The sequence below is a fragment of the Clostridium sp. USBA 49 genome (assembly GCF_900167505.1).
Classification (GTDB): domain Bacteria; phylum Bacillota; class Clostridia; order Clostridiales; family Clostridiaceae; genus Clostridium_AT; species Clostridium_AT prolinivorans.
This window is the reverse complement of record NZ_FUYD01000002.1, coordinates 115,344-173,014: the sequence shown is the minus strand read 5'-3', so window position 1 is coordinate 173,014 and position 57,671 is coordinate 115,344. Positions and strand designations below refer to the sequence as shown.

The 57,671-nt window shown below is 26.3% G+C and carries 57 protein-coding genes, 1 tRNA gene and 1 other RNA gene (1 of these 59 only partly in view); 4 read left to right on the top strand and 55 right to left on the bottom strand.

What is annotated here, in order from left to right; genetic code table 11:
* From B5D11_RS02740 to B5D11_RS02640, 21 genes are all read right to left on the bottom strand, one after another.
* Nucleotides 1-1,080, bottom strand: the 5' portion of a protein-coding gene (locus B5D11_RS02740; protein ID WP_078681518.1) for a RelA/SpoT family protein. 1,113 nt of this gene lie to the left of the window's left edge; 1,080 of the gene's 2,193 nt are visible here — the first part of the coding sequence; its start codon is at nt 1,078-1,080; its stop codon lies off the left edge, out of view.
* Between the two features lie 128 nt (nt 1,081-1,208).
* Nucleotides 1,209-1,727, bottom strand: a complete 519-nt coding sequence (locus B5D11_RS02735; RefSeq protein WP_078681517.1) for an adenine phosphoribosyltransferase — start codon at nt 1,725-1,727, stop codon at nt 1,209-1,211.
* Nucleotides 1,728-1,957: 230 nt separating this feature from the next.
* Nucleotides 1,958-2,845: a protein translocase subunit SecF gene (gene secF, locus B5D11_RS02730; RefSeq protein ID WP_078681516.1), complete on the bottom strand. Its 888-nt coding sequence runs from the start codon at nt 2,843-2,845 to the stop codon at nt 1,958-1,960.
* A 7-nt stretch (nt 2,846-2,852) separates the two neighbouring features.
* On the bottom strand, nt 2,853-4,136 hold the full coding sequence (gene secD / locus B5D11_RS02725) for a protein translocase subunit SecD (RefSeq protein ID WP_127836403.1): 1,284 nt from the start codon (nt 4,134-4,136) through the stop codon (nt 2,853-2,855).
* Between the two features lie 78 nt (nt 4,137-4,214).
* On the bottom strand, nt 4,215-5,585 hold the full coding sequence (gene scfB, locus B5D11_RS02720; RefSeq protein ID WP_078681514.1) for a thioether cross-link-forming SCIFF peptide maturase: 1,371 nt from the start codon (nt 5,583-5,585) through the stop codon (nt 4,215-4,217).
* A gap of 95 nt (nt 5,586-5,680) precedes the next feature.
* The gene (gene scfA / locus B5D11_RS02715; protein ID WP_078681513.1) at nt 5,681-5,818 is read right to left on the bottom strand and encodes a six-cysteine ranthipeptide SCIFF; all 138 of its coding nucleotides are present in this window, start codon (nt 5,816-5,818) and stop codon (nt 5,681-5,683) included.
* Nucleotides 5,819-5,888: 70 nt separating this feature from the next.
* Complete coding sequence (locus B5D11_RS02710) at nt 5,889-6,257, bottom strand: TIGR04086 family membrane protein (protein WP_164850141.1); 369 nt, start codon at nt 6,255-6,257, stop codon at nt 5,889-5,891.
* Nucleotides 6,258-6,332: 75 nt separating this feature from the next.
* Nucleotides 6,333-6,644 carry a preprotein translocase subunit YajC gene (gene yajC, locus B5D11_RS02705; RefSeq protein ID WP_078681511.1) on the bottom strand — a complete coding sequence of 104 codons (312 nt, stop codon included), beginning with the start codon at nt 6,642-6,644 and terminating at the stop codon, nt 6,333-6,335.
* Nucleotides 6,645-6,677: 33 nt separating this feature from the next.
* Complete coding sequence (gene tgt, locus B5D11_RS02700) at nt 6,678-7,808, bottom strand: tRNA guanosine(34) transglycosylase Tgt (protein ID WP_078681510.1); 1,131 nt, start codon at nt 7,806-7,808, stop codon at nt 6,678-6,680.
* Between the two features lie 62 nt (nt 7,809-7,870).
* On the bottom strand, nt 7,871-8,896 hold the full coding sequence (gene queA, locus B5D11_RS02695; RefSeq protein ID WP_078681509.1) for a tRNA preQ1(34) S-adenosylmethionine ribosyltransferase-isomerase QueA: 1,026 nt from the start codon (nt 8,894-8,896) through the stop codon (nt 7,871-7,873).
* 63 nt (nt 8,897-8,959) lie between these two features.
* Nucleotides 8,960-9,955, bottom strand: coding sequence for a Holliday junction branch migration DNA helicase RuvB (ruvB, locus tag B5D11_RS02690; protein WP_078681508.1), 996 nt, complete (start codon nt 9,953-9,955; stop codon nt 8,960-8,962).
* A gap of 10 nt (nt 9,956-9,965) precedes the next feature.
* Nucleotides 9,966-10,559, bottom strand: coding sequence for a Holliday junction branch migration protein RuvA (gene ruvA, locus B5D11_RS02685; RefSeq protein ID WP_078681507.1), 594 nt, complete (start codon nt 10,557-10,559; stop codon nt 9,966-9,968).
* A 140-nt stretch (nt 10,560-10,699) separates the two neighbouring features.
* Complete coding sequence (locus B5D11_RS02680; RefSeq protein ID WP_078681506.1) at nt 10,700-11,260, bottom strand: hypothetical protein; 561 nt, start codon at nt 11,258-11,260, stop codon at nt 10,700-10,702.
* A gap of 186 nt (nt 11,261-11,446) precedes the next feature.
* Entirely contained in the window at nt 11,447-11,662 is a 216-nt protein-coding gene (locus B5D11_RS02675; protein ID WP_078681505.1) for a (2Fe-2S)-binding protein, read from the bottom strand.
* A gap of 158 nt (nt 11,663-11,820) precedes the next feature.
* Nucleotides 11,821-12,193: RNase P RNA component class A (gene rnpB, locus B5D11_RS02670), an RNA gene on the bottom strand.
* A 76-nt stretch (nt 12,194-12,269) separates the two neighbouring features.
* Entirely contained in the window at nt 12,270-13,082 is an 813-nt protein-coding gene (locus B5D11_RS02665; RefSeq protein ID WP_078681504.1) for a Nif3-like dinuclear metal center hexameric protein, read from the bottom strand.
* Nucleotides 13,083-13,084: 2 nt separating this feature from the next.
* Nucleotides 13,085-13,765, bottom strand: coding sequence for a tRNA (adenine(22)-N(1))-methyltransferase (locus B5D11_RS02660; RefSeq protein ID WP_078681503.1), 681 nt, complete (start codon nt 13,763-13,765; stop codon nt 13,085-13,087).
* Nucleotides 13,766-13,785: 20 nt separating this feature from the next.
* Complete coding sequence (locus B5D11_RS02655; protein ID WP_078681502.1) at nt 13,786-14,676, bottom strand: PH domain-containing protein; 891 nt, start codon at nt 14,674-14,676, stop codon at nt 13,786-13,788.
* 229 nt (nt 14,677-14,905) lie between these two features.
* Complete coding sequence (rpoD, locus tag B5D11_RS02650; RefSeq protein ID WP_078681501.1) at nt 14,906-15,970, bottom strand: RNA polymerase sigma factor RpoD; 1,065 nt, start codon at nt 15,968-15,970, stop codon at nt 14,906-14,908.
* A 23-nt stretch (nt 15,971-15,993) separates the two neighbouring features.
* On the bottom strand, nt 15,994-17,763 hold the full coding sequence (gene dnaG, locus B5D11_RS02645; RefSeq protein WP_078681740.1) for a DNA primase: 1,770 nt from the start codon (nt 17,761-17,763) through the stop codon (nt 15,994-15,996).
* Between the two features lie 199 nt (nt 17,764-17,962).
* Entirely contained in the window at nt 17,963-18,991 is a 1,029-nt protein-coding gene (locus B5D11_RS02640; protein ID WP_078681500.1) for a deoxyguanosinetriphosphate triphosphohydrolase, read from the bottom strand.
* A 170-nt stretch (nt 18,992-19,161) separates the two neighbouring features.
* Between B5D11_RS02640 and B5D11_RS02635 the strand changes: the two genes are divergently transcribed.
* Complete coding sequence (locus B5D11_RS02635; RefSeq protein WP_078681499.1) at nt 19,162-20,229, top strand: CotS family spore coat protein; 1,068 nt, start codon at nt 19,162-19,164, stop codon at nt 20,227-20,229.
* A 51-nt stretch (nt 20,230-20,280) separates the two neighbouring features.
* Here B5D11_RS02635 and ppdK read toward each other — a convergent pair whose 3' ends face one another.
* The 23 genes from ppdK to gpr all read right to left on the bottom strand — a co-directional run bounded on the left by ppdK (nt 20,281) and on the right by gpr (nt 44,638).
* On the bottom strand, nt 20,281-22,914 hold the full coding sequence (gene ppdK, locus B5D11_RS02630; RefSeq protein ID WP_078681498.1) for a pyruvate, phosphate dikinase: 2,634 nt from the start codon (nt 22,912-22,914) through the stop codon (nt 20,281-20,283).
* Nucleotides 22,915-23,461: 547 nt separating this feature from the next.
* A complete protein-coding gene (locus B5D11_RS02625; protein ID WP_078681497.1) occupies nt 23,462-24,019 on the bottom strand; it encodes a DUF4342 domain-containing protein in 558 nt (185 codons plus the stop codon).
* Between the two features lies 1 nt (nt 24,020).
* Nucleotides 24,021-24,797, bottom strand: coding sequence for a DNA repair protein RecO (gene recO / locus B5D11_RS02620; RefSeq protein ID WP_078681496.1), 777 nt, complete (start codon nt 24,795-24,797; stop codon nt 24,021-24,023).
* Between the two features lie 54 nt (nt 24,798-24,851).
* Complete coding sequence (gene era, locus B5D11_RS02615) at nt 24,852-25,733, bottom strand: GTPase Era (RefSeq protein ID WP_078681495.1); 882 nt, start codon at nt 25,731-25,733, stop codon at nt 24,852-24,854.
* Nucleotides 25,734-25,859: 126 nt separating this feature from the next.
* Entirely contained in the window at nt 25,860-26,561 is a 702-nt protein-coding gene (locus B5D11_RS02610; RefSeq protein WP_078681494.1) for a diacylglycerol kinase, read from the bottom strand.
* Nucleotides 26,562-26,588: 27 nt separating this feature from the next.
* The gene (gene ybeY / locus B5D11_RS02605) at nt 26,589-27,098 is read right to left on the bottom strand and encodes an rRNA maturation RNase YbeY (protein ID WP_078681493.1); all 510 of its coding nucleotides are present in this window, start codon (nt 27,096-27,098) and stop codon (nt 26,589-26,591) included.
* Between the two features lie 14 nt (nt 27,099-27,112).
* The gene (locus tag B5D11_RS02600) at nt 27,113-29,215 is read right to left on the bottom strand and encodes an HD family phosphohydrolase (RefSeq protein ID WP_078681492.1); all 2,103 of its coding nucleotides are present in this window, start codon (nt 29,213-29,215) and stop codon (nt 27,113-27,115) included.
* A 78-nt stretch (nt 29,216-29,293) separates the two neighbouring features.
* Nucleotides 29,294-30,442: a sporulation protein YqfD gene (yqfD, locus tag B5D11_RS02595; RefSeq protein ID WP_228201959.1), complete on the bottom strand. Its 1,149-nt coding sequence runs from the start codon at nt 30,440-30,442 to the stop codon at nt 29,294-29,296.
* Nucleotides 30,435-30,719, bottom strand: a complete 285-nt coding sequence (yqfC, locus tag B5D11_RS02590) for a sporulation protein YqfC (RefSeq protein ID WP_078681490.1) — start codon at nt 30,717-30,719, stop codon at nt 30,435-30,437. Before yqfC ends, yqfD begins: the two co-directional genes overlap by 8 nt.
* 133 nt (nt 30,720-30,852) lie before the next feature.
* Complete coding sequence (locus tag B5D11_RS02585) at nt 30,853-31,299, bottom strand: GatB/YqeY domain-containing protein (protein ID WP_078681489.1); 447 nt, start codon at nt 31,297-31,299, stop codon at nt 30,853-30,855.
* A 26-nt stretch (nt 31,300-31,325) separates the two neighbouring features.
* Entirely contained in the window at nt 31,326-31,502 is a 177-nt protein-coding gene (gene rpsU, locus B5D11_RS02580; RefSeq protein WP_078681488.1) for a 30S ribosomal protein S21, read from the bottom strand.
* Nucleotides 31,503-31,628: 126 nt separating this feature from the next.
* On the bottom strand, nt 31,629-31,973 hold the full coding sequence (locus B5D11_RS02575) for a histidine triad nucleotide-binding protein (RefSeq protein ID WP_078681487.1): 345 nt from the start codon (nt 31,971-31,973) through the stop codon (nt 31,629-31,631).
* Nucleotides 31,974-31,994: 21 nt separating this feature from the next.
* Complete coding sequence (mtaB, locus tag B5D11_RS02570; RefSeq protein ID WP_078681486.1) at nt 31,995-33,296, bottom strand: tRNA (N(6)-L-threonylcarbamoyladenosine(37)-C(2))-methylthiotransferase MtaB; 1,302 nt, start codon at nt 33,294-33,296, stop codon at nt 31,995-31,997.
* Nucleotides 33,296-34,054, bottom strand: a complete 759-nt coding sequence (locus B5D11_RS02565; protein ID WP_078681485.1) for a 16S rRNA (uracil(1498)-N(3))-methyltransferase — start codon at nt 34,052-34,054, stop codon at nt 33,296-33,298. Before B5D11_RS02565 ends, mtaB begins: the two co-directional genes overlap by 1 nt.
* 16 nt (nt 34,055-34,070) lie before the next feature.
* Nucleotides 34,071-35,009: a 50S ribosomal protein L11 methyltransferase gene (gene prmA, locus B5D11_RS02560; protein ID WP_078681484.1), complete on the bottom strand. Its 939-nt coding sequence runs from the start codon at nt 35,007-35,009 to the stop codon at nt 34,071-34,073.
* Nucleotides 35,010-35,232: 223 nt separating this feature from the next.
* Nucleotides 35,233-36,363 carry a molecular chaperone DnaJ gene (gene dnaJ / locus B5D11_RS02555; RefSeq protein WP_078681483.1) on the bottom strand — a complete coding sequence of 377 codons (1,131 nt, stop codon included), beginning with the start codon at nt 36,361-36,363 and terminating at the stop codon, nt 35,233-35,235.
* A gap of 109 nt (nt 36,364-36,472) precedes the next feature.
* Nucleotides 36,473-38,326, bottom strand: a complete 1,854-nt coding sequence (gene dnaK / locus B5D11_RS02550) for a molecular chaperone DnaK (protein WP_078681482.1) — start codon at nt 38,324-38,326, stop codon at nt 36,473-36,475.
* Between the two features lie 60 nt (nt 38,327-38,386).
* Nucleotides 38,387-39,019: a nucleotide exchange factor GrpE gene (gene grpE / locus B5D11_RS02545; protein ID WP_078681481.1), complete on the bottom strand. Its 633-nt coding sequence runs from the start codon at nt 39,017-39,019 to the stop codon at nt 38,387-38,389.
* 73 nt (nt 39,020-39,092) lie between these two features.
* Nucleotides 39,093-40,130, bottom strand: coding sequence for a heat-inducible transcriptional repressor HrcA (gene hrcA / locus B5D11_RS02540; RefSeq protein ID WP_078681480.1), 1,038 nt, complete (start codon nt 40,128-40,130; stop codon nt 39,093-39,095).
* A gap of 202 nt (nt 40,131-40,332) precedes the next feature.
* Nucleotides 40,333-41,460 (bottom strand): radical SAM family heme chaperone HemW, encoded by a 1,128-nt coding sequence (hemW, locus tag B5D11_RS02535; RefSeq protein WP_078681479.1) that lies wholly within the window; start codon nt 41,458-41,460, stop codon nt 40,333-40,335.
* A 15-nt stretch (nt 41,461-41,475) separates the two neighbouring features.
* Nucleotides 41,476-43,281 (bottom strand): translation elongation factor 4, encoded by a 1,806-nt coding sequence (gene lepA / locus B5D11_RS02530; protein ID WP_078681478.1) that lies wholly within the window; start codon nt 43,279-43,281, stop codon nt 41,476-41,478.
* Nucleotides 43,282-43,362: 81 nt separating this feature from the next.
* Nucleotides 43,363-43,590: a hypothetical protein gene (locus B5D11_RS02525; RefSeq protein WP_078681477.1), complete on the bottom strand. Its 228-nt coding sequence runs from the start codon at nt 43,588-43,590 to the stop codon at nt 43,363-43,365.
* A 73-nt stretch (nt 43,591-43,663) separates the two neighbouring features.
* Complete coding sequence (gene gpr, locus B5D11_RS02520) at nt 43,664-44,638, bottom strand: GPR endopeptidase (RefSeq protein WP_078681476.1); 975 nt, start codon at nt 44,636-44,638, stop codon at nt 43,664-43,666.
* A 197-nt stretch (nt 44,639-44,835) separates the two neighbouring features.
* Here gpr and rpsT point away from each other — a divergent pair, with 197 nt between their 5' ends.
* A complete protein-coding gene (gene rpsT / locus B5D11_RS02515) occupies nt 44,836-45,102 on the top strand; it encodes a 30S ribosomal protein S20 (protein ID WP_078681475.1) in 267 nt (88 codons plus the stop codon).
* A gap of 38 nt (nt 45,103-45,140) precedes the next feature.
* On the opposite strand, the gene holA is transcribed toward rpsT, so the two are convergent.
* The 3 genes from holA to B5D11_RS02500 are packed head-to-tail and all read right to left on the bottom strand — an operon-like array spanning nt 45,141 to nt 48,240.
* On the bottom strand, nt 45,141-46,163 hold the full coding sequence (holA, locus tag B5D11_RS02510) for a DNA polymerase III subunit delta (RefSeq protein WP_078681474.1): 1,023 nt from the start codon (nt 46,161-46,163) through the stop codon (nt 45,141-45,143).
* 15 nt (nt 46,164-46,178) lie between these two features.
* Nucleotides 46,179-47,951, bottom strand: a complete 1,773-nt coding sequence (locus tag B5D11_RS02505; RefSeq protein ID WP_078681473.1) for a ComEC/Rec2 family competence protein — start codon at nt 47,949-47,951, stop codon at nt 46,179-46,181.
* Nucleotides 47,938-48,240, bottom strand: coding sequence for a hypothetical protein (locus B5D11_RS02500; RefSeq protein ID WP_078681472.1), 303 nt, complete (start codon nt 48,238-48,240; stop codon nt 47,938-47,940). The genes B5D11_RS02505 and B5D11_RS02500 overlap by 14 nt, the downstream gene beginning before the upstream one ends.
* 120 nt (nt 48,241-48,360) lie before the next feature.
* On the opposite strand from B5D11_RS02500, the gene B5D11_RS02495 reads away from it, so the two are divergent.
* Nucleotides 48,361-48,867: a YfcE family phosphodiesterase gene (locus B5D11_RS02495; protein ID WP_228201960.1), complete on the top strand. Its 507-nt coding sequence runs from the start codon at nt 48,361-48,363 to the stop codon at nt 48,865-48,867.
* Nucleotides 48,868-48,927: 60 nt separating this feature from the next.
* On the opposite strand, the gene B5D11_RS12615 is transcribed toward B5D11_RS02495, so the two are convergent.
* The 5 genes from B5D11_RS12615 to B5D11_RS02475 all read right to left on the bottom strand — a co-directional run bounded on the left by B5D11_RS12615 (nt 48,928) and on the right by B5D11_RS02475 (nt 54,108).
* Nucleotides 48,928-49,024, bottom strand: a tRNA-Sec gene (locus tag B5D11_RS12615).
* A gap of 54 nt (nt 49,025-49,078) precedes the next feature.
* Nucleotides 49,079-50,983, bottom strand: coding sequence for a selenocysteine-specific translation elongation factor (gene selB / locus B5D11_RS02490; protein WP_078681471.1), 1,905 nt, complete (start codon nt 50,981-50,983; stop codon nt 49,079-49,081).
* Nucleotides 50,984-50,994: 11 nt separating this feature from the next.
* Nucleotides 50,995-52,380 (bottom strand): L-seryl-tRNA(Sec) selenium transferase, encoded by a 1,386-nt coding sequence (gene selA / locus B5D11_RS02485; RefSeq protein WP_078681470.1) that lies wholly within the window; start codon nt 52,378-52,380, stop codon nt 50,995-50,997.
* A gap of 38 nt (nt 52,381-52,418) precedes the next feature.
* Nucleotides 52,419-53,450 (bottom strand): selenide, water dikinase SelD, encoded by a 1,032-nt coding sequence (selD, locus tag B5D11_RS02480; protein ID WP_127836415.1) that lies wholly within the window; start codon nt 53,448-53,450, stop codon nt 52,419-52,421.
* A gap of 52 nt (nt 53,451-53,502) precedes the next feature.
* Complete coding sequence (locus B5D11_RS02475; protein ID WP_078681469.1) at nt 53,503-54,108, bottom strand: helix-hairpin-helix domain-containing protein; 606 nt, start codon at nt 54,106-54,108, stop codon at nt 53,503-53,505.
* A gap of 125 nt (nt 54,109-54,233) precedes the next feature.
* On the opposite strand from B5D11_RS02475, the gene B5D11_RS02470 reads away from it, so the two are divergent.
* Entirely contained in the window at nt 54,234-55,463 is a 1,230-nt protein-coding gene (locus B5D11_RS02470) for a D-alanyl-D-alanine carboxypeptidase family protein (protein WP_078681468.1), read from the top strand.
* A 62-nt stretch (nt 55,464-55,525) separates the two neighbouring features.
* On the opposite strand, the gene B5D11_RS02465 is transcribed toward B5D11_RS02470, so the two are convergent.
* The 3 genes from B5D11_RS02465 to nadD are packed head-to-tail and all read right to left on the bottom strand — an operon-like array spanning nt 55,526 to nt 57,629.
* A complete protein-coding gene (locus B5D11_RS02465) occupies nt 55,526-56,431 on the bottom strand; it encodes an RluA family pseudouridine synthase (RefSeq protein ID WP_078681467.1) in 906 nt (301 codons plus the stop codon).
* 9 nt (nt 56,432-56,440) lie between these two features.
* Nucleotides 56,441-57,013: a bis(5'-nucleosyl)-tetraphosphatase (symmetrical) YqeK gene (gene yqeK, locus B5D11_RS02460; RefSeq protein WP_078681466.1), complete on the bottom strand. Its 573-nt coding sequence runs from the start codon at nt 57,011-57,013 to the stop codon at nt 56,441-56,443.
* Between the two features lie 7 nt (nt 57,014-57,020).
* A complete protein-coding gene (nadD, locus tag B5D11_RS02455; protein ID WP_078681465.1) occupies nt 57,021-57,629 on the bottom strand; it encodes a nicotinate-nucleotide adenylyltransferase in 609 nt (202 codons plus the stop codon).
* Between the last annotated feature and the right edge of the window lie 42 nt (nt 57,630-57,671).

Below are 57,671 nucleotides of genomic sequence, written 5' to 3'. Positions count from 1 at the left end.
TATCTCTCTAAGCCATGAAAGTTTTGAATCAAGATTTCCTTCATTGCTTTCATTGCCTTCTTTATACTTCCAATGAGCTGCTATACCATATTCTGCAGTTTTGTGCATTTCAAAAGTTCTAATTTGTATTTCAAAAGGTTTCCCCTCATGCCCTATAACAGTAGAATGAAGAGATTGATACATATTAGGCTTTGGCATAGCAATATAATCTTTAAATCGCCCTGGAATAGGTTTATACATAGTATGGACTATTCCTAAAGCCGCATAACAGTCTCTAACACTATTGACTAAAATTCTTACTGCTGTCAAATCAAAAATTTGATCAATTGTTTTATTTTTATTAACCATTTTTCTATATATGCTATAAAAATGTTTAGGTCTTCCATCTATATCTGCTTCGATTCCAGCTTTCTCTAAATTTTCTTTTAATTCTTTTGTAATTTTAGAAATATATGCTTCTCTTTCTGCTCTTTTTTCAGAAATTTTTTGTACTAAATCATAATATTCATTAGGATTTGTATATCTAAATGCTAGGTCTTCTAGTTCCCATTTTATCTTAGAAATACCTAATCTATGAGCAAGAGGAGCATAAATGTCAAAAGTTTCTTTAGCTGTCTGCTTTTGCTTTTCTACAGGTCTATATTTTAAAGTCCTCATATTATGAAGCCTATCTGCAAGTTTTATCAAAATAACTCTTACATCTTTAGCCATAGCTAATAACATTTTTCTAACATTGTCAGCTTGTTGCTCTTCTTTAGTTTTAAATTGTATTTTATCTAATTTAGTTACTCCTTCAACTAAATCAGCAACTTCCGAATTAAATTCCTTAACAATGTCTTCATAAGTATAAGGAGTATCTTCTATTACATCATGGAGTAATCCCGCAACAATTGTATTTGTATCTAAACCCATTTCAGCTAATATACAGGCAACTTCTAGAGGATGAATAATATAAGGTTCTCCTGATTCTCTTTTTTGATTTTTATGAGCATCAAAAGCAAAATTATAAGCTTTAGTTACAAATTCTTTATCCACATTATTACAATTATTATCAATTTTATCCATCAACTTGCTAAGCATTTGGGCTACTCTCCTAAAATCAAAGGCTGGTTAATAAAACCAGCCATTATTTTTTATAATAATTATATAATATTGTGTAGAATTTTGCAATTTAAATTTACTTAGTCATAAATTTTATCTTAAGAATATTAAAAATCATATTTTACTAAAGACATAATATCATATCCTTGAAGTTTATCTCTTCCCTTTAACTCTGTTAATTCAATTACAAAATTAATTGATACAACTTCTCCACCAACTTGTTCAATTAATTTTGCTACAGAACTTATAGTTCCTCCAGTAGCAAGTAAATCGTCTACTATAGCTACTCTTTGACCTGGTAATATAGCATCTTTATGGATTTCAAGTTCATCACTTCCATATTCAAGATCATATTTAACTCTTATAGTCTCAAAAGGAAGTTTACCTTTTTTTCTGACTGGTACAAATCCTGCTCCAATTGCATAAGCTACAGGTGCTCCAAATAAAAATCCTCTTGCTTCTGGTCCTACTATTATATCTATGTTTTTGTCTTTTAAATAATTTGCTATTGTATCTATTGTATACTTTAAAGAGTCTTTATTTTGAAGTAAAGTAGTAACATCTTTAAAACTTATACCTTCTTTTGGAAAGTCTTCTATTACTCTAATATTTTCTTTTAAATCCATCTTATTTCCCCCTCAATTTTATATTTATAATAGGTAAAGTAAACTCTAACATCATTTGCTGTTAATCATTATTTTCAAATATAAAATCAAATGTAATACATAATTTTATATTATTAAATAACTTTACTTAATAAAAACACTATTACATTATAATTAATTATTTGTATATATTCAAGTTTTTAAATTTAAATATACTAAAAAACTTCAGAGTATTCTCTGAAGTTTTTTTATTAAGCAACTTTAACTGTTTTTGATTTTTTAGATCTCTTTTTTAATATTACCCAAAATGGAGTTGCTATAAATATTGAAGAATAAGTACCAGATATTACACCAACTAATAAAGGTACAGTGAATTCTCTAACTGACGGAACATAAAAATACAATACAATCAGTGCTATTATAACTGCTAAACCAGTATTTATAGATCTAGCCATAGTTTGTGTCATACTTGCATTTGCAAGAGCAACCGGATCTGATTTCTTTATATATTTTTGATTTTCTCTTATTCTATCAAATACAACTATTGTATCATTTATAGAATATCCTACAATAGTTAACATAGCTGCTATAAATGGTGAATTTACTGGAAGTTTAAACATTGCATAAAATCCCAAAACTACAAGTACATCATGTACCAAAGATAACATAGCTGCAATTCCAAATTTAAATTCAAATCTTATTGCAATATATATAAGCATACCAATTATAGCAATACTTACTGCTATAATAGATTTTTGCCTTAGTTCTTTTCCTACAGAAGCTCCTATTCTTTCTTGAGATATAATTGCTTTATCTTCAAGCTTATATTTTTCTTTTAATTCTTTAAATACTAAATCAACTTGCTCATCAGTTATATCTTTACTTTTAACTTCTAGTTCTACTGTATTTTTACCTTCAACTTTAGAAAAATTAGTTTGAGCATCAGAAACATATTTGCTTAATATATCATCTATTTCTTTTTTATTTTCTTCCTTAGGCATTTCTATCCTAACTATTGTTCCTCCTGCAAAATCCAATCCAAATTGCAATCCGTTTTTCGCAAGAGAAACTAATCCTAATAATATAATAATACCTGATATAGTAAACCAAAGTGTAGTCTTTTCTATAATCTTTAGCATAATACTTTTACCCCCTAGCCTTTACAACAGCAGTATTTCTTATTCCAAATGTACCTATAGTACGTTTATTGAGTATACCCATATTGGCAGCTAATTTTATTAAAAATCTTGATACGGTTATTGCTGTAAACATACTTAAAAGTACTCCTATAATTAATGTTAAAGCAAAACCTTTTACAGTACCAGAGCCTAAATAATAAAGTATTATGCCTGATATTACAGTAGTTATATTAGAGTCTAAAACTGACGTCATAGCCCTATGGAAACCAGCATTTATAACTGAATTTATACTTTTACCAGATTTTAATTCTTCTTTCATTCTTTCAAATATTAAAACATTAGCATCTAAAGCCATACCTGTTGATATTATAAATGCAGCTATTCCTGAAAGTGTAAGTGTAACACCGGTTGATGCATAAATTAAAAGTAAAAGTATCATATATAGAATTAATGCTATACTAGCAATCAACCCTGGAACTCTATAATAAAGTATCATAAATGCAAATATTAAAATTAAAGCAATGGCTCCTGCTTTAATACTTTGTGATAATGCATTTGCTCCTAAAGTAGGTCCTACTACTTTAACTGATTCAGTTTTAATTGTAAGAGGAAGAGCTCCTGATTTTATAATACTTGCTGTAGATTTAGCTTGTGCTAAGTCTTTACTACCTGTTATAACAGCCTTGCCACCTGTTATAACAGATTGAACTGTAGGATTACTTATCATATCTTCGTCCATATATATTGCAATTTGCTTACCAAGGTATTTTTCTGTAGCATCAGCAAATTTTTTAGTACCTGATGATGTTAGTTCTAGTCCTACAATAGGTTGCCCTTGTTCATCTAAATATGCTGTTGCATCTTTTATATCTTCTTTACCAGTAAGAATTACAGTTCCATCTGGAGCTTTAAAAGTTAAATTTCCTGTTTTCCCTATTTCATTAATTACTGCTTGAGTATCAAATCTATCTGGAATATCAATTCTTATTCTTTTATTTCCTTCTTGTTGAACTGACGTTTCACTTACTCCTAAATTATTAACTCTCATAGATAATAATTCGATGGTTCTTGCAACATCTTCTTGTTTTACATTGGGTTCTTGTATCTCCATTAATACAGAAATACCACCTTTTAAATCTAATCCTCTTTTTATTGTTTCAGAAAAAGGTTTAATTCTATAATCACCAATTACTATACCTTTTCCAAAACTATAAGCAAAAAAAGCAATTAAAAAAATAATTACAAAAAATAATGCCGTACTTCTTATTTTAACTTTTCCTTTGTTTTTCATCATTGTCCCCCTCTGCATATTTCATAGGATTAATTATATTACTTTTAGAAAACACTGTCAATTAACGTTTGTATACGTTTAATCAGCTTTATTTTCCATCATCTGAACTTTTAGTGCAATAGCACATTCTATCCTCTTTTTTTGCATTTCGCATCCTAACTCATATGGTATATGTATATCTCCATTAAAATTAAAATTATTCGCTTGACAGCCTCCACTACAATAAAATCTAGCCCAGCAATCTTTACATGTTGGTTTATTATATATGTGAGCTTTTTTAAATTTATCAGATATATTATTGTCTATATTCCCATCAAAAATAGTTCCCATTTTAAAATCTTCATTTCCTACAAATTGATGGCAAGGATATATATCTCCATCTGGAGTTATTGCAACATATTCATGTCCTGCACCACAGCCTGATATTCTTTTATATACACAAGGTCCTCCATTTAAGTCTATATTAAAATGATAAAATTTAAAGCTTTTTCCTTCTTTATGACGCTTTAAAAGCTCTTTATATAATTTATCATATTGTTCAAAAATTGTAGGCAAATCTTCTTTTCTAATAGAAAGTTCATGATTTTCAGGAAGAACAACAGGTTCTACTGAAATCTCTTTAAAACCTAAATCTGCTAAATGCTTTATATCTTCAAAAAAATCTGTATTAGCTCTTGTAAATGTTCCTCTTACATAATATTGTTTTGTTTTATCTCTTTTTTCAACCATTGCTTTTATTTTAGGAAGTATTTTTTCATAGCTTCCAGTACCATCTTTTTTTACCCTAACATTATCATTTACATTTTTTCTTCCATCTATACTTAAAACTATGTTTCCCATTTCTTTATCTATATATTCCATAATTTCATTGTTAAGTAATGTGGCATTAGTTGTCATAGTAAATCTAATTATTTTATTATATATTTTCTCTTGTTCTCTTGCATATTGAACAATTTCTTTAATAGTTTCAAAAGCCATTAAAGGCTCTCCTCCAAAAAGATCAACTTCAATATTTTTTCTAGGTCCTGAATTTTTTATTACAAAATCAATAGCTTTTTTCCCAACTTCAGGTGTCATAATTTTTCTGCACCCTTTATATTCTCCTTCATCAGCAAAACAATATTTACATTTTAAATTACAATCATGTGCTACATTTAAGCAAAGAGCTTTTATAAAAGACTTTGAATTGTCATTTATAGCTATATCTTCATATAAATCTTTTGTATATAAGAGACCTTCTTTTATAAGCTCTTCTAATTCTTCATAAGCTTCTATAATTTCACTTTCAGTATATTTATCTTTATATGTATTTAATAACTCATTTTTACTTTTTAGCTTGTCTTCATCTAGAATATCATAAACTAATTCATCTATTAAATGCACTGTACCAGAATTTACATCTATCATATAACGATTATTGTCTTGTATAAATTTATGAACTAAAGTCAATTTAAACTCCTCCTAAAAATAATTTTTAATAAATATATGTAATATATATTATAACAAATTTAAAGCAGTAACTGTAAGTTACTGCTTAACGTATGTTAATTTTCACAAGCTAAATTGGCAACTGTACAAGAAGTTTTGCATGCTGATTGACAAGAATTAGCACATTCTTTGCACCCTGGCTTTTTTAAGCTTTCTTTAATGTTTGACTTATTTAATGTTACAATATGCTTCATACTAAAATTCCTCCATTTCTAAAGCTTTCCATAGAAATTATATCATAAATTATCATTTAAATAAAGTATTTTATATATTTATTCCCAGCATTCCTGATAATGCTCCTGTTATAACAGCTAATATAATTCTCCATAAATCTTTTAAAACAAATCCAGATTTACCTAAAATAATTGCTGTTATATAAAGTATTACTATATATAAAAATGATACTAATATTCCTACAAGCCATCCTTTGCTATTTATTTTTCTAGTTGAATATATTGAACCATAAATTACGCTTAACATAGTTGTCATCAAAATACACAAAGAAAGTGTACTTTCATTTATGCTTTTATTAGTTTGAATTATTGCCAATATAAAAGCTAGAATTATAGTAATTATACATGATCTAAAAACTCCTTTTCCTATGTATAAATATTTTTTTTTAAATTCATCCAAAAATTGCACCCCCATAATAATAATAAAACAACTCTTTTCTACTATTTATTTATGTAGAAAAGAGTTGTTTTATGATTAATTTTCCTTATTATCTTTTTTTTCTTCTTTTACTTCTTCTTTTGTAGTATTTAACACATGAGAAATACCATTTTTATCAAACTTTATTCTCATTCTGTCTGGTCCAGTTTCTAGTATAACAAATTTATCTTGTATATTTACTAGTTTACCTATTATACCACCTTTAGTCATAACTTCATCATTTACTTTCAAGCTATTTATCATCTCATTATACTTTTTCTTTCTCTTATTTTCTGGTAAAAATATTAGTAAATAAAAAAGAGCAATCATAAGTATAAAAGGCAATAAAGCTCCTATGTAATTTCCCATTTTATATCTCCTTTCATTTATATAAATATTTTTTTAATTTTTTTCATTCCACTCTGATAATTTTTTATTTTTATATTCTTCAAAATAATCACCATCTATAGCCTCTCTTATTTCTTCCATAAGTTTATTATAAAAATATAAATTATGCAATACACAAAGTCTCATAGCAAGCATTTCTTTTGCTTTAAAAAGATGCCTTATATATGCTTTTGAGTAATTTTTACAAGTAGGGCACTGGCATCCTTCATCTATAGGAGTTGAATCCAATTCATATTTTGCATTCATTATATTTATTTTACCATATTTAGTAAACAAATGTCCATGCCTTCCATTACGTGCAGGTAGTACACAATCAAAAAAATCTACTCCTCTAGATACAGCTTCTAATATATTGCTTGGCGTACCTACCCCCATAAGATAAATTGGTTTATCTTGTGGTAGATACGGAACTACTTTATCTATTATTCTATACATTTCTTCATGAGTTTCTCCTACGGCTAATCCTCCTATAGCATATCCATCTAAATTCATTTTTGAAATAATTTTAGCATGTTCTATTCTTATATCATCATAAGTTCCACCTTGGTTTATACCAAAAAGCATTTGATTTTTATTTATTGTATCATCTAACGAATTAAGTCTATCCATTTCTTTTTTACATCTTTCAAGCCATCTTGTAGTTCTTTCTACTGATTTTATAACATATTCACGAGGAGAAGGATTAGGAATACATTCATCAAATGCCATAGCTATTGTAGAACCTAAATTACTTTGAATCTGCATACTTTCTTCTGGTCCCATAAATATTTTTCTGCCATCTATATGCGAATTAAAATAAACTCCTTCTTCTTTTATTTCTCTAATAGTTGAAAGAGAAAAAACCTGAAATCCGCCAGAATCTGTAAGTATAGGTTTATCCCAATTCATAAATTTATGTAGTCCACCCAATTTTTTTATAACTTTATCTCCAGGGCGTAAGTGTAAATGATATGTATTAGAAAGTTCTACTTGACAATTAATTTCTTTAAGATCAATTGATGATACTGCACCTTTTATTGCTGCTAAAGTTCCTACATTCATAAATACTGGTGTTTCTATAACTCCATGAACAGTATTAAGCTGTCCTCTTCTTACTTTTCCACTTTTTTTTAATAGCTTATACAAAAATATTCACATCCTTTTAAGCTGTAATTATTCTTTAAAATTATATATAATTTTAATTTTTATTATTTTAAAAACATTGCATCTCCAAAACTAAAAAATCTATATTTTTTTTCTACGGCCTCTTTATATGCATTCATTATTATATCTTTACTTGAAAATGCACTAACTAACATAATCAAAGTTGATTCTGGAAGATGAAAATTTGTTATAAGAGCATCCACAATTTTAAATTTATAACCAGGGTATATAAATATATCAGTCCATCCTGATTGCTCTCTTACTCTTCCATTTTCATCTGCTATAGTTTCTAAAGTTCTATTAGATGTAGTTCCAACTGCGATAACTCTTTTACCATTTTCCTTTACACTATTAATTATATCTGCTGTTTCTTTTGACATTACATAATATTCTGAGTGCATTGTATGTTCTTCAACTATTTCTGCTTTTACTGGCCTAAAAGTTCCAAGCCCTACATGAAGAGTTACAAAAGCTATTTTTACACCTTTTTCTTCTATTTTTTTTAGAAGTTCTTTTGTAAAATGTAATCCCGCAGTAGGTGCTGCAGCAGATCCTATTTCCTTAGAATATACTGTCTGGTATCTTTCTTTATCTGTGAGTTTTTCTTTAATATATGGCGGCAGCGGCATCTGCCCTAATTTATCTAAAACTTCTTCGAATATACCTTCATATTCAAATTTTACAATTCTATTTCCTTCCTTACCTTCACTTATAATTTCTGCTTTTAATTCACCATTTCCAAATATAAATTTGGCTCCTACTTTAGCTCGTTTACCTGGTTTGACAAGTGTTTCCCAATGATATTTATCAATTCTTCTAAGAAGCAAAAACTCCATTTTGCCTCCAGAAGTTTCTTTAACACCTACTAATCTTGCAGGCATAACTCTTGTATTATTTAAAACTAAACAATCACCTTCCTCAAGGTAATCAACTATATCTTTAAATATTTTATGTTCTATATTACCTGTTTTTTTATCTACCACCATTAGCCTAGATTCATCTCTTTTTTCTAAAGGATGCTGAGCAATTAATTCTTCAGGAAGATCAAAATAAAAATCTTTAACTTTCAAAAAATCCACCTTCTCTTTTTATCTAATTTTATTTTTTAAAGTACTAAAAATAGTTAAATTATTTCAAATTTTATTTCTATTTAAATGCTTATATGTTTTATCTGTTGCCATTCTTCCTCTTGGAGTTCTTATAATAAATCCTTTTTGAAGAAGATAAGGCTCATAAACATCTTGAATTGTATCTAATTCTTCTCCTATAAAATAAGCTAAAGTCTCTAATCCCACTGGGCCTCCATTAAAATTATCAATTATGGCTTCTAATATTTTATTGTCTATTCTATCAAATCCTTCATTATCTATATCTAATAGCTCTAATGCAGCTTTAGCTGTTTTAATGGTTATATTTCCATTTCCTTTAACTTCAGAATAATCTCTAACCCTTTTTAATAATCTATTAGCTATTCTTGGAGTTCCTCTTGAACGTTTAGCTATTTCAAAAGCAGCTTCTTCATCAATATTAACTCCTAATATTTGAGCAGATCTAGTTATTATAAGCTTTAAATCATTTTCTTCATAAAATTCCATAGGTAAGAGTACTCCAAATCTATCCCTAAGAGGAGCAGTTAAAAGCCCAACCCTAGTTGTAGCTCCTATTAATGTAAATTTAGGCAAATCTATTCTTATAGATTTTGCAGAAGCTCCTTTACCTATAATTATATCAAGAGCGTTATCTTCCATAGCTGGATATAATATTTCTTCTACAGTTCTATTTAGTCTATGTATTTCATCTATAAATAAAACATCAAAATCACTTAAACTTGTAAGTATAGCTGCTAAATCACCAGCTCTTTCTATTGCAGGTCCTGATGTTATTTTTAAATTTCCAGTCATTTCTTTTGCAATAATATTAGCAAGAGTAGTTTTTCCAAGCCCTGGAGGTCCATATAAAAGAACATGATCTAATGCTTCATTTCTTTTTTTAGCAGCTTCAATAAATATATTAAGCTTTTCTTTTACCTTAGATTGCCCTATATATTCTTTAAGATTTTTAGGTCTTAGACTAAATTCTATATCTTTATCTTCTTCGGTATTTAAGGAAGTAACAATTCTGTTTTCCATAAAATCCTCCTTAATTCATTAAATATTTTAGGCTATTTTTAATAATATTTTCAATAGATTCTTCCTTATGTACCTTTTTTAAAGCTTGTTCTGCTTCTTTTTCAGAATATCCAAGTGCCAAAAGAGCTTCTAAAGCTTCTGATAAATTTTTATTTATACTTTCTTCTTCATAATTTTCTGATTCTTTAGAAATATCATCATTTTTTTTGAGCTTATCTCTAAGCTCTAATATAATTCTTTGAGCTATTTTTTTTCCTATCCCTGGAGCTCTGGTAATAGTCTTTTCATCTCCAGTTAAAATTGCATATTTTAAGTTGTTTACATTGCTTATAGAAAGAAGAGATAAAGCTGCTTTTGCTCCTACTCCATTAATATTTAAAAGCATATTAAACATATCTAATTCATCTTTTGTTAAAAATCCATATAATCCAATAAAATCTTCTCTTATAATTTGATGAATAAAAAGTTTAACAGTATCGTTTATTTTAGGCATGTTAGCAAGAGTATAACCTGATGTATGTATTTTATATCCTATACCATTATTTTCTATGACTATATAATCTTTATTAACTCCTACAAACAATCCTTTTATATACTCGTACATTTTTACTCCCTTTCATAAAATCACTATATTTTATATTATGAATTGATTTTAAATTATAAATAAATTAAAATTATATTTTATTTATAATTCATATATTACTTTATCACCTAATAATATTTTATTCAATAAAAAACTTGGGGTTATGAAATAAATTCCCCAAGCTTTTCCTCTACCTCTTCTTTTGTTTTGAATTGAAAATCTTTTGATCCTTTTAATAACAATTTATGATCTTCTTCAGTAGGAACTTCTATACCTGTCTCTTCTTCAATTATAAGATTAGCATTTTCATCAGTTCTATATATTGCAAAACATTTATCTTTAACACCAAGAATATATTTATTAGGTGCATAACTATCAATAGTTTTAACTAATATTACTTCTTTAGAATTTATACTTTCTACATTGTACCCAAGTTTTTCAAGCTCTTCTTTATTTTTTCCCAAATATTTAGAGGCATCAATTTCTTTAACATCCATATCTCCACTTTTTTTATAGTAAGTTTTTAATGTTATTTTTGTATCAGGAGAAATAACATCACCTAATGTTATTTCTGAAGAATTATTTTCTGTTGTGTTTACTTCTTTTATTTCTATATTGTTATTATTAATTTTTTTCATACTTAAATTATAGCTTATCATAAATGTAACAATAGAAAAAGTAATAAATAAAATTGCAATTAAAAAATATTTTCTTTTAAACATAATATCCCTCCTTGCATAATATTATGTCCAAAAGAATATTTTTTTATACAATATTATATCATGATTATCTAACAAAAACTATTTTTTTATTAGAATTGACCATTATATTTTGAAGTAAATCAATAATAAACATACTACTAATTGTGTAATAGAAATTTATTTACAGCTTATTGTGGTTTAATTATACTATATATTTTTAGCTTCTTCTAAAAGTGCTTCTATTTTAGGGGTGCATCTTCTCCCACAGCATGATCCAGATCCAGCACCTGTTTTTGCCTGAACTTCTTTAAGTGTTTTAGCTCCACCATCTATTGCTTTTTTTATAGTAAGTTTTGAAATAGATTTACATAAACATACTTTAGTTAATTTATCTAATATTTCTTGATTTAAATTTTGTTCCATATTAATTATCATTCCTTTCAAAATTAAAAATTTCTATATAGTAACTTACATATCGTTCATATCGTTTTATTATATTATTTTTAAATAATAATTTTTATTATAATAATTATGCTAGCAGTTATTAGAAAAGCACCAGGCTATAACCTAGTGCTTTTCATATGTTGAGCAAATCTATAAGCCGAGTTCTGTATTAAACAGTCATCTATCTAGGCTTATTGTTGCCAATAAGCTCAAGCGACATACCCGAAGGCGGAGCGGGCAACTCCTTCATCTTATTACAGATGATGCCTTCCTATTCAGTCTTGCTCCAGGTGGGGTTTACATAGCCGCAAAGTCGCCATTGCGCTGGTGAGCTCTTACCTCGCCTTTCCACCCTTACCAAAATAAAAATTTATTTTGGCGGTATATCTCTGTTGCACTTTCCTTAGAGTCGCCTCCACTGGGGGTTACCCAGCACCCTGCCCTATGGAGCTCGGACTTTCCTCTCCTTAATACTTATAAATATTAAGCAGCGACTGTCTGACTTACTCAACAAATATAATAATATCATAATAATTATTATAAAGCAAATATTATCTTATTCCAATTTTAGAAAATAGATTTAAATTTAAATAAATTTATATGGCGATTTGCACATTTTTGAAATTATTACATTATTATCTGCACCTATTTCTCTTATTTTTTCTTGTAATTTTTTAGCTGCTAATTTAAGTGCAGGCCATTCTGTTTCAAAATGACCTGCATCAATAATTCCAATGCCTTCTTCTAAATAATCACTAACATAATGATATGATGTATCACCAGTTATTATACAATCTGCTCCTAATTCTTTACATTTTTTAAAATAGCTTTCTCCGCTACCATTTATTATAGCTATTTTATTAATAATCATATTTTCTTTACCAGCATATCTTAATTTTGAAATTTGAAGAAAATTTTTTATATTATTACAAAGCTCTTTTAATGTAATAGTATTATTAAGTGTTATTATTCTACCTATTCCATATAAATCTTTATTCTCTTGTGATTTATCAATTTCTATTATTTCCCATTCGTTATAACCTAAAATTTCTGAAATTATATCATTTAATCCGCCTCTTACTTTATCTAAATTGGTATGACTAGAATATAAATTTATATCATTTTTAATTAATTTTATTATTTTTCTACCTTGTAATGTTTCTGTAGTGATAGATTGCGGTTTTATAAAAAGTAAAGGATGATGTGTAATTATTAAATTAGCTCCCAAATTTATAGCTTCATCTATAACTTCTAATGTACAATCTAAAGCTATTAATATTGAAGAAACTTCTGATTCTAAATCTCCAATCATAAATCCAACATTATCATAATCTTCCTTTAAATTTAAAGGAACATGTTTTTCAATAATATTTTTTACATCTTTAACTTTAAGTACCATAATTAAATCAACTCTTTCAATCTATTAATTTTATTTATAATCTCTTTTCTTTTATTTTGTGCATTTTTTGTATCTTCATTTATATATTTTATTATGTTTAAATATTTTTCAATCTTATTTTTTATATACTCTTTCATTAAAGGATGCTGTTTATATATTAAAGTTTTACTTATTTCATAATAAAAAGGATCTATATTTTGTATATTTTCCCCATATCTAATTTTAATTATTTCATAAAATTTATCATCTTCTTTGCACAAATCTTCATCTATTATTTCATATCCTTTTACATATATATATTTTCTTAAAACTTCAGGATTTTGCATAGGCTGTACTATACAATAGTTTAATTTTTTAAATACATCAATATCTTTTTCAATTATATCTTGTATTAGGTTTCCTCCCATACCTGCAATAACAGCACACTGTACTTCATCAGGTTTTATAACTGATAGTCCATCCCCTAAACGCAACTCTATTTTATCTTCCAAATTTTCTGATATTATATTCAATTTTGCTTTTTCTATAGGCCCTTTATTTATATCAGCAGCTATTGCTCTTTCAGCTAAACCTTTTTTAATAAGATAAATTGGAATATATGCATGATCAGTACCTATATCAGCTATTATATTACATTTTTCTATCATTGAAGTTATTTTTTTTAGTCTTATACCAAGTTCCATAATCCCTCCAAAATTATATATTAAATTGAAAAATTAAAAGTATAAAGAATTTTAATTTGTATTAATAAAAGAATTAAAGATATTCCTAAAGATATATAAATAAATCTTTTAGAATATTTTTTATCATATTTAGCATAAAAATATGAAGCATAATACATACAAAATAGTATTGCCATGCTAAAAATTCCATACATCATCTGATTAAAAGCAAATTGCTTTCCTGTACCGTATTCTATAGCTATAAAATTAGAATTAAAGTTTAAAGGCATAGATTTTTTGAGCTTACCACTTAGATAAAGAATAAAAGGATTTAAGGTAAAAATTATAATTATTATACTATTTAAAATAAAAGGCATAATAAAAAATTTATCTTTATGTAAATTTATACCATTATTGGGCTTATATTCAAAATCAATAGGTTTAATATTGTAACTATTTAAAAATTTTTCAAAATCATCAAATTCTTTAGGCGAAATAGCATAATTCCCTTTTTTAGTTTTTAAATAAAATACATTTTTATTTGAAGTTATAAATAAGTTTGTTATACCTATATTTTTTATAGCACACTTACCTATAGAAAAATTTTTCAATATAAATCCAGATAATTTTATTCCATTAATATTACCACTATGTTTTTTATATCCTTCAATTTCTTTTAAACATATTTTAATTTTTTTAAAAGGTTTAAATATATATACGTTTTCATAATCTGTGCCATATTTTAGATAAAACCATGTTATTATATAATATAATTGATATATACAGAAAACAAGTAAAAAAACTTTTAGTAAATTTGAAAATATATATGAATTTAATACTATGATTCCAAAATTCACTAAAATTATAGTAGCAATAGTGATACTAATTATATGATAAATATCTTTACCTTTTAATGGTTTATAAATTATCATATTTTCACCTCTTTATAATTAATTAAACCATATATATTTTAGCATAAATATTTTATAATAAAAAGTATAAATAAATCAAATATAGAATGTAAATTTGTATTTATATTAAAATTTATGCTTTTAAAATATTGCTTTGTATATAACAATATTTTAAAAGCATTATAAAAAACATTTATAAGTTTATCTATTTATATTAATTTTTATTTATATTTAACTTTAAATATTATATTTAGTCTAAATAATCCTTTAATTTTTTGCTCCTGCTTGGATGTCTTAACTTTCTAAGAGCTTTTGCTTCAATCTGTCTTATTCTTTCTCTTGTAACATTAAATTCTTTTCCTACCTCTTCAAGAGTTCTAGCTCTTCCATCATCTAAACCAAATCTAAGTCTTAACACCTTTTCTTCTCTAGGAGTTAGTGTATCTAGTACATTTATTAACTGTTCTTTTAGCATAGTAAATGCTGCTGCTTCTGCTGGTGCTGGTGCTTCATCATCAGGAATAAAATCTCCTAAATGACTATCTTCTTCTTCACCTATTGGGGTTTCAAGGGAAACAGGTTCTTGTGCTATTTTCATTATTTCTCTTACTTTATCAACAGGCATATCCATTTTTTCAGCTATTTCCTCTGGGAGAGGTTCTCTTCCTAAATCCTGTAGAAGCTGTCTTGAAACTCTTATTAATTTATTTATAGTTTCTACCATATGAACTGGAATTCTTATTGTTCTAGCTTGATCTGCAATAGCTCTAGTTATAGCCTGCCTTATCCACCAAGTTGCATAAGTACTAAATTTAAAGCCTTTTCTATAGTCAAACTTTTCTACAGCTTTAATAAGTCCTAGATTTCCTTCTTGTATAAGATCTAAAAATAACATCCCTCTTCCTACATATCTTTTTGCAATACTTACAACTAATCTTAAATTAGCCTCTGCTAATTTCTTTTTTGCAGCTTGATCTCCTGCTTCTATTCTATTAGCAAGTTCAATTTCTTCTTCTGGGGTTAAAAGAGGAACCTTACCAATTTCTTTTAAATACATCCTAACTGGATCATCAATAGCTATTCCTTCTGGTATAGATAAATCTAAGTCTTCTTCTGGTACTTCAATATCTTGTATATCTCCTATAACATCTATACCCATACTCTCTAATACTTCATATATTTTTTCAATTTGTTCTGGACTTAAATCTATTTCATCTAATTCATCCATTATTTCCTTATAAGTTAAAGTACCATTTTTTTTGCCTTTTTCAATAAGTTTTTTAACCAATTGCATTTTGGCATTTTTATCTTTCATATTGTTGCCTCCTTTCATAACGCTTATAGACTAGAAATTTTTTCTTGTATATTAGCTAATTCTTGTGTTAATTTTAATGAATCTTCTAATTGACCGTTTTTTTCAAATTCTTTTATTTTATTTTTTATATAAATGACTTTTTGTTCTAGCCTATATTTTTCTATTTCTTTAAAACAATCATCTATAAATTTTGTAACACCATCTTCTTCATATTTTAAGTCAATTTGTAACAGATTTATCCATTCTTTAGAACTTTCTATATCATTACACATTAATTCTATATGTTTTTCTCTTTCATTTATATCTAAGTTTATATATTCTTTTATAAGTTCATATATCTTTTTATGACTTTCTAAAACCAAATAATCTTTAGAATAATTTTGTTCTACATAGTCATATACAGTGTTATTTATATGCATAAATTTTAAAATACTTCTTTCAGCCTTAATATAAGAAGGTTCTCGGTATAATTTATATCCAAAATTATAATCACTATTCATATTTAAAAATTTATTTGTATTATTTTGCATTTCTTTATTTAATAAATCATATATTGATTGTTCTTTTATACCTATAGTTTCTGATATTTTTTTTATATATATTTCCTTTTCTAACGGATTTAAATCTTCAATAATTAATGCTACATTCTTAATATATTTTGATAGCATATTAGGATCATTAAAATCTATATCTTCCCCAATTTTTTTTATTTTATAATCAATTAAAGGAATTGCATTATCAATAAGATTTAAAAAAGCTTCGCTGCCATTAGTTCTTATAAATTCGTCAGGATCTTTGCCTTTAGGTACTGTTAAAACTTTAATATCAAAGTCTTCATTTTTTAATATATCAAGGCCTCTTAACGTTGCCTTTTGTCCTGCTAAATCAGCATCATAAGCGATTATTATTTTATTGGCATATCTTTTTAATAACTTAGCTTGATTTGAAGTAAGTGCAGTTCCTAAAGAAGCAACAACATTAGTTATTCCATATTGATGCAAAGATATACAGTCCATATATCCTTCTACTATTATAATCATTTTATTTTTTAAATTTTTTATAGCAAAATTTAAACCAAAAAGATTAGTTCCTTTTTTAAATATAGCTGTTTCAGGTGAATTAAGATATTTAGGCTTTGAATCGTCTAGCACTCTTCCACCAAACCCAATAACGTTTCCCTTATAATCAAACACTGGAAATATAACTCTATTTCTAAATCTATCATAAAAAGTTCCTTTTTCACTTTTTATGATAAGTCCAGCATTAAGCATATCTAATTCACTATAACCCTTATGTTTTAAAAATTTTAATAAATTATCCCACCCATCTGGTGCATATCCTAATCCAAATTTTTTTATAGTTGCATTAGATATTCCTCTGTTTAGAAAATAAGACACAGCATTTTTATTTCTTTTTAGCTGTGTAAAAAAATATCTGGCAGCATCGATATTAATTTTATATAATTTTTCATTTATATCTTTATTTCTTATTGTTGAATAATTTTCAGCTTTTATTTCAATATTTGCTCTTTCTGCTAAATATTTAACTGCCTCAATAAAATCTAAATTTTTATATTTCATTATAAAAGTAATTACATTGCCTCCTTCACCACATCCAAAACATCTAAATATTTGTTTTTCTTGTGATACACTAAAAGAAGGAGTCTTTTCATTATGGAATGGACAAAGTCCTATATAATTTTTACCAGATCTTCTTAATTTTACATTTTCTGATATAATATCAACTATATCATTGCTGTCTTTTACTTTTTGGATGATTTCTTCTGATATTATCAATGAAACCCTCCTAACTATTTTTTATTTTTCACGCTAAGTTCTATTATATTCGACATAAATTCCTATATTCCTTCTAAAAAAAATAAATATTTTTTTATTTATGTCTTTTATATAATTTTAATTAATAAATTAATAATTTTTTTGCCAGACAAATAATATTGTACCCATAATATAGAAATAATTATTCCTTAAATTTTTAATAAATTACAAACTTTGGTACATAAATACTATTAAATAAATATAAACAATAATCATCACTCATACCTGATATATAGTCACCAACTCCTTGATATAAGCCTTCTTTTTGAGAAATTTCTTTATATATATTAGGCATTTTTTCTGGATATTTAAAAAAATAATTAAAAACTTGTTCTAATACAAATTTTGCTTTTTCTCTCTCTGCTTTTAAAAAATCTCCTTTATATATTTCTTCAAACATAAAAGTTCTTAAATTGTTTAATGCACTTCCTACTTCTTTGCTTAAAGAAACTTCTATATTATTATTTCGTATATTTTCAATGGTAGTATATATACAATCTTTAACTAAAGTATCAATTCTTTTTCCATGATTATTACCAAGCACTTTAGTAATTTCACTAGGAAGATTACTTTCTTTCAATATTCCAGCTCTTATAGAATCATCAATGTCATGATTAACATAAGCTATTTTATCACTATATTTTACTACTTGACCTTCTAAAGTAAATGCTTTTTTTGATGATTTTGAAAATCCACTGTGATAAAGTATTCCATCTAATACTTCTTCAGTGAGATTTAAGCCCCTTCCATCTCTTTCTATTTTCGTAAGCACTCTAATACTATTTTCATTATGTTTAAATCCTTGAGGTAATAATTTATTTAAAACATCTTCCCCATTATGTGCAAAAGCTACATGGCCTATATCATGACCTAATGCAATAGCTTCTATAAGATCTTCATTTAATCCTATACCTTTACCTATAGTTTTAGCTATTTGTGCAACTTCTAAAGTATGTGTCAATCTTGTTCTATAATGATCTCCAGATGTTTTTATATAAACTTGAGTTTTGTGTTTAAGTCTTCGAAAAGATTTACTGTGAATTATTCTATCTCTATCTATCATAAAAGAAGTTCTAGTTTCATCTTCATTTTCTTTTTTCATTCTTCCTCTTGATTTACTTGAAAAAGCTGCTTGTGGTATAAGTATAAGTTTTTCATTTTGCTCTATTTTCTCTCTTATTTTCATAGTGAAACTCACCTCTATAAATTATTTCTATATTTTTATCAAAAACCCTTTTTATTTATATAAATTTCAAAAAAATCAAATAAAGATTTTATAAATGAATTAATATAATAAGTATATTACATTAATTTTTTTAATATCATATAATAAGATTGCTGTTAAGGAGTGTTTTTATGCCTACATCGGCTATATCATATAATATAGAGTTATTATCTGAAGAAAATGTAAAAAAATACGTTTTGCCACACTATAATTTGGAAAATTCTAAAGTTACACAAATAAAATTTAAAGATACAGAAAAACAAAGAGCCGTTTATAAAGTTACACAAAATAATTATAATTATTGCTTAAAAAAGATATATTTTTCTATGGAAGATCTTCTTTTTGTATATTCAGCTATAGAATGGCTTTATAGATATGAAATTAAAGTACCTAAAATTTTACCAACTAAAGATAATAATAGATTTGTAAACTATGAAAATATGCTTTTTATTCTTACTCCATGGATTGAGGGAGAAAAATGTGACTATGATAATATTCAAAATGTACTTAATGCTAGTATAAATTTAGCAAAAATACATAAAAATACAATCTATTTTAAACCTATAAAAGGTAGCAGCAGCAGAACTGGATTTGAAGACTTATATGATTCTTTATATAAACACTTTCAACAACTGCTTATATGCTCTAATCTTGCTTTTAAATATGGAGACAAGTTTTCTAAAATGTTTTTACAATACTTTGATTTTAATATAATTTTAGCTCAAACTGCTGTTAATATTTCTTCTACTATAAATAATAATAATCTAAATAAAACACTTTGTCATCTTGATTATGTAAATAAAAATATAATATTTGATAAATATGGAGATTTATGGACTATAGATTTTGATAAGTGTAAAATAGATTATAGAGTTCATGATATATCATATTTTCTTAGAAGATTATTAAAAAGGGAAAATACAAAATGGAACATAGATTTAACAATAAATTGCTTAAATTTATATGAAGATTTTTATCCTTTAACTTTAGATGAATATAAATTTATTCTTGCTTATTTAGCTTTTCCTCAAAAATTTTGGAAAATATCTAGAGATTATTATAATAATATAAACAAATGTAATAAAAATTCTTTTGTTACTTTATTAAACAAAACATGTTTAAAATCAGATTATCAGCTTCAGTTTGTTGAAAATTTTATTCATTATATAGAAGAAAAATTTCATGTAACATTAAAATAAATTTAAATAAAATAAATCACTAGAAAATCTAGTGATTTATTTTATTTAAATTTATTTTCTTGGATTTTTAACTTGTGCCTGAGCAGCTGCAAGTCTAGCTACAGGTACTCTAAATGGTGAACATGATACATAGTTTAATCCTACATTATGACAGAATTCAACTGAAGATGGATCTCCACCATGCTCTCCACAGATACCTAATTTAATATCTGGTCTAGTAGCCCTTCCTTTATTAGCAGCCATTTCAACAAGCTGGCCAACACCTGTTTGATCTAATTTTGCAAATGGATCAAATTCGTATATCTTTTTATCATAATAATCATTTAAGAATTTAGCAGCATCATCTCTTGAAAATCCAAATGTCATTTGAGTTAAATCATTTGTTCCAAATGAGAAGAATTCAGCCTCTTTAGCTATTTCATCAGCAGTTAAAGCAGCTCTTGGTATTTCTATCATAGTACCTACCATGTACTTCATATCAATACCTTTTTCTTTTATTATAGCATCTGCAGTTTTTACAACTATATCTTTAACGTACTTTAATTCTTTAATTTCTCCAACAAGAGGAATCATTATTTCAGGAACTATATCGTATCCCTTTCTAGTTCTAACATCAATAGCAGCTTCAATAACAGCTCTTGTCTGCATTTCTGCTATTTCTGGATAAGATACTGCCAATCTACATCCTCTATGTCCCATCATTGGATTAAATTCATGTAAAGATTCAACTGTGGATTTTAAATCTTCAAAAGTTAACCCCATTTCCTTAGCTAATTCTCTTATTTCATCATCTTCATGAGGTAAGAATTCATGTAGTGGTGGATCTAAAAATCTAATAGTAACTGGCCTTCCCTCCATAGCTTCATAAAGACCTATAAAGTCTTCTCTCTGCATTGGAAGTAATTTTTCAAGTGCTTTTCTTCTTTGTTCTTCATTTTTAGATACTATCATTTCTCTCATAGCTGGAATTCTATCTTCATCGAAGAACATATGTTCAGTTCTGCAAAGTCCTATACCTTCTGCTCCAAATTTAACAGCTTGCTTAGCATCTCTTGGAGTGTCAGCATTTGTTCTAACTTTTAATTTTCTTATTTCATCAGCCCAAGCCATAAAAGTTCCAAAATATCCAGTTATTTCTGGTTCAACAGTTTTTATTGCTTGACCATACACATTACCAGTGCTTCCATCTATTGATAAATAATCATTTGAAGTTAAAGTTAAGCCATCAACTTCAATAGTTCTAGCTTCTTCATTTACCTTTATATCTCCGCATCCAGCAACACAGCATGCTCCCATACCTCTAGCAACAACTGCAGCATGTGAAGTCATTCCACCTCTTACAGTTAAAATACCTTCAGCAGCAACCATACCTTCGATATCTTCTGGAGAAGTTTCAAGTCTTACTAAAACAACTTTTTCTCCTTTTTCTGCTCTTTCTTTAGCTTCTTCAGCGCTAAAAGCTATTTTACCACAAGCAGCTCCTGGTGATGCTGGAAGACCTTTAGCTATAACTTTAGCATTTTTTAATTCATTAGCATCAAAAGCTGGATGTAATAATGAATCTAATTGTTTTGGTTCAACCTTAAGTATAGCTTCTTCCTTAGTTAACATTCCTTCTTCAACTAAATCAACAGCAATCTTTAATGCAGCTTGAGCAGTTCTCTTACCGTTTCTAGTTTGTAAGAAGTAAAGTTTTCCATCCTCTATTGTAAATTCCATATCTTGCATGTCTTTGTAATGTTTTTCAAGTTTATTAACAATCTCTATAAATTGATTATAAACTTCAGGCATATCTTGTTCAAGTTTACTTATTGGAGATGGAGTTCTTATACCAGCAACAACATCTTCTCCTTGAGCATTCATAAGATATTCAGCAAATATTTTCTTTTCTCCAGTAGATGGGTTTCTTGAAAAAGCAACTCCAGTACCTGAATTATCTCCTTTATTACCAAATACCATTGATTGAACGTTAACAGCTGTTCCCCAGCTTGATGGTATATCATTCATTCTTCTATAAACAATAGCTCTTGGATTATCCCAAGATCTAAATACAGCAGTAACTGCTTCAATTAATTGAGTCTTTGGATCTGATGGGAAATCTTCTCCTTTTTCTTTTTTGTAATAAGCTTTAAACCTTTTAACAACTTCTTTTAAATCGTTAGCATCAAGTTCAGTATCTAGCTTAACACCTTTAGCTTCTTTAATTTCATCTAATATATTTTCAAAGTTTCTCTTTTCAACTCCCATAACAACATCAGCAAACATTTGAATAAATCTTCTATAGGAATCATAAGCAAATCTTTCATTTCCTGTTAATTTAGCTAAAGCTTCAACAGTTTCATCATTTAAACCAAGATTAAGAATAGTATCCATCATTCCTGGCATGGATGCTCTAGCTCCAGATCTAACTGATACAAGTAGTGGATTTTCTACACTACCAAATTTTTTACCAGTAATCTCTTCGAGTTTAACCATTGCTTCTTCAATTTGGTCAATTACTTCTTGAGATATTACCTTTCCATCATCATAATACTTATTACAAGCCTCTGTAGTTACAGTAAATCCTTGTGGTACTGGAATCCCTAATAAAGTCATCTCAGCTAGGTTTGCACCTTTTCCTCCAAGGAGTTCTCTCATTGAACCATTACCTTCACTAAAAAGGTAAACATACTTTTTGCTCTGCATGTCTATAACACTCCTTTGTATCGTTTTTATTTATATACTAACGGGTTAAAGTTTCCCGATTAGATCGTATTGTATATGAAATATTTATTTTCGTGTACCTCACTTTTAAGCATGTTGATTTTAATAAATAATTTTTAGAGCTGCTCTAATAACATTTATAACGTTTAATTTATTTGCTAAATAATAGCTAACAGTTATAAATTTATATTTTATTATAATAATTTATTTGTATTTTATCTTAGTGTAAGCTTATCACTATTTATATGCTTTTAGTTTAGTACAACGATATTATAACACTTTAATGAAAAAATTTACATACTACTTTAGTTATTTTTACTTTATTTTAATAAAATATTCCTTTTAAAATATATTTTTCTTTTTATAACTCTTTTTATCATAATAATTTATTATTACTAAGTTATATATTTTTTATAATACTTTTTATATTTTACCTAACTTTGAATAAGATTTCAATAAAAATTTTATTATAAATATATTAAAGTATTTTAAATAATTTTAAAGCCAGCAATAATTGCTGGCTTTAAAATTATATGTCCTTGTCTTCATTAAATTTCACTGTATAAGTATATACTGTTTCATCTTTTGAATCTTCATTTCTTTTATTATTAAATTTATCTTTTACATCTGAAGCTAAGTCGTTAACTTTTTCTTTTACATCTTCAACTGTAGATTTTATTATTTTATTAATTATTTCTACTGATCCATCTTCTTTAGTTAATTCTATAGTTAAGTTAGTAACTACTGCTCCTATAACTCCTATTGCTATAAGAGGTGCCCATACTGCATATGCAACTATTCCTACCGCAATCCCAGCATTTACAGGTACATCAACCAAGATTTTACCATCTTTTTTTACTTTTATTCTTGTTATATTTCCCTTTTTTATAATATCTTTTATCCAAGCTAAGAATTCATCTTTAGTTGTGTAAATACTATCCATTGCACTTTTTTTATTTTCTTCAATATAAATAATAGCATCAACTACATTTCCTTCAGAAGCTTCTAAAGCTTCCTTTGCCTTAGCATAACTTACGCCTGTTCTTTCTCTAACTACATCTATTTTTTCTAATGTAATTTCGACCATTTTAATCATCTCCTTTTAATATTTTAAAAGTTTCTAAACTATTAGGTTTTTTACCAAATATATCTTCAATTATAATTGATAACAATTTGTATAGTTCGTCTTTATTCTCTTTAGTTAAAATAAGTTTATATATATTAGCTAAAGATGCTTTTGATAAATATCTTAATAAATTATACGTAGAATAGCTAATAAAGAATCCATTATCCTTATTGCATTTTTCACAAACTCCACCTAAAAATTTTAAGTCTATAAAATTACTTTTTTTTATGTGTTCTTTGCAAATAACACAATTGTCTAAATTTAAATTATATCCAGAATATGATATTAGTTTTAATTCAAAAGCTCTCATAAGAAGATCATAATCAACTGCTTTATTTTCCATTAAATAAAATACAGTTATAAAATCTTTAAAAAGTTCCCTATTACTCTCTTCTTCAACCATTGCTATATCTATTAATTCACATAAATAAGATGCATAAGTTAAGCTATATAAGTCTTTTAGCAATATTTGAAATGAATCTATAATTTCTCCTTCATTTAATGTATATAAATTTTTACCTTTAAATAACACAAAATCCCCATAACAAAATGGCAAACTTAAAGATAAAAATTTACTTTTACTTTTTTTAGCTCCTTTAGCGATAACTGAAATTTTACCTAATTTTTCAGTAAATAACCATATAATTTTATCGGATTCTTTAAAATCTAAAGTTTTAATAACTATTGCTTTACTTTTAAAAATTGACAGAACATCATCTCCTAAATATATTATATCCATATAGTATAAATTATTTCAATTATCTAATAAATCGTATTATGTAATTTTTAGTTGTTATTTATATCCTAATTCTCGTAGGATAGAAGAATTATCTCTCCATTCTTTTTTTACTTTTACCCAAAGCTTTAAAAATACTTTTTCTCCTAAAAATTTTTCTGCATCTATTCTAGCATAAGTTGAAATTTTTTTTAACATTTCTCCTCCTTTGCCAATTATAATTCCTTTATGGGAATCTTTTTCACATAATATTGTAGCTTCAATATTGTATATATTTTTTTCATTCTTTTTCATTGTAATTATTTCCACTGCTATTCCATGAGGTATTTCTTGAGATAAAAATCTTAATGCTTTTTCTCTTATTATTTCTGAAATTATAAATCTTTCATGGACATCAGTTATCATATCATCTGGATAATATTTAGGTCCTTCAGGAAGATAATTAACCATTAAATTTAAAAGTGTGTCAGTATTTGTACCTTTAATTGCAGATATAGGTATAACTTCTGTAAAATTAAAATATTCCGAATAATTTTTTATAGTTTTTGCTACTCTTTCCTTAGTATTTTCATCAATTTTATTTAAAACTAAAAATATAGGTTTATTAAACTTTTTTAATTGTTCAAGTATGTATTTATCTCCTCTTCCTATTTCAACTTCAGGTGTAGTTAAAAAAAGCACTTCATCTACTTCATTTATACTTTCCTCTGCTATCTTTACCATATATTCCCCAAGCTTATGTCTTGGCTTATGGATACCTGGAGTATCTACAAATACAATTTGAAAATTTTCCTCTGTAAGAATAGCTTGTATATTATTCCTAGTAGTTTGAGGCTTATTAGATACTATAGAAAGTTTTTCTCCCATTATATGATTAAGCAATGTAGATTTACCAACATTTGGTCTTCCAATAATTGTTACGAATCCTGATTTAAACATTATTTATATGCACTCCTTAAATTTTCTTAAGCTTTTTATTATTTTAAATTTTTTTGTAATGAAACTACTTTTATGTAATAATCATACCATTATTTTTTAATATTTTAAATTTATTTATACAAATATTTATCCAAAAATATTAAAAAGTAATATTGTTATTAAAGTACCAAATATAGCACCAACTAAAACTTCAAAAATAGAATGTATATGAGAGTCTACTCTGCTTTGAGCTACTATAACAGCTAAAAGATAACTTAAAAAAACAGCCAAAGGCTTATCATCTACTATTAAAGCAATTGTAGTTGCAATACAAAATGCAATTGCACTATGTCCACTTGGCATTCCTCCCCTAAGAGGAGTACCTTCTCCAAATATTGCTTTAACTATTAAAGTAAGTATACAAACTATTACCAAAATACTAAATGTTATATATGGATCTGATTGCTTAACTTTTTTCATTACCCCTAAAGTAACTGTGCTTAATTTATCCCAAAATAATATATATCCTACTGCAACAGCATTTATTGCTGTAATAAGTACTGCTCCTGCCGCAGTATTTTTTGCTATTTTAGCTAAAGGATGATAATAATTAGCAGCTACATCTATAGTACATTCTATAGCTGTATTGAACATTTCTGATGCAATAACCATAGTTATTGTAATAGTTACAATTAAAATTTCTGTTTTACTTAAATCATAAAAAAAACATGCAGTCAATATTATAAGTGCTGCAATCATGTGAATTCTCATATTTCTTTGTGTTCTTACTGCATGTATAATTCCATCTATAGCATAATTAAAACTATCTATAAGTTTTCTTATTTTCATATAGAAACTCCTTTTTATGTTCAATTATTATTGCATACTTCTATTAATATTAAATTTTTTTAATATTTCTTCTTCTCTTTCTCTCATAATAATTTTTTCTTTTTCTTCCATATGATCATATCCTAATAAATGTAAAATAGAATGTACTGTTAAATAGCATACTTCCCTTAATAAAGAATGACCGTACTCTTCACTTTGAGCTTTTGCTTTTTCAAGTGAAATTGCAATATCTCCAATAACTAATCTACCTTCATCATAAAAACTATCATCAAATTTATAATTTGTATATATATCTTTATAAACCATTCCATCTGGATATTCTATCATAGGAAAAGATAAAACATCTGTTTCTTTATTAATATTTCTATATTCATTATTTAATTCTTTTATTTTTTCATTATCAATAAATATTATACTAACTTCATAATCAATATCTAATTTTTCTTCTTTTAAAGTGTAATCTACTATTTGATTAAGTATATTTATAATTTCATCATTTAACTCAATTTTATTTTGTCTGTTATCAATATATATCATTTTTATCACCTTTATTATCTATTAGTTTCTTTATTATTATCTACTTTATTATTCTCTACTGGATATTCTATTCTTTGATGATAAATTCCTAAAAGTGTTTTTATAAAAGTTTTCTTAATTAAGTTTAAATCTTTTAAAGTTAAATCACATCCCTCCAACTGTTTTTCTTCAAATTTGCTTTTAAATATATTGTTTACCATTTCCTCTATTTTATATTTGTCAGGTTCACTTATAGATCTTACTGCTGCTTCTACACTATCAGCTAGCATAACTATTCCTGCCTCTTTAGAAAGAGGTATAGGTCCAGGATATTTAAAATTTTCTTCTAAAATTTCTTCTGGATTTTCAGCAGAATTTTTAGCTGTAATATAAAAATATTTAACTAATGATGTTCCATGATGTTGTTCTATTATATCCTGTATTACCTTTGGTATTTTATATTCCTTTGAAAGTTCTAAACCATCTTTTACATGAGATATAATTATTAAAGAGCTAAGATTCGGAGCAATTTTATTATGAGGATTATCAGCTCCAATTTGGTTTTCCTTAAAAAAATAAGGTCTTTTTATTTTCCCTATATCATGATAATACGAAGATACTCTAGCTAAAACAGGATTACCTCCTGCAACTTCTGCACCTGCTTCAGCCAAATTAGCAACTAAAACACTATGATGATAAGTACCAGGAGCTTCCATTAAAAGCTTCTTTAAAAGTGGATTATTAGGATTAGATAATTCTAATAATTTAATTGTCGTAACAATGTCAAAAGTACTTTCAAAGAAAGGAAGAAGTCCTATAACAAGTATTCCTGATAAGCAGCTTCCTAAAAAAGAATATGCTGCTTTTAAAAGCACATCTAAAACATTATTACTTAACAAAAATCCTATTGATAAAGTCCCTAATATATTTATAACAGCTATATATATACAAGAATATAAAACATCATTTCTTTGTTGTAATTTTTGAATAAAAAGAGCTCCAACTATTACATTTAATACAGCTATTACTATAATATCAGCTTCAAAATTAACAGCCGTGCTTATAAATATAATGTTTAATATATTTATAGAAAGTGATGTTTTATGATTTAATAAAAGTGTCATAATCATCGGTGCAAAAACTAAAGGTATTAAAAAAGAAGAAACCATACTAAACACTCTAGCTAACAATACAGAAGTACAGCTTATAATGTTAATTAGTAAAATTTTAGTATAATCTTTATAAATATCATTTTCATATTTATATAAATAATAATTTTGTATAAATAATGTTAATGCTATTATAATTCCTAAACTTATATAAATATACCATTCAGATTTATTGTTTGTATTTAAAAGCCCTAAACTTTGAAGAAGTGCATATTTTTCTTCTGTTACAACTTCACCTTCCATAACTATAACTTGATCCTTTTTAACCATAACCGGTGGAGTTTTATTTATAGCTTCATTTTTCATTTCTTCTGTTTTTTCTTTATCATAAAAAGAATTAGGTTTTATAAGTTTAATTCCAATAGTTGTACCTAAATCTCTTATAGGTTTTGAAAATTTTGAATTATTAAACTCTAATTGTACCATATCTTGAGCTCTTTTTATATTTTCATTATTTACCTCAGTACTAAGTTCTGGATTATATTGTATACCAAAATCGTATATTTTTGATATAATTGAATTCAAAAAATTTTGTAGATTTTTTAATTCATCTTTATTCATTCCTATTAATACTTTAAACTCATCATCAAATAATTCTATATTAGATGACTCAGATAATTCCTTAATTTTTTCATTTTCTCCTTTATCTGAATCTTTTAACATCAAAGCCTTAGAAAATAGAATGTTTATACTATTTAAAGCATTATCTTTTATTTCTGGATTTATAGTATACTGAGGTGGAACAAGCCTTATAGCCTCTTCTATCCTAGCTTTAGTGCTAATTTCATCTTTAATATCCCTTTGTGCTTTAATAGTTGTTTTTGCAATATCTCCCTTTTTAATATCATATGTTTTTGTTATTAAAGCAGTAATTAAAATAAAATATAAAATAAAAAATGTACATAAATATATCAATATATGCTTCAATTTATTATTATTTAAAAATTTTTTTAAATTTAGTGTTCCCACACTAATCCCACCTTTAGTTTATTATTACTTAAATTATAGTGTAAAAGTCTATTATTATAATTTTTCAAAGGATAATTTTTAATTGTTGCTTAATTTTTGAGGATAAGCTATATTTTCTTCTGCAACAACTAAAACACGAATTTTATAATTATCTCCAACTTGTTCTTTAAATGTTTCACTGCTAACTACTTTTATAGACTTATCTAAACTTTCAATAATCTGTGAATATAATTCATCAGCTGTCGATTTGATTACTTCTTCAGGTATTAAAGAAAAATTTACTTCATTAGTTTCATAAAAAATTTCTTTTTTAATAAAACCTTTATTTTCTATTATTTTATCATAAGTTTTAAATTTATTTAAAGTATTTTTTAAATAAATCTTTTTTCCTAAAAATTCTATATATAAATTATTAATTTCTTTTCCTGTTTTCTCTTTTTTAGTTCCTTTCATAGATATTTCTTTTGACTTTTCGTAAAAAGTTCTTGCAATTACTTCTCCTTTTGCGTGTACTTCATATGTATTTCCTTCTCTTCCTTGTTGTCCTTTTACAAGAATTTGTCCAGCCTTAACAATATCTCCACTTTTTACTACGGAAGTTCCTGAAGTAGTATAAATCCAAAGAATTTCTCCATCTTTTTTAGCAACTAAATCACAAGGATCTTCTTCTAAAATGACATTTGGTGGTGGTGTTTTTTCAACTGCATTAACTATAAGTCTTGATCCCTCTATCCTAGCTTTAAAATACATTATATTATCACTATCATTTATAAATTTTTTTTGAATATTATAAACATCAATTTTATCTTTTCTTATTCCAGGGTATATGCCATAAGAAATAAGTTTTTGTCTAATTTCATATGGTGATAAATTATTTTCAGTTTGTATATCAATTTTCCAAATAAAAGTTGAAAGAAAATATATTAATGAAAAAAATAAAAAAAATCCAAAAACTAAAGCAATTCTTTTCCTTAATTTTATAAATAAAAATGAAGTTCCTCTTCTGTTTAATATTTTTATTTTAGTTTTTGTTTTTTTAGCAATATCATCTATAAGTTGAAAATCTTTCAAATTTATATCCATAGACATATTGGTAATACTTTTCTTACGTATATTTTTTATTTGAACTCCATTTCTCCAAAGTAAATTTATAAATTTTTCCGGAATATGGGACTGAATTTCTATTGTTATTATTCCTCTTTTATATTTTTTTAACTTATTATTCATGACCCTCATAAACTACTGATTTAAATTTACCACTTAAAGTTAAAGTATTTCCACCCATAAATAATATCTCAAATCCATTCCCATATATTGTAATTAAACCTACATTTGAATTAATTTTAATTTCTTTTTCTTCAAAAAGAACTACACCTTTATGATTTTCTATTGTTATTTCATTATCACCTGTTATAGCTATCTTTGGTACATTTAAAATTACATCTCTAGGTAAATCAAGTTTTTGAGCTATTGTTTCCTTTGTCTTATTTAGCCTGCTTTCCACACCTTACACCTCTAGATAATACTTTCATACTAAATTTATGAAACAGCAAGCAATTTAATTCCTATATAAATAAAAGTAAGTAAAATAAAAAAAGGTTCAAAGCTGAACCTTTTATATTATCTTTAAAAATATTTTATTTATTTAAATGCTCTCTTACCATTTGACTAACAAGCTTTCCATCGGCTCTTCCTTTAATTTTAGGAGTTAATACTTTCATAACTTTACCCATATCTTTAATGCTATTTGCACCAACTTCAACAGCTGCCTCTTGAATCATAACTAATATTTCTTCTTCAGTTAACTGCTGAGGAAGGTAACTTAACAAAATCTCAATTTCAGCATTTGCTTTATCTATAAGATCTTGCCTATTCCCTTTTTCAAATTCCAGCACAGCTTCACGTCTTTGCTTAATTTCTTTAGCTAAAACTTCGATAACTTGTTCATCATCAAGCTCTATGCCGTCAATTTTTTCTGCTTGCAGCACAGCTGCTTTTGCCATACTTATAGTATTGGCTTTAAATTTATCTTTTGATTTTAAAGCTTGCTTCCAATCTTCTTGCAGTCTTTCTTTAAGAGACATCTATAGTACCTTCTTTCAAAAGAATTCTATTTAAATTTTCTTTTTCTTGCAGCCTCAGACTTTTTCTTTCTTTTAACACTTGGCTTTTCATAATGTTCTCTTTTTCTTACTTCTGAAAGAACTCCAGCCCTAGCACATTTTCTCTTAAATCTTCTTAACGCACTGTCTAATGACTCGTTTTCTCCAACTTTTATTTCTGACATATCTTATCCCTCCCTCCGCTAGCACAATTAATCAATAACAAAAATTAAATGCAGCATCTATGGGCTAAATAGCACATATTTAATTATACAATATACATTTACAAACTGTCAAGAATTTCATTCCAATTAACCTGGAGGCCAATTAAGACTTCTTCCTCCTAAAAGATGAAAATGTACATGAGGAACAGTTTGCCCAGCATCTTTACCGCAATTAGTTACAATTCTATATCCATTTTCGTCAATATTTAATTCTTTTGCAATTTTTTTTGCTATAAAGAATATATGTCCTATAAGTTCTTCATCAGTATTTTTTATATCATTAATACTTGATATATGCTTTTTAGGTATTATTATTAAATGGATTGGTGCCTCTGGATTTATATCCTTAAAGCAAAATACTTTATCGTCCTCATATACTTTATCAGAAGGTATTTTCCCTTCAACAATATTACAAAATATGCAATTATCCATAATCTCACCTCCCTTAAAATTTTAAATTTTTCCTTCTATAAATTCTTCATTTACATCTATAAGCGTTGTTTCAATAATTTTTCCTTTAATATTATTATCGTCAGATTTAGTTATTACCTTTATATAATTTGTCGTATATCCTTCAAAAAAATTTTCTTTTTTACTATAGTGCTGTTCATAAAGCACTTCCATTTTTCTTCCTAAAAATTTATTCATAAATTCTTTTTCTAAATTATTATTTAATAATATAAGTTTATTACTTCTTTCATCTTTTATTTCATTAGGTATTTGCTCTTTCATAGTTGCTGCTCTTGTCCCTATCCTTGGACTAAATTTAAATACATGCATCTTAGATAACTTTATATCTTTTAAAAACTTATAAGTTGTATTAAATTCTTCTTCTGTTTCACCTGGAAAACCTACAATTACATCAGTAGTTATAGATACATCTTTTATAAAGGTCCTTAAATTATCTACCACTTCTTTATATTCTTCAGTTGTATAATGTCTATTCATTCTTTTTAAAGTTTCATTGCAGCCACTTTGAAGTGATAAATGAAAATGAGGACACAATTTTTTTATATTAATTATTCTCTTAATTACTCCTTCACTAAAGAAAGTTGGATCTATTGAACCTATCCTGACTCTTTCTATACCTTCTATATTATCAATTTGTTCAAGTAAATCTAACAAAGTAATATTTTCTTTTAAATCTATTCCATAAGAAGCTGTATGTATACCTGATAAAATTATTTCTTTAAATCCATTATTTGCAAGTTCCTTAACTTCTTCTAAAACTTTTTTAGGATCTTTACTACATACAGCTCCTCTTGCATAAGGTATTAAGCAATAAGAACAAAATCTATTGCATCCATCTTGAATTTTTAAAAAAGCTCTGGTTTTATTTTGATATTCTTCTATCTTAAGCTCCTCAAATGTTTTATTTTTCATAACATCATTTACTTTAATTATTTGTTTTTTCTCATCTTTAGCTCTATTAACCCAATATACAATATCTCCTTTATTTCTCGTACCTAAAACAACATCAACACCTTCTATTTTTGCTACATCATTAGGAGCTATTTGAGAATAGCATCCAACAACAGCAATAATAGAATCGGGATTATGTCTTCTAGCTCTATTTATCATCTGTCTAGATTTTTTATCTCCCATATTTGTTACTGTACAAGTATTTATTACATATACATCTGCAAAATCTTCAAAGGAAACTACATCGTAACCTTCCTTTAAAAATTTTTCTATCATAGCTTCTGATTCATATTGATTTACTCTACATCCTAAAGTAGTAATTGCAACTTTCATTAATTTTTTCCTCCAAATCCTCCTATATCTCCAAACTCATACATAAGTAAAGATATACAAACAAAACCTGCAGTTTCAGTTCTTAAAATTCTTGGTCCTAAAGTTACTATATATGCTCCTAAATTTTTAAATCTTTCTATCTCAAAATTCTCAAAACCACCTTCAGGACCTATTATTACTGCTATATCTTTTATATTTTTATTTGTTTTAAAAACAACGTCTTTTATTCCAAAATTATTTTCATTTTCATACGGAACTATAATTAAATCCATATTTTTTAATTGATTTATAAGCTCTTCAAATTCAATAGGAGTATTAATTAAAGGTATTAAACTTCTTTTACTTTGTTTGCATGCTTCTAGTGCTATCCTATTCCATCTATCTGCTTTTTTAAATTCATTTATTTCATTTTTTACTACAACCCTTTCAGTTATAATAGGGGTAATTTCTTTGACTCCAAGTTCTGTACTTTTTTGTACAATTAAGTCCATTTTACTTGATTTAGGAAGACCTTGATATAAATATATATTTACAGGACTTTCATTATTTATAAAAAGTTCTTCTATTAATTTAACAACTACTTGTTTCTTATTTATTTCAATAATCTCTCCTAAGTATTCCACACCTTCGCAATTATTTATATTTACTTTTTCTCCTGTCTTTAGTCTTAAAACTTTATATATATGTTTTACATCTTCACCTTCAATAAAAGCTGTTTTCCCTATTATTTTATCTTTACTTATGAAAAACTTATGCATATAAATTTCTCCTTATTTATATAGTAGCAACTATACATACCCATTCTCCAAGGGTATTAATTTCAACAATCTTAAATCCAATACTCTTAAGCTTATTAACTACATCATCTTTTCTTTCTTTTATTATTCCTGAAGATATAAAATATCCATTAGGCTTTAAAAATTTTTTTACTTCATCTGAAAGAAAAATTATGACTTCTGCTATTATATTTGCTACAACTATTTCTGCTTTTCCTTCTACAACTTCCATAAGATTCCCTTGCAATATTTCTACATTATTTAAATTATTAAATTTAACATTTGATTTTGCTGAATCAACAGCTACAGGATCCAAATCTACTCCTACTACCTTTTGAGCTCCAAGTTTTGCAGAAGTTATAGCAAGTATGCCAGAACCTGTACCAATATCATAAACTGTTACATCTTTTGTTATATATTTTTCTAAAGCTTCTATACACATTTTAGTTGTTTCATGTGTTCCTGTGCCAAAAGCCATTCCTGGATCCATTTCTACTATAATTTCGTCCTTTTCTTTTTTATATTCTTCCCAAATAGGTTTTATAACAATTTTATTTCCTATTTTTGTAGGCTTATAATATTTTTTCCAATTGTTTGCCCAATCTTCTTCTTTTACTTCCTTTGTAATTATTTTGCCTTCACCTACATTTATGTTCATATCTCTAAGTTCACTTAATTTTTCATTTATATATTTTTCAATTTCATTTATATTTTCCTCTAAACTAAAATATCCTTTTACTACTGCTGCTTCTTTACCATATTCAAATATATTTACATCCGCAAAATCCCAGCTTAAAGGACCTTGGTCTCTATCTAGAATATCTTTGGGATCTTCTATTGCAACACCTTTAACGTCTAATCCATAAAATATACCTGATACAGGTTCTACAGCTTCACTAGTTGTTACAATTTTTATTTCTATCCATTTTCCATTCATATTTATCAATCCCTTCAAAACTTAAAAATAAAATTTTCAATTTATTAAATGTTAATATATAAATCATAATAACTTAAAGTTCATATATTGAAAATATGTACATAAATATTTTTTATAAAATACATTATTTTATTATACCAAATTAAAATTATTATAAACTATTTTATATAAAAATGATATAAAATAAAACTCCGCATAATTTAATTTTAGCGGAGCTTTAAACTTATTTCTTTTTACCTTTTAAAATATCCATAAAAGATTTTTTATTATCTTCATATTCTTCGCCGCTAGCTTCCATAAATGCTTTTAAAGCTTCTCTTTGTCTTTCATTTAAGCTCTTTGGAATATCTACAATTATATTAACATATTGATCTCCCCTACCTGAACTATTTAACCTAGGAACACCTTTGCCCCTTAGTCTAAATATTGTTCCAGGTTGAGTTCCGGCTGGAACATCATATTTTACTTCACCATCAACAGTTGGAACCTTTAATTCACATCCCAAAGCAGCCTTAGCAAAACTTATATGACTATCTATATATATATCAAAGCCTTTTCTTTTAAATATAGGATGAGAAGCCACTCTTATATTAACATATAAATCTCCTGGAGGTCCTCCATTTGCACCATGTTCTCCATGTCCTCTAAGCGGTATTACATTACCATTATCTACACCGGCAGGTACATTAATTTTAATTTTTCTATGTTTTCTTTCTTTACCAGTTCCTCTACAATTACTACATGGTTCAGTAATAATTGTTCCTTTACCTGCACATTTATCACATGTATTAACACTTACAAAACTTCCTAGTGGAGTATTTCTTTGAACTCTAATTTGTCCTGTACCTCCGCATTTATCACATGTTTTAGGAGATGTCCCAGGCTTTGCACCGCTTCCTCCGCAAGTTTCACATCTTTCATATCTATTTATAGCTATTTCTTTTTCTGCTCCAAATACAGCTTCTTCAAAAGTTAGATTTAAAGTATATTCTATATCAGCCCCTCTTTCAGGTCCGTTTTTCCTTCTTGAAGAACCAAATCCACCACCAAAAAAGCTTTCAAATATATCTCCAAAACCACCTATATCAGAAAAGTCAAATCCACCAAAACCGCCTTCAAATCCACTTCCATTAAAATCAGCAGTACCAAATTGATCATATTTAGCTCTTTTATCAGGATCTGATAAAACTTGATATGCTTCATTTATTTCTTTAAATTTTTCTTCAGCCTCTTTATTTCCTCTATTCTTATCAGGATGATATTTAATTGCTAGCTTTCTAAATGCCTTTTTAATTTCATCATCACTTGCACCTTTTTGAAGTCCAAGAATCTCGTAATAATCCTTTTTCGCCATCCCGTTTCCACCACCTGCCATTTAATAAACTATAAATTATAAACAATTTAAACTTAAATTAAGGGAGGGGCCATGTTACCCATCCCTTATATATTATACATATTATTTATTATTTGTCATCTTCTACTTTAAAATCTGCATCAACTACATTATCATCTTTAGGTGCTTGAGTTCCAGCATTAGCTCCACCCATATTATTTGGATCAAAGCCTGCTCCTTCTGCTCCACCATTAGCTTGATATATTTTAGCAGATACAGCATAAAATTCTTGTGTTAATTCTTCTGTTGCTTTTTTTATAGCCTCTAAATCATTTCCATCTTTAACTGCATTTACAGCTTTAATTTTTTCTTCTATTTTAGCTTTATCTTCTGCAGAAACTTTGTCTCCTAAATCTTTTAGAGTTTTTTCTGCTTGATATACCATCTGATCTGCATTATTTTTTACTTCAATAGTTTCTTTTCTCTTTCTATCTTCTTCTGCATATCTTTCTGCTTCTTTTACAGCTTTTTCAATTTCATCATCACTTAAATTTGTTGAAGCAGTAATTGTAATATTAGCTTCTTTTCCTGTACCCTTATCTTTTGCAGAAACATTTACTATACCATTAGCATCTATATCAAAAGTAACTTCAATTTGTGGGACTCCTCTTGGTGCTGGTGCAATTCCTGATAAAGTAAATCTTCCAAGAGACTTATTATCTGCAGCCATCTGTCTTTCACCTTGAACTACATGTATCTCAACAGATGTTTGACCGTCTGCAGCAGTTGAGAATATTTGACTTTTTCTTGTTGGTATTGTTGTATTTCTTGGAATTAAAGGAGTAGCTATTCCACCTAATGTTTCTATTCCAAGTGTCAATGGAGTTACATCAAGAAGAAGTACATCTTTAACATCTCCAGTTAAAACACCTGCCTGAATTGCTGCTCCAACAGCAACACATTCATCAGGATTAACACCTTTTGATGGTTCTTTACCTGTAAAATTCTTAACTGCTTCTTGTACAGCTGGTATTCTAGTAGAACCACCAACTAATATTACTCTATCTATTTCATTTATTGAAAGTCCAGCATCTTGGAGTGCTTTTCTCATTGGCTCAATAGTAGCCTCTACTAAATCATGAGTTAATTCATTAAATTTAGCTCTGGTTAAATTCATATCTATGTGCTTTGGACCTGTAGCATCAGCTGTTATAAATGGAAGATTTATATTTGTTTGTAATGAAGATGATAATTCGATTTTTGCCTTCTCAGCTGCTTCTTTTAATCTTTGAAGAGCCATTTTATCATTTCTTAAATCTATTCCATTTTCTTTTTTAAATGTATCAGCTATATAATCTATAATTCTTTGGTCAAAATCATCTCCACCAAGCTTAGTATTACCATTTGTAGACTTAACTTCAAATACTCCATCTCCAAGTTCTAGTATAGATACATCAAATGTACCTCCACCTAAATCATATACAAGTATTTTATGACTTTCATCTTGTTTATCAAGACCATAAGCAAGTGATGCGGCTGTTGGTTCATTTATAATTCTTAAAACTTCAAGTCCTGCAATTTTTCCAGCATCCTTTGTTGCTTGTCTTTGACTATCATTAAAATATGCTGGAACAGTAATAACAGCTTGAGTAACCTTTTCTCCAAGATAAGCTTCTGCATCAGCCTTAATTTTCATTAGTATCATAGCTGAGATTTCTTGTGGAGTATATTCTTTACCATCTATATTTACCTTATAGCTTGTTCCCATATGTCTTTTTATTGATATTATAGTTCTGTCTGGATTAGTTATTGCTTGTCTTTTTGCAATTTGACCTACAAGTCTTTCTCCATTTGCTTGAAATGATACTACAGATGGTGTAGTTCTTCCTCCTTCTGAGTTAGGAATAACTACTGGTTCTCCTCCTTCCATAACTGCTACACATGAATTAGTTGTACCTAAATCGATTCCTATTACTTTTCCCATATTAAAATCCTCCTTTAATTAAATATTCTTTCAAATTTTAAATTGAATATATTTCTGTTTCTAATTTGCAACTTTAACCATACTATATCTTAAAACCTTATTTCCTCTAATATATCCTTTTTGAAATACCTCAACAATTTCTTTTTCTCCATAATTTTCATCTTCAATATGCATAACTGCATTATGAAAATTAGGATCAAATTTTCCATCTGTAGATATTTCTTCTACATTAAGTTTATCTAAACTATCCTTAAATTGCTTAATAACCATGTCAATTCCTTTTTTTATATCTTCAACACTTCCTTCTACAGTAGCAGCCCTTTCTAAATTATCTAAAACTGGTAATATATTTTTTAGAACATCTTCACACGCTTCTGTATATATAGACTCTTTTTCCTTATTAGTTCTTTTTCTGTAATTATCATATTCAGCTGTAATTCTTAATATTTTTTCTTTTAGAGCCTCAATTTCATTATTTAATTTAGTATTTTCATCTTGTAATTTTTTATTTGAATCTTTTAATTCTTTAACCATAGCTTCTAATGAATTCTCTTTATTTTCTTCTATACATTCAAACTCCTTATCTTCTAATATCTCTGCCTCATCAGAAATTTCAGTTTCTTTAGCTTTATCAAAAATATTATCTTCTTTAATTTCTTCAAAAGCAGTTTCATTTTTATTTTCTTTTTCCATTACTCACTTCTTCCTTTCGTAGTTTTTACATTATAAAATATAATTAAATAAAATAATTATTTTTATCAAGAAACTATTTATTATCTAAATACTTTTTGCTCAATGCATCATTTACTTCTTTTACTATTTTAGTAAGAACAGTAACTACTTTTGCATAAGGAATTCTAGTAGGTCCTATAACTCCTATAACTCCTAAAGGTCTATCTCCTAATCTATAAACTCCTGAAATAACGGCACAATCTTTTGCACTTTCAACATAATTTTCTTCTCCTATACTTATAGATATAGAACTATTAGTATTTAAAAGACTTTGAATGAGTTCTTTATTATCTATTAAGTGTAAAAATTCTCTAGCTTTTTCTATATTATTATACTCTGGATAATTAAATATATTTGTTGTACCTTCTAAATAAACCTCAGAGTTCTCTGCTTCATTTAAGCTTTCATAAAGTGCTGGTATGATAGCATCAAATATTTCTTCATGATTAGCCAAATCTATTTTTATACTGTTAATTACAGATAAATTTATTTCTTCAATAGTAAGATTTTTTAATTTATTATTTAAAATGTTGCTTAATTTAATAAGTATACCATTATCAATTGGTTTTTTTATTCTAATTATAGTATTCTTAATCAAACCTGTATCTGTAATTATTACTGCTAAAACTGCATTATTATCAACTTTTACAAGTTGAATAGATTTTAAATAACTTTTTTTAGCAGACGGAGTTTTCACGATGCATGTTAATTTAGTAAGTTCTGATAATAATTGAGTAGCTTGCTTAATAATTTTATCAACTTCGTAAAGAGCTGCATTTAATATTTGATTTTTTATTAAAATTTCTTCTTCTAAAGATAATGAAGTAAGTTTCATTAACTTATCTACATATAATCTATAACCTTTATTTGAAGGCTTTCTTCCAGAAGAAGTATGAAGATGTTCAAGATATCCCATTTCTTCTAAATCAGCCATCTCATTTCTTATAGTTGCAGAACTTATCCCTAAATTATACTTTTTTGCTATGGTTCTGGATCCAACAGGCTCAGCAGTATTAATATAATCATTAATTATAGCCTGAAGTATTTTTATTTTTCTTTCATCCATTTCCATATTTTCCTCCTAATTTATTTAAAAGTTCTGAACATATATTTTGTTAGCACTCAGTATTGGTGAGTGCTAATTGCCATGATTAAAAAATATCACTCTATAATTGTTTTGTCAATTTATTATTAAACACAAAAATAAATTATAATTTAATAAAATATGTATTTAAGTTAATATTCCTCCTATTTTCTTATCTTTTCACTTTATTTTAATTTAATATAAATTCACACATAACTTGATTTGATAATTTAACTCCTTCATAAGAAAGATATATACGATCTTTATTTTTTATTAACAAATTTCTTTTTACAAATTTTTCTATAACATCTTTATATATATCGTAAATATCTATTTTAAATCTATTTTTAAAGTCTTTTATGGATATTCCTTCTATTTTTCTAAGACCTAAAAACATAAATTCTTCCATTTCATCTTCTATAGTATTTTTATATTCTTCTATTACTGCATTTTTATTTTTATTTATCATATTTATATATTTTTCTATATCATCATAATTTTTATACCTTAATCCTTCTATATATGAATGCGCTCCAGATCCACATCCTATATAATCTTTTAGGTTCCAATATGTTAAATTATGCTTGCATTCTAAATTTTTTTTTGAAAAATTAGATATTTCATATTGTAAATATCCATTATCTTTTAAAAAATTTACACAAAAATCATACATTGCTACTACGTCATCTTCATCAGGAAGGTTTAATTTTCCTTTTCTATCCATATCATAAAAAACAGTTCCTTCTTCAACTATTAAGCTATAACAAGATATATGTTCTGGATTTAATTTTATAACTTCATTAAGAGTTTCTTTAAAGTCATTTAAACTTTGATTTGGAAGTCCCATCATTAAATCAACATTAATATTATTAAAACCTATTTTCCTTGCTTCATTATAAGTATTTATAAACTGTTCTCTGTTATGTATTCTTCCTATTTTTTTTAACAAACTATTTTGCCATGCTTGAAGCCCTATGCTTAATCTATTTACTCCCATGCTTTTAAAAAATTCAAGCTTTTCTTTACTGAAACTATCTGGGTTACCTTCAACTGTAAATTCAAAATTTTCATCTTTATCTAAATTATCGATAGAATTTTTTAAAATATTTAAACACTCTAATGTTAAATAGGTGGGAGTTCCCCCACCTATAAAAATTGTGTTAACTTTTTTATTTACTTTAAAATTTATCTCCTTACATAAAGCCAAAATATATTCATACATAAAATTTTCTTTACCTGAAAATGATGGGAAATCACAATATAAGCACTTTTGTCTACAAAACGGAATATGTATATATAATGATATTCCATTATTCATAAATATTTTCCCCTTTTAATCTATTTTTAAAATTGACATAAAAGCTTCTTGAGGTACTTCTACTGTACCTATTTGTCTCATTCTCTTTTTACCTTCTTTTTGTTTTTCTAGGAGTTTCTTTTTCCTAGTTATATCTCCTCCATAACATTTTGCAAGTACATCTTTTCTAAGTGCTTTCACAGTTTCTCTAGCTATTATCTTACCACCTACTGCGGCTTGAATTGGTATTTCAAACTGTTGTCTTGGAATTATTTCTTTTAATTTTTCAGCTATACCTCTTCCTCTACTATAGGCTCTTTCTTCCGGTACAATCATAGAGAGAGCATCTACTACATCGCCATTTAATAATATATCTAATTTTACAAGTTTACTTTTAGCATAGCCTTTTAATTCGTAATCCAATGAAGCATATCCTCTTGTTCTAGATTTTAACACATCAAAAAAATCATATATTATTTCATTTAAAGGAATATCATAATTAAGTACTGCCCTTGTTGCTTCAATATATTGCATATCTTTAAATATACCTCTCCTATTTTGGCATAGTTCCATAACAGCTCCAACATAATCAGTAGGAGTAATTATAGATGCTTTTACAATAGGTTCTTCCATGTATTCTATCTTAGAAGGTTCTGGCATATTAGTTGGATTTGTAAGTTCTATTGTACTTCCATCTGTTTTAGTTATTTTATAAATAACAGAAGGAGCAGTAGTTATAATATTTATATTATATTCTCTTTCTATTCTTTCTTGAATAACTTCCATATGAAGAAGTCCTAAAAAACCACATCTAAATCCAAAGCCTAATGCTATTGATGTTTCTGGTTCAAAGCTTAAAGCAGCATCATTTAATTGAAGTTTTTCAAGTGCTTCTTTAAGTTCTTCATAATCAGCTCCATCTACTGGATATATTCCGCTAAAAACCATAGGTACAGCAGGCCTATAACCTTCAAGTGGTTCTTTAGCTGGTCTATCTGCTTCTGTTATAGTATCTCCAACTCTCGCATCTTTAACAACCTTAATTGAAGCTGTTAAATAACCTACATCTCCTGCACGAAGCTCATCTATAGGTTTCATTTGAGGTACAAATACTCCGATTTCTGTAACATCATATATTTTATTTGTAGCCATTAGTTTAATCTTAGTCCCAACTTTTATCTTTCCTTCTTTAATTCTTATATGACATATAACTCCTTTATAACTATCATAATAAGAATCGAATATAAGTGCTCTTAAAGGAGCTTCTTCGTCACCTTCTGGTGCAGGAATATTCTCAACTATTGCTTCTAAAACTTTATCTATGTTTAATCCAGATTTTGCAGAAATAAGAGGTGCATTTTCTGCTTCAATACCAATTACATCTTCTATTTCTTTTTTAACTTCGTCTGGTCTTGCACTTGCAAGATCTATTTTATTTATTACAGGTACAATTTCAAGATTATGATCTATTGCAAGATAAGTGTTAGCTAAAGTTTGAGCTTGTATACCTTGAGTAGCATCTACAACTAATACAGCACCCTCGCAAGCTGCAAGGCTTCTAGATACTTCATAATTAAAATCTACATGTCCTGGAGTATCTATAAGATTTAATATGTATTCTTCTCCATTTTCTCTTCTATAAACAAGTCTTGCAGCTTGAGCTTTTATTGTAATTCCTCTTTCTCTCTCAAGTTCCATATTATCAAGTACTTGCTCTTCCATTTCTCGTTGGGTTAAAGTTCCTGTTTTTTCAATTAATCTATCTGCAAGAGTAGATTTTCCGTGATCTATATGGGCAATTATCGAAAAATTTCTTATATGTTTTTGTCTGTCTGTAGCCATAACTTTTACCCCCATTGTGTAAATAAATCAAAATAAATTATATCATAATAATTAAGGAATGTGTCAATATAATAATTATTGTTAATTTGTTATTTTATTTTTAATATTATAAAAAACTTCTTTATTTATATATATAATATAATTTCCTATATCAAATTTTAAATCAAAAGGATTTTTATTATATGTAATTTTAATATTAGATCTATCTTTAATGAAGTCTGGAAGTTCATTGCTTATTTTTATAAATCCATAAAAAATTACTGATACACAAAATAAACTGACAGTAAAATATTTAATTTTTTTAAACATGAAAAGTACCTCCTTAATATAAAGGATGTACTTTTTTATAAATTTCTATTCAATTATAATTAAATTTTATAAATTAATTTATATACCTATTTATATCATCTAATCCTAAAGCTGGCTGCAATGCTATGTTTATTCCATTTGCTATTACTTTAGAAAGAGAATCTATAACTAAGTCCACTTCTTTAGGTGTAACCATAAGATTTCCAACATAAGGATATAAAATTTCTTCTATCATTTTATGTTTTTCATCTTTATCTATTGATTTAAGCATATTATAAAATTTTCCTTCTTTAGGAGCTTGATTTATCATTTCGTCTATTGCTAAATCTATAGTATCATTTGCCATAGTTGCTGCATCTACCACTGTAGGAACTCCAATTGCTATAACTGGAATACCCAAAGTCCTTTCACTTATTTCCATTCTTTTATTTCCTACTCCTGATCCTGGAGATATTCCACTATTTCCAATTTGTACAGTCCTATTTACTCTTTCCATCTTTCTAGAGGCAAGAGCATCTATACATATAATTATATTAGGTTTTATTTTTTCAACTACCCCTTTTATTATTTCACTAGTTTCTATTCCAGTAGTTCCTAAAACTCCAGGAGACAAAGCACATACAGGTCTTATTTCTTCATCAATATTATTTGGGACTAATTCTTTTAAATGCCTTGTTATCATTAATCTAGATATAACTTTAGGACCTAATGCATCTGGAGTAATATTAGAATTTCCAAGTCCCACTACTAACGCTGTCATACTTTTATCTAATTTAATCATTGGAATCAATGATTTAGCAAGTACTTTACTAACTTCATCCATAGTATCGCTATCATAATGTGTAACTTCTGGAATATCAATGGTTATATATGTGCCTATGGGCTTGCCCATAGCCTTTTCTCCTTCTTCGTTTATTATTTTTACTTTAGTAATTTTTATATCTTCATCATTTTCTTCATAAACTTCTACTCCTGGTATTTCACCTCCATTTTCATTTTGATATATTTCCTTTGCTTCTATAGCTAAATCAGTTCTAACATCTCTCATTAAATTATCGTCCTCTAAATAGGACATTTCACCTCTTTACCTTTAATTTTATTATTAGTTTTACCATTATTTTAATAAATAATACTTGAAGTATATTATAATAAATGCTATAATACCTTTGTTATATAAGAGAAACTCGTACGCAGATTTCCCCAAACTGCTGAGGCCCTATTAAATCATAAGGGGGTGAATAAAAAATGGCAAACATAAAGTCAGCTCAAAAAAGAATAAAAGTAACACAAACTAAAACACTTAGAAATAAGATGATAAAATCTTCATTAAAGACTATGATTAAAAAATTTGAAGCTGCTGTTGCAAACGGAAATTTTGACGAAGCAAAGCTTGCTTTTATAAATGCTACTAAGGCTTTAGATATGGCTGCTTCAAAAGGAGTAATTCATAAAAATAAAGCTTCAAGAAAAAAATCAAGACTTGCTGCAAAATTAAATGCATTAAACGCTTAATAAATAAACCGGTGTATAATCAACCGGTTTTTTATTTTTTAATATATACTTGTATTTATTATTAAAAGTTCCATTTCTGTTTTACTATTTAATGAAGAAGTTTTTAAAATTTCTTCAGTTTTTAAACATAAATTAATAGCTTGTTTTAATCCTTTTATAGTGAATTTCTTGCTTTGGACTATCATTTTACTACATATATAAGGATTTAATTTTAATTCTTTAGCTAAAACTTCACTATTTTTTCCACTCTCTATTCCAATTTTTATCTGAAGTAAAATATTAAATTGACGTTCTATCATATATAAAATATATGGAATTTTTTCTCCTTTAAATATAAGTTCATTAAAAATATTTAATGCTTTTTCTATTTTTTTTGAAGATATGCTATCTACTAAATTAAAAATATCATTATCTGTTTTAGGAGGTAAAAGTTTTAATATATCCTCTTTAGTTATATCTCTTTCAAAAGCATACATACATAACTTTTCAACTTCATTTTTAATTATATTCATATTATTTTCTAAACTTTCACAAAAAAGCTTTAACTCAAAATTACCTATATTCTTTCCTTTATCTTCAAATATTTTTTTTACTTTTTTTTCAAGATTTTGTCCAGTAAGTTTATTAAATTTAACTACACAAGCTTTTTTATCTATTTTTTTTAAATTATCACTTATCTTTTCTCTATCATCATCAAAAATATAATACATTATTAAAATACAATGCTTGGCTGGGTTTTCTATATACTTTGTAATTATTTCTAATTTTTTTTTAGATTCTTGGTCTTCATTTTCTTTTAAAAAATTGGCTCTATATACAACGACTACTTTTTTATCACTAATAAAAGGTATAGTTTCGCATGTATTTACTATATTAAAAGCATCCGCAGTTAAACCATCAAATTGTACATAATTTAATTCTTTAAATGATTCTTGTACATTTTTATTAACTATAATGTCTATAGTTTCTTTAATAAGAGCTTCTTCAGTTCCGCAAAAAATATAACAATTATCAAAATTATTTTTTTTTATATTTTTTTCAAGTTCTAAATAATCCTGCAAATCCCAATACTCCTTTCAATTATTAATATTATAACTAATATAAACTTGATTAAATAATATATTATAAGTATAAATCTGTATTTTTTTACCATTTAAATAATATTTATTTTGAGGATAATTAATTATTTTAAAAACGTCTTTATTGTTATTTATAATTTGTGAATCATTATATGTTATTACAGTTTTAAGATTATCAGATATTACCTCTAATTCTATATTGTCTTTAGAATTAAAAATTTTTATATAACAATCTTTCTTTAATTTTAATGTAATATTTTTATTATAAGTATTTATTGTTTTTGTTATATAAAATTTTTCTTTTATAGATTTTAAACTTTCTTCATCAAAATTTTGCTGATCATATATAAGCACCCTATCCAATTTATAACTTATAATTACACTATTAATATTATTAATACTTACAAATTGTATTTTAGGTATAAAGTTATAGTATTGACTTAATGTTATAAACAAAGCAATTATAGGTACAAATTTTAACTTATCATTGCCTTTTTTAACTAATATAAAAGATACTATAATACTAAATATAGCAATACTATCTATATATGACATATAACTTACTTTAGGAGATATTTTTAATAAAATATACTGTGCTCCATCTAATATTATTATAATGATATGTATTAATTTACACAATAAATTAAATACTAAATCTATGTTTATAAAAATTAACGCTATATTTCCACATATAACAACTATAGTGTAAATTGGTAAAAGTATTAAATTACCAGGTATAAAACCAAAGCTTATATTTCCTAAAGTTAGTGATGCATAAGGCATTGAAAATGCTTGGGCACTCAAAGTTAAGCTTAAACTTTCATTTATACTTTTAGGAAGTTTGTATAATGTTCTTTTTATTTTATCAAAATATAAAATTATACCTAAAGTAGATAAATAGGAAAGATTAAATCCTAAATCTACTGCATAATATGGATTTATTGTTAAAATAATAAGCGCCGACAAACTTAATGAAGAAATAGCATCATAATTTTTATATACTTTTTTAGAAAGTTTAAGGATTAAAATCATAATGAAAGACCTTATAGTTGCTGGTTGGGAACCAGTGAAAATCATATAGGCAAATGAAATTACTATAGAAGGTATTATACCTAAAATTCCTTCCACGACTTTATATATTATAGCTATATGAAATCCAGATACACTTATAGCATGAATAATTCCAAGTCTATTAAAACTATCCCTTTGAACGTTTGAAAGATATTTAGTTTCTCCAAAACAAATTGACATAATAAAAGCCGCATTTTCTTCCCCTAAATTCTTCGTAAATTTGTAAGAAATATTTCTTTTCAAATTATTAATATTATATATAATATCTTTTTTGTAAACTTTATAATTATCTATATAAAATTCTCCAACTAACCCTTTATTAAAATCTGATTTTTTTTCAAATTTACCATAAGCTAATATTTTATCTCCTTCTAGAATTTCATTAAGATTTCCTTTTAATACTATTTTTTTCCCATTTGACTGACCTATAGCATAAAAATCTTTTAATTCTTTTATTCTTATAGTTTCAATTTTATCAAAGGAATTGAAACTATAATAAAATAAATTGCTAAAAAAACCTAATAAGAAAAAAGCTATTATAAGTATAGAAAAACTCTTTTTTATCGTAAAGAAGATTATTATTAAAAAAGATGCAGCTAAAACTGCACCTAACAAGGCAATATTTTTAAAAAGTACATAGGATATACAGCCTATATATAATGATATAGCGTAAAAAACAATTGGTTTATAAGGGTTCATTATTTTTTGTTATATCTAAATGTGTAGGAACAGCATATCCTGTTTTATAACTGCCTTCCTGTTTTTTAACATCAAGAGTAATTCTAACACTATGGAGAGGTTCAATAAATTCTATGTTTTTCACTTCTGGTATTCCTTCTCTTCCTCGCATTAAGAAAAAAGTTTTTGTTATCTCTTCTGCAGCCTCTTTAGTTACATCTTCATAACTTAAAAAATAATCTTCTTCTGGTATATTTAAATAAACAATATTGCTTCCAAAAATATCAGTTTCTATAATATTTTCTAGCATTTTAAAACCACCTCCATATTTATTTTATCCAAAAGATTAAAGTTTAATCAAAACTATTATATATATAAGTATAAGACTTAAATTAAATAAATATTTTATAATTATTTAATTAACTTGGAGGTGTTAAAAATAAAAATAGGAATAATATCTGATACGCATATTTCAAAAGATATATATATAATTGATATACTTATAGAAAAATTTTTTAAAGACATAGATTTGATAATTCATGCTGGAGATTATAGAAATATTAAAGTAATTGAAGCAATAAAAAAGCATAAAAAATTTATTGGTGTTTATGGTAATAATGATGGAAATAAAATACGAAAAGAACTAAAAGAAAAGGAAATTATAAAACTTAATGGCTATAAAATAGGTATATATCATGGTATTGGAGAAAGCAATATCACAATAGATAATGCATATGAAGTATTTAAAAAAGATAAATTAGATGTAATAATATTTGGTCATAGTCATGAACCTATAATAAAATTCATAGATAAAACATTAATGCTAAATCCTGGTACTCCCACAAGTAAAAAAAAGAAAAGATGGCATTCTATTATAATTTTAGAACTTGAAAAAGACTATATTAATGCTCAACTTAGATTTTTTAATAAATTTTAATTTATTAGCTGTATATAAAAATAATCTGACAAAAAATTTTTATCAGATTATTTTTATATTTGGCGGGAACATGTGGGAATCGAACCCACCAATCGTGTTATTAGCACGACTGCACAGTTTTGAAGACTGGCAGGCACACCAGTACCTATCTATTCCCTTATTATATTTTATAATTTTATATTAAAGTATATAATAAGTCAATATTATAAAATCATTTTTTATATAATACTCTAATATCTCCTAATCTTTTAGTAAGCTTTATATTATCAAAATGTTCTAATAATATTACTGCATATTTTCTGCTAGTATTTAACATATCCCTCATTTTTGCAACTGATATATTTCCATTTTCATTTATAAATTTAATTACTATTTCTTTTGCATATTCATAATGCTTTTTTAACAATATATAATCTTCTGAAACCTTTATAAGTTCACCACTATCTATAAGTGAATCATATACTATTTTAAAATCTTTTTTATTTTGAACTATTTCATCATATTTAGGCGGCATATATTTAGAATTCATATATAAATTTATTATTTTATCTTTAATTAATTGATTTTCTTTATTGTATTTTACTTTAAAATTATATAAGAAAATGTAATTTCCATTAATATTTATAATTTTTTTATTCTTTAAAATTTCTAATATTTCATCATAAATTTTTTGTTTTATGTTTTTACCAAAAATTTTAATTTTTATTTCTTCTTTAGAAGCTCCAATTTTTAATGGATTATTTTTATGAAAATGTATCAAATACTTTTCTATTTCTTCACTTTTATGTTTTATAAAATTTTTATGAATATAAATAGGTTTGTCCAGTGATATAAGCTTAATTATTTTTTTGCATTGAACTAATTCTTCTAGTTTATTTTGTATATTTACCTCATTTTTACCTATAGATTTTGATATTGTATTAATATTTGGATATTCATAGCTTATTTTTTCTAAAGTTTTTTCAAGTACACTTTCAAAATTTCCACTTTCTTTAATATTTAATTCTTCTATATAATTTTTATCAAATCTTTTTGCTTTTTTAGCTAGCGGTTCTATTATTGTTCCTCCCCCTAATGTATACATAGGAGAATAATTTCTAATAACAAATTTATCGTTTTTTTGCGCTGTTAAAGGTTCTTCAAGTCTAAGCTGCACATAAGATTTTTCTCCTGGCAATATTTCTTCTTTATCTAGTATTATAATCCTGCATAAAATTTCATTTGTACCATGATAAAGTTTTACTCTTTGCCTATTTTTAAGAGGTTTTTCACAAGATTTTAAATAGTAAAAAGAACAATCAGTTATAAGTGATGGAGCCATTGTATTTTTAGTGGCTATAACATCCCCTCTTTTTATTTCATTTAATTTTATATTTGATAAATTTATAGCACATCTTTGTCCTGCTTCTGCAAATTCAACTTGATTTTCATGCACTTGAATTCCTCTTATTTTAGATAAAATATGTGATGGATATATTTCTACAATATCTCCTTCTTTTATTTTACCACTTATTATAGTACCTGTTACTACTGTTCCAAACCCGCTTACTGTAAAAGCTCTGTCTATTGGCATCCTAAAAAAACCTTCTATATCTTTAGTTTCTACTTCTTCTGTAATTTTATCTATATCATTTACTAATTCTTTAATGCCAGTACCAGTTTTCGAAGAAACAAAATGAATAGGAGCATATTGAAGAAAAGTATCTTTAAAATAATCATTAATATCTTCTTTAAGCATTTTAAGCCATTCTTTATCTACTAAGTCAACTTTCGTAATAACTATAATACCTTTTTTTATCCCTAAAAGCTGTAATATTTCAAAATGTTCTTTTGTTTGAGGCATTATTCCTTCATCTGCGGCTATAACTAGTAAAACTACATCAATTCCACTTACTCCGGCTAATGCATTCTTTATAAATTTTTCGTGTCCAGGTACATCAATAATTCCAGCTCTTTTCCCAGAAGGCAAATCAAAAAATGTAAATCCGAGATTTATAGAAATACCTCTTTCCTTTTCTTCTTTTAAAGTATCTGTATCTTTACCTGTTAAAGCTTTTATAAGTGTAGTCTTACCATGATCTATATGACCCGCTGTACCTATTACAATGTGTTTCATATTTATCACCATTAAAATAATTTTTTTAATGAGTCAGCAATTAAATTAAAATCTCTATCAAAAATTGTTCTTAAATCCATATAAACTTCTCCATTATATATTCTTGTTATAATTGGGACTGAATTTTCTCTTAATCTTTTTTCTATTTCTTCTGCACTATATATATCACTTTTAAGTTTAAGTACATAAGTATCTATTTTTTCTGAAGGCATAGCTCCTCCACCTACTATAGAATAGTCTTTTTCAATCTTTATTTCTAAATTTACATTTTGGTTTTTAAGTTTATTCCTTAAATTTTGTGCTCTTTTTTTATGTATTTCTTTAGGAGTCAAAATGGAATAAAGAGTAGGTATATTTTTTATAGCATATTCTTCATCTAAATAACATTTTAATGTTCCTTCAAGTGCAGCCAAAGTCATTTTGTCAACTCTAAGTGCTCTTATAAGCTGATTTTTTTTTATTTTATCAATATATATTTTTTTGCCTGCTATGATACCAGCTTGAGGTCCTCCAAGCATTTTATCTCCACTAAAAGTAACTATATCCACATTTTTTTTAATACTATCCATAACAGTAGGTTCATATACAAATCCATATTTAGAAAAATCCACAAGTACACCGCTTCCTATATCTTCTACAACAGGTATATCATATGCCTTACCTAATGAAACAAGATCTTCTAAAGGTATTTCTTTTGTAAATCCCATAATTTTAAAATTAGAAGTGTGTACTTTTAAAAGCATTCCTGTATTTTCATTTATGTTGTTTTCATAATCATATAAATGAGTTCTATTAGTAGTACCTACCTCTACAAGCTTTGCTCCACTAAATTTCATTATATCTGGAATTCTAAAAGATCCACCTATTTCAACTAACTGTCCCCGTGATACTATTACTTCTTTATTATTACAAAATGTGTTCAATATAAGCATTACAGCTGCTGCATTATTATTTACAACCACAGCAGCCTCTGCTCCTGTTATCTTTTTTATTAAATCTTCTACATGACTATATCGTGATCCCCTATCTCCAGATTCAATGTTATATTCTAAATTATTATAATCGCCAGAAATTGATATTACATTTTCTATTGCTTCTTTACATAATATGGATCTTCCTAAGTTAGTATGTAGGATAACTCCTGTAGCATTAATTACTTTTCTTAATTTAGGAATTTTTTTTCTTTGTATTTTTTTATAAAAACAATCTAAAATGTCTTTATTGTTAAATTCTTTAATTTTTCCTAAAATAATGTCATTTCTAAATTTATCTATAGCTTCTCTTAAGCTTTCAATCACAATTGATCTTGTAGTACTTGAAAGTTCCTTTTTTACTATATCTTCTTTAAGCATTTCATCTATCTTAGGAAGTTTTCTAAGTAATTCTTTATTATTCATTAAATAATAATTTTCTCCTTTCTGAAATTAAATTACTATTATTCCACTATTATGTATTTTTCTTTTAAAGGTAATACTTCTCCAATAATTTCTGCCTTTATTCCAGCATTATTAAGATCAGTAATTATTTTTTCACCTATATTATTACTGCAAGAAAATAATAAGCCTCCAGAAGTTTGAGGATCAAATAATATATCTGAAAACCATTCAGGTATATTTTTAAGTTCATATTTGCCTTCTAAATAAGCAATATTATTGTAAGTACCCTGTGGCACTAATCCCATTTGTGCATATTCTTTTGCTTCCTTTATATATGGTATATTATTTTTATAAAATTTTAAAGTTACATTTGAAGCACAAGCCATTTCATAACTATGGCCTAAAAGTCCAAAACCAGTTATATCAGTGCAAGCAGTTATATTATAATTTGTTATTATTTCTGCCGCATATTTATTTAAAGTAGACATAACTTTTACTGCTTCATTATATGCATTTTTATTAACTATTCTTCCTTTGATTGCTGTGTTTATTATACCAGTTCCTAAAGGCTTTGTTAAAATAACAATATCTCCTATATTGCACCCAAAATTTTTAAGTATTTTTTTAGGATGAACAATTCCAGTTACAGATAATCCATATTTAGGCTCATTATCATCAACAGTATGTCCTCCAACAACTACAGCGCCTGCTTCAATTACCTTATCTGCTCCACCTTTTAATATTTCAGCTAATATATCTAAAGAAAGGCATAGTGGGAAACAAACAATATTCAATGCTACTAAAGGTTTCCCTCCCATAGCATATATATCACTTAAAGCATTTGCAGCAGCAATTTGTCCAAAAGTATATGGATCATCAACTACAGGAGTAAAAAAATCTAAAGTTTGTATTATGGCATTATTATCATCTAATTTATAAACAGCTGCATCATCTGATGTTTCTATACCTACTATTAAATTTTTATTTTCCATTTTAGGAATTTTATCCAGAATTGTTGAAAGGGTCTCCGGCCCTATTTTAGCTGCTCATCCAGAAGTTCTTGTCATTTCTGTTAATCTTTTCTCCAAAATAACCCCTCCTTACAAAAATTATATACTAATAAATTATATTTTATAGTATTAATTATCTAATGTCTATTATGTCTTTAAATTTATCTATAGTTTTTTTACCTATGCCATCTATTTTATCTAAATCTTCAATAGAATTAAAATATCCATTTTTTTCTCTATAATCAACAATCTTTTGAGCTGTAACAGCCCCTACTCCAGGTATTTTATCTAATTCTTCAATAGTAGCAGTATTTATATCTATTTTATTATTTTCTGAAGCTACTCCATTTAAAATTCCTGTAGATTTAATATTATTTGCATTATCTGTCTTTTTATCTACATATATATAATCTTCATCTTTTAATTTTTTGGCTAAATTTAGTTTACTATCTGGATTTATCTCATCTGTAAATCCACCCGCCTCTTTAACTAAGTCTTCTACTATACTACCATATTTTAATCTGTAAACTCCTGGTTTTTTTACTTCACCTTTTATGTATACTGTTATAATTTTCTCTTCATTTTTTTGATTATTTTCATTGAAAGTACTTTCAACAAATATATCATCTTCATTTAACTTTAAATTTTTAGATTTGTTTAAATTTAATCCTATAACTAAAAAAATTATAAGCATTACTAATATAACTACTGAGCCAATAATTTTTTGTTTTGTCTTCATAATATTTCCTCCATTACTTTGTAAATATTAATTTCATTACTGATTATTGACAATTTTTTAAAATTTTATCGCTTATTTAAACATTTTTTGATATAATTAGATTAATTACATACAAGGAGGCAAAAATGAAACGATTTTTTATTTTATTATGTATTTTTCTTATTTTAGCTTTTAATTATAAAAATTATATAGTTTTTGCAAATACTCTTCCACCTTCTGTTGCTTCTGATGGTGCAGTATTGATGGATGCTGATACTGGCACTATATTATACTCTAAAAATATGAATACAGCATATCCACCTGCATCAACTACAAAAATTATGACTGCTCTTTTAACTATTGAAAATATAAATTTAAATGATGTTATTACAGTTAGCAAAAAAACTCCTTATGTAGATGGAAGTAAAATTGGAATATTTGAAGGTGAAGAAATAAAAGCAAAAGATTTATTATATGGATTGCTTCTTTTATCTGGAAACGATTGTGCTGAGGCTCTTGCAGAACATATAAGCGGTTCTACGGATACTTTTGCAAAGCTTATGAACAAAAGGGCAAAAGAACTTGGATGCGAAAATACTAATTTTGTTAATCCACATGGTCTTTATGATAATAACCATAAAACGTCAGCTAAAGATTTAGCTATTATTTTAAATGAAGCTATGAAACATCCCGAATTTAGAGAAATTGCTTCTACTTTTATTTATAAAATACCACCTACAAATAAACATCCAGAAGGAATATATTTAGCCAATGAAAATAAATTAATTCAAAAAAACTCTAAATACTACTATAAAGAAGCTGAAGCCGGTAAAACAGGCTATACAACTCAATCTGGATTTTCATATGTAGCAAGTGCAATTAAAGACAACCATAGGCTTATTTTAGCTCTAGTACATAGCAACACAAAAAGTTATTATGAAGATAGTGTAAAATTATTTAATTATGGATTTAATAATTTTGAGGTAGTATCTTTATTTAAAAAAGGTGATATTGTAACTACATTATCTCAAAACAATTTAGTTATACCACTTGCTGCCTATGAAGATTATTATTATATCAAAGAAAAAGGCTCCAATATTAAACCTGAATTTAAATTATTGGAACCAAATATAAAAAGCAAAACTTTTAAAAAAGGAGATATAATAGCAGAAGCATCTATAAATTTAAATGGAAACATATTACCAAATCTTAAATTAGTAAGTACAGTAGACTATAAATATACTTCTAATTTGAAACAATCACTTATATCAAATAAAAGTAAATTTAATATAGCTTTATATGGTATATCAATACTTTTAATAATATCTATATTAACTTTTATTATTAAAAAAAAAAGAAAATTAGATGTTATTTAAAATATATATTGTTTTTAATAATATAGGGTTTCAAAATTAAATTTAACTTTGAAACCCTATATTTAATTGATATTACTTAATTTTTTTATTAATTCTTGCATATCTTTTGGGAGATTACTTTCTAAAGTTATTATCTCTCCAGTTCTTGGATGAGGGAAAGCTAACTTATAAGCATGTAATGCCTGCCTTTTTATATATATATCATCTTTATCCGTTCCATATAAACTATCTCCATAAATAGGATTTCCAATATAGCTTAAATGAACTCTTATTTGATGAGTTCTTCCAGTGTCAAGAGTAAGCTTAACTAAACTTCCTAAATTAAATTCTTCAATAACATTAAAATGTGTTATACTTTTTTGACCTCTATAATCTACAATTCTTTTTATACTATCTTTTTCAGGCCTATAAATAGGCAGATCTATTGTACCTTCCTTTGATTTTAATTTTCCATGTACTATAGCTAAATAATTCTTTTTAAAATTATCATTTTGCATATCTCTTGCTAAAGCCATATGTGAAAATTGATTTTTGGCAATTAAAATTAATCCTGAAGTGTCCATATCAAGTCTACTTACTAGCCTTACTATACAATTTTCATTTTTTTCTTTAAAATAATATAAAAGTCCATTAGCTAGAGTCCCATTAGGATAACTTTTAGTAGGATGTACAACAATCCCAGAAGGCTTATTTACGACTATTACATCCATATCTTCATACACAACTTCTATTTCCATTTTTTCTGGTTCTATATTCTGACTTTCTTCTTTAGTTACATCAAATGTTATAATATCATCTTTTTTTAAAATATAATTAAGTTTTACTATTTTATCATTTACCTTTATTTTATCGTGGAGTGCAGCTCCTCTAATAAGTCTTCCTGAGAGCTTAGCTACTTTTTTTAGATATTCTCTAAGCTTTAAACCATCTTCTTTTTCACATACCTTAAAAATTAAAAAATTATCCATATATTATATTCACCTGCATTTCTTCATTATAAGAAAATTTCTACCTTTAATAGTGTCTAAATGAAGTGGTTGTCCTTTAGATATTATATAATTAATAGTTCTATCAAAAGTTAATAATAGTGCTTCATCTAAATCTCTATAAACCATATTTCTAATATTTTCTATTCCTTCAAATTTTCTCATAGGTTCTATATAATCTGATATATAAATAATTTTTTCTAACATACTCATATTTTCTCTACCTGTAGTATGATATATTACTGAATTTAATATTTCTTGATCTTCGATTCCCATAATATTTTTAGCTATAATCCCGCCAACTAATCCATGCATTAAGGCTGCTGTCTTTATATATATATCATTATAATTATAATTATTATCTATTATAATATTTTTCATTTCTTCATCATTCATATTTTTAGCACAATCATGTATAAGACCTGCAATCTTTGCTTTTTCAACATTTATTCCATAATGTATTGCAAGTTTTTCTGCTGTATCCATTACTCTCAAACTATGCTCAAATCTTTGTTTATCTAAATTTTTTTCTAAAAATTTAATTATTTGATTTTTATTCCACATTTTAAATTCACTCCATGTTATATAAATTAAGTTTTAAAATAGTGTTATATACATTAGTTGGAAGAAGAAAACTTACATCTTTTCCTTCTTTTATCATATTTTTTATTTGAGTAGAAGATACATTAAAAAGAGGTATATCTAAAAATATAATTTCCTTTTTATATATTTTTTCTATTTTTTCTTTTTGTTTTAAAATGTTCTCCTTATTATAGCCAATCCTATTAAATACAACCAGCTTACAATTTTCCAATATTTTGTCTACATTTTTCCATTTATTTATATCCATAAGGCAATCTACCCCAGTTATAAAATACCAAATAGTTTCTGGCTCTAATCTTTTAAAATATTCCACAGTTTTATATGTATAACTTAAACCTTTATTTTTAATTTCAAAATCACTTAATATAAATTTTTTCTCATTTTTAATAGCCATATTTACTAATTCATATCTAATATTAGCATCGGTCTTTTTTTTATCTGTTTTGTGAGGAGGATTTCCTGATGGCATAAAAATAATATAATCTAATTTTAATATATTTATTGCTTCATGTGCTATATAAAGATGTCCATTATGTATGGGATCAAACGTTCCTCCAAATATACCTTTTTTTATCATATTGTTATCTCCTTGCAAAATAGAATTTTTATACTCTTTTTA

What these genes read in the sequence shown, in the direction of transcription:
- B5D11_RS02735 (WP_078681517.1), bottom strand. Translation starts at nt 1,727, where the DNA reads ATGGATTTAAAAGAAAATATTAGAGTAATAGAAGACTTTCCAAAAGAA.
- secF (WP_078681516.1), bottom strand. Translation starts at nt 2,845, where the DNA reads ATGCTAAAGATTATAGAAAAGACTACACTTTGGTTTACTATATCAGGT.
- secD (WP_127836403.1), bottom strand. Translation starts at nt 4,136, where the DNA reads ATGAAAAACAAAGGAAAAGTTAAAATAAGAAGTACGGCATTATTTTTT.
- scfA (WP_078681513.1), bottom strand. Translation starts at nt 5,818, where the DNA reads ATGAAGCATATTGTAACATTAAATAAGTCAAACATTAAAGAAAGCTTA.
- yajC (WP_078681511.1), bottom strand. Translation starts at nt 6,644, where the DNA reads ATGGGAAATTACATAGGAGCTTTATTGCCTTTTATACTTATGATTGCT.
- ruvB (WP_078681508.1), bottom strand. Translation starts at nt 9,955, where the DNA reads ATGGAAAACAGAATTGTTACTTCCTTAAATACCGAAGAAGATAAAGAT.
- ruvA (WP_078681507.1), bottom strand. Translation starts at nt 10,559, where the DNA reads ATGTACGAGTATATAAAAGGATTGTTTGTAGGAGTTAATAAAGATTAT.
- B5D11_RS02680 (WP_078681506.1), bottom strand. Translation starts at nt 11,260, where the DNA reads ATGTTTAAAAGAAAATATTTTTTAATTGCAATTTTATTTATTACTTTT.
- B5D11_RS02675 (WP_078681505.1), bottom strand. Translation starts at nt 11,662, where the DNA reads ATGGAACAAAATTTAAATCAAGAAATATTAGATAAATTAACTAAAGTA.
- B5D11_RS02665 (WP_078681504.1), bottom strand. Translation starts at nt 13,082, where the DNA reads ATGGTACTTAAAGTTAAAGATGTAAAAAATATTATTGAAAAACATGTT.
- B5D11_RS02660 (WP_078681503.1), bottom strand. Translation starts at nt 13,765, where the DNA reads ATGGAACTTGGTATAAGACTAAAAAAAATAACTTCAATGATAGAAAAA.
- B5D11_RS02655 (WP_078681502.1), bottom strand. Translation starts at nt 14,676, where the DNA reads ATGATAATTTATAAACCATTAAAAGGTAAAGATATTTATCATATAATT.
- rpoD (WP_078681501.1), bottom strand. Translation starts at nt 15,970, where the DNA reads ATGAAAGATAAAAATGCCAAAATGCAATTGGTTAAAAAACTTATTGAA.
- B5D11_RS02640 (WP_078681500.1), bottom strand. Translation starts at nt 18,991, where the DNA reads ATGAAAATAAGAGAGAAAATAGAGCAAAATGAAAAACTTATACTTATA.
- B5D11_RS02635 (WP_078681499.1), top strand. Translation starts at nt 19,162, where the DNA reads ATGCCTACATCGGCTATATCATATAATATAGAGTTATTATCTGAAGAA.
- ppdK (WP_078681498.1), bottom strand. Translation starts at nt 22,914, where the DNA reads ATGCAGAGCAAAAAGTATGTTTACCTTTTTAGTGAAGGTAATGGTTCA.
- B5D11_RS02625 (WP_078681497.1), bottom strand. Translation starts at nt 24,019, where the DNA reads ATGGTCGAAATTACATTAGAAAAAATAGATGTAGTTAGAGAAAGAACA.
- recO (WP_078681496.1), bottom strand. Translation starts at nt 24,797, where the DNA reads ATGGATATAATATATTTAGGAGATGATGTTCTGTCAATTTTTAAAAGT.
- era (WP_078681495.1), bottom strand. Translation starts at nt 25,733, where the DNA reads ATGTTTAAATCAGGATTCGTAACAATTATTGGAAGACCAAATGTTGGT.
- B5D11_RS02610 (WP_078681494.1), bottom strand. Translation starts at nt 26,561, where the DNA reads ATGAAAATAAGAAAACTTATAGATAGTTTTAATTATGCTATAGATGGA.
- ybeY (WP_078681493.1), bottom strand. Translation starts at nt 27,098, where the DNA reads ATGATATATATTGATAACAGACAAAATAAAATTGAGTTAAATGATGAA.
- yqfD (WP_228201959.1), bottom strand. Translation starts at nt 30,442, where the DNA reads ATGAATAATAAGTTAAAAAAATATAAAAGAGGAATAATAACAATAGAA.
- B5D11_RS02585 (WP_078681489.1), bottom strand. Translation starts at nt 31,299, where the DNA reads ATGTCTCTTAAAGAAAGACTGCAAGAAGATTGGAAGCAAGCTTTAAAA.
- rpsU (WP_078681488.1), bottom strand. Translation starts at nt 31,502, where the DNA reads ATGTCAGAAATAAAAGTTGGAGAAAACGAGTCATTAGACAGTGCGTTA.
- B5D11_RS02575 (WP_078681487.1), bottom strand. Translation starts at nt 31,973, where the DNA reads ATGGATAATTGCATATTTTGTAATATTGTTGAAGGGAAAATACCTTCT.
- mtaB (WP_078681486.1), bottom strand. Translation starts at nt 33,296, where the DNA reads ATGAAAGTTGCAATTACTACTTTAGGATGTAGAGTAAATCAATATGAA.
- B5D11_RS02565 (WP_078681485.1), bottom strand. Translation starts at nt 34,054, where the DNA reads ATGCATAAGTTTTTCATAAGTAAAGATAAAATAATAGGGAAAACAGCT.
- prmA (WP_078681484.1), bottom strand. Translation starts at nt 35,009, where the DNA reads ATGAATGGAAAATGGATAGAAATAAAAATTGTAACAACTAGTGAAGCT.
- dnaJ (WP_078681483.1), bottom strand. Translation starts at nt 36,363, where the DNA reads ATGGCGAAAAAGGATTATTACGAGATTCTTGGACTTCAAAAAGGTGCA.
- dnaK (WP_078681482.1), bottom strand. Translation starts at nt 38,326, where the DNA reads ATGGGAAAAGTAATAGGAATCGATTTAGGTACAACTAATTCATGTGTA.
- grpE (WP_078681481.1), bottom strand. Translation starts at nt 39,019, where the DNA reads ATGGAAAAAGAAAATAAAAATGAAACTGCTTTTGAAGAAATTAAAGAA.
- hrcA (WP_078681480.1), bottom strand. Translation starts at nt 40,130, where the DNA reads ATGGAAATGGATGAAAGAAAAATAAAAATACTTCAGGCTATAATTAAT.
- hemW (WP_078681479.1), bottom strand. Translation starts at nt 41,460, where the DNA reads ATGAATAATGGAATATCATTATATATACATATTCCGTTTTGTAGACAA.
- lepA (WP_078681478.1), bottom strand. Translation starts at nt 43,281, where the DNA reads ATGGCTACAGACAGACAAAAACATATAAGAAATTTTTCGATAATTGCC.
- B5D11_RS02525 (WP_078681477.1), bottom strand. Translation starts at nt 43,590, where the DNA reads ATGTTTAAAAAAATTAAATATTTTACTGTCAGTTTATTTTGTGTATCA.
- gpr (WP_078681476.1), bottom strand. Translation starts at nt 44,638, where the DNA reads ATGAGAGATGTTAGAACTGATTTAGCTATAGAAGCAAAGGAAATATAT.
- rpsT (WP_078681475.1), top strand. Translation starts at nt 44,836, where the DNA reads ATGGCAAACATAAAGTCAGCTCAAAAAAGAATAAAAGTAACACAAACT.
- B5D11_RS02505 (WP_078681473.1), bottom strand. Translation starts at nt 47,951, where the DNA reads ATGAACCCTTATAAACCAATTGTTTTTTACGCTATATCATTATATATA.
- B5D11_RS02500 (WP_078681472.1), bottom strand. Translation starts at nt 48,240, where the DNA reads ATGCTAGAAAATATTATAGAAACTGATATTTTTGGAAGCAATATTGTT.
- selB (WP_078681471.1), bottom strand. Translation starts at nt 50,983, where the DNA reads ATGAAACACATTGTAATAGGTACAGCGGGTCATATAGATCATGGTAAG.
- selA (WP_078681470.1), bottom strand. Translation starts at nt 52,380, where the DNA reads ATGAATAATAAAGAATTACTTAGAAAACTTCCTAAGATAGATGAAATG.
- B5D11_RS02475 (WP_078681469.1), bottom strand. Translation starts at nt 54,108, where the DNA reads ATGAAGACAAAACAAAAAATTATTGGCTCAGTAGTTATATTAGTAATG.
- B5D11_RS02470 (WP_078681468.1), top strand. Translation starts at nt 54,234, where the DNA reads ATGAAACGATTTTTTATTTTATTATGTATTTTTCTTATTTTAGCTTTT.
- B5D11_RS02465 (WP_078681467.1), bottom strand. Translation starts at nt 56,431, where the DNA reads ATGGATAATTTTTTAATTTTTAAGGTATGTGAAAAAGAAGATGGTTTA.
- yqeK (WP_078681466.1), bottom strand. Translation starts at nt 57,013, where the DNA reads ATGTGGAATAAAAATCAAATAATTAAATTTTTAGAAAAAAATTTAGAT.
- nadD (WP_078681465.1), bottom strand. Translation starts at nt 57,629, where the DNA reads ATGATAAAAAAAGGTATATTTGGAGGAACGTTTGATCCCATACATAAT.